Consider the following 55,851-nt stretch of genomic DNA (forward strand, 5'->3'; position numbering starts at 1 on the left):
CTGGGCCACCCTCGGCGTCACGTCGACGTTGACCGTCGCCAGCGCCCACGTGCCGTCGTCCTGGACGGCCATGTCGGACAGAGTCTCGAGGATTTGCACGCAGGCGTCGCTGCGCGGCGACCACAGCAGCACCACGACCGGGACCTCGTCGGACCGGACGATAACTTGTTCTTCGAAATTGGCCTCGGTGACCTCCGTGCCACCCGGCGTGGGAGGCGCCGCCGGGCCGCCCGGGCCGGCGGCAGAAGCGTTCTGCTGGGCTCGCTGCTTGAGGCCGGACAGGTCGACCGCACCGGCAAGTGCGGGCCCGATCGAGGGTCGCGGACGCGTCACGCCGTCAAGTTTGTCATGCGCTCCGGACACCCAGCCACCCGGTCGCGGCGCCGCACTAGCGGCCCTGATCGGCCATTATGACCAAGGTCACAAACTTTCGCCCCCAGCTAACTCCAGCAACGCCGGCGGGGGGCTAACCCGCCCGCAGGATCAGCGCGTCCCCCTGGCCGCCGGCCCCGCAGAGGGCCGCGACGCCGTAGCCGGAACCGCGCCGCGCCAATTCCAGGGCCACGTGCAAAGTGATCCTGGCGCCCGACATGCCGATCGGGTGACCGACCGCGATCGCGCCGCCGTTGACGTTGACGATCTCGGGATCGACACCCAGTTCGCGGGTCGAGGCCAGGGCCACCGCGGCAAACGCCTCGTTGATCTCCACGACGTCTAGTTGGTCGACGGCGATGCCCTCGCGGCCGAGCGCTTTCTTGATCGCGTTGGCCGGCTGGGACTGCAGCGTCGAATCCGGTCCGGCCACCACCCCGTGCGCGCCGATCTCCGCCAGCCAGGAAAGCCCGAGTTCCTGCGCTTTCGCCTTGTTCATCACCACGACCGCGGCCGCGCCGTCGGAAATCTGCGACGCCGAGCCGGCCGTGATGGTGCCGTCGCGGCGAAACGCCGGCTTGAGGCCGGCCAGGGACTCCGCGGTGGTGTTGGCGCGGATCCCCTCGTCCTCGCTGAACTGCAACGGATCACCCTTGCGCTGCGGGATATTGACCGGCACCACCTCGTCGGCAAAGACACCGTCCTTCCACGCCGCGGCCGCCTTCTGGTGGGACCGTGCAGCAAATTCGTCCTGCTCGGCCCGGGTGAACTTGTCGACGTCGTTGCGCTGCTCGGTGAGCGCGCCCATCGGCTGGTCGGTGAACACGTCGTGCAGGCCGTCGTAAGCCATGTGGTCCAGCACCGTGACGTCGCCGTACTTGTAGCCCGCCCGGCTGTCCATCAGCAGGTGGGGCGCCTTCGTCATCGACTCCTGGCCGCCGGCCACCACCACGTCGAACTCCCCGGCGCGAATGAGCTGGTCAGCCAGCGCGATGGAGTCGATGCCGGACAGGCACATCTTGTTGATGGTCAGCGAGGGAACGTCCCAGCCGATGCCCGCCGCGACCGCCGCCTGACGCGCCGGCATCTGACCGGCCCCGGCCGTCAGCACCTGGCCCATGATCACGTACTCGACCGCCGAGGCCGGGAGCTTCGCCTTCTCCAGCGCCCCGGCGATCGCGATCGCGCCCAGGTCGCTCGCCGAAAAATCCTTCAGCGAGCCCATCAGCTTCCCGATGGGCGTCCGCGCCCCAGCAACTATTACCGACGTCGTCATGAGTACCTCCTAAGCGTGCCCGGACGGCCGATTCGGCATCCTGGAGAAGCGCAATCTTTGCCGTCAGGTTACCGTTACGTGATGACGACCGATCAAGTTGACGCCCGTCACCTCCTGGCCACCTCCTTGGTGACCGGCCTGGATCACGTCGGCATCGCGGTCGCCGACCTGGACGCCGCAATCACCTGGTACCACGACCACCTCGGCATGATCCTGGTGCACGAGGAAGTCAACGACGACCAGGGCATTCGCGAGGCGATGCTGGCCGTCCCCGGGACCACCGCCCAGCTCCAGCTGATGGCCCCGCTCGACGACTCGTCGACGATCGCGAAGTTCATGGAGAAGCGCGGACCGGGCATCCAACAGATGGCCGTTCGGGTCAGCGATCTCGACACCATCTGCGAGCAGCTGCGTGAGCAGGGCGTGCGACTCGTCTACGAGGCGCCCCGCCGCGGCACAGCAAACTCGCGGATCAACTTCATCCATCCCAAGGACGCCGGCGGGGTCCTGATCGAGTTGGTCGAGCCGGCCTCTTAAGCGCGGCAGTCAAGACCACTTTCGGGTGGGCCCGCGAGTTGCGCGGTTGGCCCAGCACGGCGTGTGCCAATGCCGCCGGTCATCGGCGCCCTGCGGACCTTCGGTGGGCCACACCACCAGATGTGCCGTGCCGGAAGCGATTTCGTGATCACAACCGGGGCAGCGATAGGTCTTGACCGCCCGGGCCGCGGCGACGGGGCGCACTTCGTATTCGTAGCCGTCGGGCCCCGTCTCCACCCGGTGCGGAACCGGCGGGAGCGACACCGGGCGCTGCCGGCGGGGCGGTGGGCGGCGCCGAGGCATGTCCGACAGTCTAGTTGGGTACGTCAGAACAGCCGGTACTCGTCGCTGTCCATGCCGCGCATCTTGTCGTAATCGAGCGTGACGCAACGGATCCCGCGGTCGACGGCCAGCGTGCGCGCCTGCGGTTTGATCTGCTGAGCGGCGAAGATTCCCTTGACCGGCGCCAATACGCTGTCGCGGTTGAGCAACTCGAGGTAGCGGGTGAGCTGCTCCACGCCGTCGATCTCGCCGCGGCGCTTGATTTCCACCGCGACGGAACCCCCGCGCTCGTCGCGACAGAGCAGATCCACGGGACCGATCGCCGTCATGTACTCGCGGCGCACCAACGTGTATCCCTCGCCCAGCAACTGGACGTGCTCGGCGAGCAACGCCTGCAGGTGCGCCTCGACGCCGTCCTTCACCAAGCCGGGGTCGACGCCCAGATCGTGGCTGGAGTCGTGCTCGATCTCCTCGACGGTGATGCGCAGCTGCTCGCCCGCCTTGTTCTCCACCACCCACAGCGGCACGTCCCCACCGAGTTCTTCGGTCAACCAGCATGGCGGGCTCATCCAGTTCAACGGCTTGTAGGCGCGGTCGTCGGCGTGCACGCTGACCGACCCGTCGGCCTTGAACAGCAGCAGCCGACGCGCCGACGGGAGATGTGCGGTGAGCCGGCCGACGTAGTCGACGGTGCATTGGGCGATGACGAGGCGCACCCGACTCACCTTAGAGCGAGCCGCACAAATTAGGCTTGCGCCACGATGTTGGCCGAAAAGAGCGTGGCACAACGTATCGGCCGGGTGCTCGAGCGGGTTACCCGGCAGAGCGGGCGCCTGCCCGAAACGCCCGCGTACGGGTCGTTGCTCCTCGGGCGGGTGTCGGAAAGCCAGCGGCGTCGCCGCATCCGCATCCAGGTCATCATGACCGTGCTGGTCCTCGGGGCGAACCTGATCGGTATCGCCGCGGTGTTGCTGATCGTGGCGGTGGCGGTTCCCGAACCGAGCGTGTTCGAGGACGCACCGGCGTGGCTCACGTTCGGGGTCGTGCCGGCCTACATCGCGCTGGCCTTGGCGGTGGGCACCTATTGGATCACGCGGCGGACCGTCCTCGCGTTGCGCTGGGCGATCGACGAGCGCGCCCCGACCAGCGACGACGAGCGCAACACCTTTCTGGCCCCGTGGCGCATCGCCGCGTTCGACCTCATCCTCTGGGGCATCGGGACGGTCGTGCTGACCACCCTGTACGGCCTCATCAACACGTTGTTCATCCCGCGGTTCTCCGTCGCGGTCGGTTTCGGTGGGGTCCTGGTGGCCACGGGCAGCTATCTGCTGGCCGAGTTCGCGCTGCGACCGGTGGCCGCCCAGGCGCTCGAGGCGGGGCCTCCGCCGCGGCGGTTGTCGTCGGGCATCATGGGCCGGACCATGGTGGTCTGGTTCCTGGGTTCGGGCGTGCCAGTCATCGGCATCGGTCTGCTGGCCATGTTCGAGATCTTGCTGCGGAATCTGACCCAAACCCAGTTCGCCGTCGGCGTGCTCATCCTGTGCGTCGCCACGCTGATCTTCGGTTGCGCCTTGATGTGGATCCTGGCCTGGCTGACCGCGACACCGGTGCGGGTGGTGCGCGCGGCGCTGCGCCGCGTCGAGCAGGGCAACCTGCGCGGCGACCTGGTGGTGTTCGACGGCACCGAGCTCGGCGAGCTGCAGCGGGGTTTCAACGCGATGGTCGACGGTCTGCGCGAGCGTGAGCGCGTGCGCGACCTTTTCGGCCGGCACGTCGGCCGGGAGGTCGCGCTGGCCGCCGAACGCGAGCGACCGAAACTGGGCGGCGAAGAACGCCATGTCGCGGTCGTCTTCATCGATATCGTCGGCTCCACGCAATTGGTGACCACTCAACCGCCGACCCAGGTCGTCGAAGTGCTCAACCGGTTTTTCGCGATCGTCGTCGAGGAAGTGGACCGCCATCGCGGCCTGGTCAACAAGTTCGAGGGCGACGCCTCGTTGGCCATCTTCGGGGCCCCGAACCACCTGGACTCGCCCGAAAACGAGGCGCTGGCCGCGGCGCGCCGCATTGCCGAACGGCTCGCCGGCGAGATGTGTGAGCTCGACGCCGGCATCGGCGTGGCGGCCGGCCAGGTCGTCGCCGGCAACGTGGGCGCCAAGGAACGGTTCGAATACACCGTCATCGGCGAGCCGGTCAACGAGGCGGCGCGGCTGTGCGAACTGGCCAAGTCGCGCCCGGGCAAATTGCTTGCGACCGCAGGGGCGCTCGAGGGCGCCAGCGAAGAAGAGTGTGCCCGTTGGTCTTTGGGCGACACCGTGACCCTTCGCGGGCACGAGCGCCCCACCCGGCTGGCCTGCCCGGTCGAGGCCGCCCGCTCCGATCGCTAATCCGCGCTGACAACGCCCGTGGTCAACGCCGATGAGCGTGGTCGATAGAAATCCCTTATCGGACAATAGAAGACGTGCCTTGACGGCAAGGTAGCACCCCACAAATAGTGGCGGCGGGACGGAGCTCCGCCCGCGGGAGAAGGGTGCATCGTGACAAGCGTTGGCTTGCTGGACCGTTCGAGAATCGTTGCCCGACCCGGATGGAGCCGCTGGCTGGTTCCGCCGGCCGCGCTATCCATCCACCTCGCCATCGGATCGGTCTACGCCTGGAGCGTCTTCAAGATCCCGCTGGAGAAGTCGCTGCACGTCTCCGGAACCGCGAGCGCGATGCCGTTCACCATCGCCATTGTGGCGCTGGGCCTTTCGGCCGCGGCGTTCGGCACGCGCGTCGACCACTACGGGCCGCGCTGGGCCATGGTCGTCGCCACCGTGTGCTTCTGCAGCGGGCTGCTCATCGCGGGTTTCGGAGTTTCCGTCCGCCAGTACTGGCTCGTTGTGGTGGGCTACGGGGTCGTCGGAGGGGTCGGCCTCGGTATCGGCTACATCTCGCCGGTATCCACGTTGATCAAGTGGTTCCCCGATCGCCCGGGAATGGCGACCGGCCTGGCGATCATGGGCTTCGGCGGCGGAGCACTGATCGCGTCGCCGTGGACCAACAGCCTGCTCGACGCGTTCGGCCGCACCAGCACCGCCGGCGTCGCGCGGACCTTCCTGGTGACGGGCGCCAGCTACGCCGTGTTCATGTCGATGGGGTGCCTGCTCATCCGGGTGCCGGCGCCGGGCTGGGCGCCGGCGGGCTGGATACCCAAGCCGCACAAGGCGGTTGCGCTGGTCAATACGGCCGGGGTCTCGGCGGCCAACGCGATCAAGACGCCCCAGTTCTGGCTCCTGTGGGTGGTGCTCTGCTTCAACGTGACCGCCGGCATCGGCATCCTGGAGAAGGCCGCACCGATCTACCAGGACTTCTTCCCGCGGGCGCCGCGCGCGGCCGTGCTGGCTTCGGCGGCCGCCGGGTTCGTCGCCCTGCTGTCGCTGGCCAACATGCTCGGCCGGATCGGCTGGTCCTCGCTGTCGGATGCGCTGGGCCGCAAGAACATCTATCGGCTCTACCTCGGCGGCGGCGCACTCCTCTATTTCACGCTGGTACTGACGACGAACACCAACAAGGTCGCTTTCCTGCTGTGCACCGTGCTGATCCTGTCGTTCTACGGCGCAGGCTTCTCGACGGTTCCGGCGTATCTGCGGGATCTGTTCGGCACCTACGAAGTCGGCGCCATCCACGGCAGGCTGCTGACGGCCTGGTCCGTCGCGGGTGTGCTGGGGCCGCTCATCGTCAACGCCATTGCCGACTCCCAGAAGACGGCCGGCAAGCACGGCCCCGACCTTTACCTCGTGTCGTTCGAGGCGATGATTGCGCTGCTGGCCGTCGGCCTGATCTGCAACGAGCTGATCAGGCCCGTGGCCGCCAGATTCCATGAGCCCGACGGCGCCGCGGTGGCGCCCGAGGCGATTCCTGACCGGCAACCGGAGAGGCAACCGTGACGAACCCGACGACGGCGGTCCGCCCCGCCCCCATCGCGCTGACCTGGCTGTGGGTGGCCCTGCCCTTCGCTTACGGCGTCTGGCAACTCTTTTCGAAGATCACCCAGTTGTTCGGCGCCTGAGGGATCGGGGACCCTTCCCGCACCAACAGCGCCACCAGTAATGACGCGGCCAGCAGCAACGCGCCCACGAACCACGCCGTCGCCGGCCAGCCGCCGGCCGCGTAAACGATGCCGCCGAACACGCCGGCCACCGAACCGCCCAGGTAGTAGCTGAATAGGTACAGCGCGGACGCCTCGGCGCGATCCCGGTGCGCCGCGGCGCCCACCCAGCCGCTGGCCACCGTGTGCGCGGCGAAGAAACCGCCGGTGAACAACGCGACGCCGAGAACGATCGCGACCAGCGCGTGCGGGATGGTCAACAGCAATCCGGCCACCGTGATCGGCAAGGCACCCCCGAGCACGAGCGCGCGTCCCCTGCGGTCCGCCAGCCGGCCCGCCCCAATGGATGTCCAGGTGCCCACCAGATACAGGACGAACAACAGCCCGACGACCGAGGAGGCCAGCCCGAATGGCTGGGCGGTCAGCCGGTACCCCAGGTAGTTGTATACGGTGACGAATCCGCCCATCAGCGCGAAGCCCAGCGCAAAGAGCTTCAGCAGCACGGGGTTTCGCAGGTGAGCCGCCAGGTTGCACGCCGTGGCCCGCGCGCCCGCCGCCCTCGGGGTGAAAAACTGCGACCGGGGCACCACGACGGCGAAGACGACCGTGCCGGCCAGCGTGGCCAACGAACACACCAGCAGCGCCACCCGCCAAGTGCTGACGTCGACGACCAGGGCCGGGACGATCCGGCCGGCCAGCCCACCCACCGTGGTCCCGGCGATGTACCGTCCCATCGCCGACCCGAGCGACGACGCGTGGACTTCCTCGGCGAGAAATGCCATCGCGACGGCGGGGATCCCGGCGAGCGCGACGCCTTGCAGCGCCCGTCCGGCGAGCAGGACGCCGAGCGACGGGCTGAAGGGCAACAACAAACCGATGACGGTCGAGGCCACCCCGGATGTCAGCATCACCGGCACGCGCCCATAGCGCTCGGAAAGCACGCTCGCGGGAACGACGGACAGCGCGAGCATGCCCGTCGTCAGCGAGACCGCGAGCGCCGCGGTGGCCGGGGTGATCCGGTAGTACGCCGACAGCGCGGGCAGCAGCGCCTGCGTGCAGTACATCGCGGCGAAGCTGGCCAGGCCGGCGCCGTACAGCGCCGCGGTCACGCGCCGATACCCGCGGCTTCCGGCTTGGTGAGCGATAGGCATGGCGATAATGCTCGGCCCTGGGGCATAGGAAAGGAAATGAATTAATTGCTGGATTATGATGCAAAAGCCGAATAAGCGGAGGTGACAGGCGTGCCCGAGGGCGACTACGAGTGGTTCGTCACACTCGCCGAACTGCAAAACGTCACGGCCGCGGCCGGACAGTTGCACATCGCGCAGCCGACGCTCACCCGGATGCTGGCGCGCCTGGAACGGCAACTGGGGGTCGCGCTGTTCGATCGCCGCGGCAAACGACTCGCGCTGAACACCTACGGCCGCATCTTCTACGAGCACGCGCGCCGGGCCCAGTCCGAGCTCGATTCGGCGCGGCGGGCGATCGACGACCTGGCCGACCCGGCCGTCGGCGAGATCCGTCTCGGCTTTCTCGGTTCGTTCGGGCCATCGGTGGTGCCGCGCTTGATTGCCGGGTTCAGGCAAACGTCACCGCGAGTGACGTTCACGCTGGACGAGGGTGCCGCCGAAGCGATCGGCGATCTTGTGCAGTCCGGGGCGATCGACCTCGGCGTGGTTTCGCCACGACCGCGGGTGCCAAACCTGGCCTGGCGCAGCCTGTTCCGTCAGCGGCTTGGCGTCGCGTTCCCGTGCGACCACGCGCTGACGGGCGCCGCGGCGGTGTCCATGACGGATCTGGCCGGCGAGCCGTTTGTGGCTATGCGGCCCGGCTTCGGCATGCGGCGGCTGCTCGACGAGCTGTGCGCCGCCGCGCAATTTCAGCCGCGGATCGTCCTCGAGTCGGCGACCCTCACGTCGACCGCCGGCCTGGTGGCTGCCGGACTGGGGATCAGCCTGATGCCGATCGACGGCAGCGAGCAGGCACCCGGGGTCAGCGTGCTGCCACTGGCCGACGCGGACGCCTACCGCGACGTCGGGGTGATCTGGAATTCCGCGCGGCCATTGTCGCGCCCGGCCCGCGACTTCATCGCGTCCACGGCGGCCCTGCACCATCGGGGGCCGTAGCCCAGCGACACATCGATGTCGCTTTTCCGCCAGTTTTGTCGGCGGGCGGGTGTAACTGTGGAACCGTGCATGACGATTTCGAACGGTGTTACCGCGCGGTCCAGTCCAAGGACGCCCGGTTCGACGGCTGGTTCGTCACCGCCGTGCTGACGACACGGATCTATTGCCGGCCCAGCTGCCCGGTTCGGCCGCCGTTCGCGCGCAACGTCCGGTTCTATCCGACTGCGGCGGCCGCCCAGCGGGCGGGGTTCCGGGCGTGCAAGCGGTGCCGTCCCGACGCGTCCCCGGGATCCCCCGAATGGAACGTGCGCGGCGACGTAGTCGCGCGGGCGATGCGGCTCATCGCCGACGGCACGGTGGACCGGCAGGGCGTCGGCGGCCTCGCGGCCCATCTCGGCTACACCACCCGGCAGTTGGAGCGGCTCCTGCAAGCCGAGGTGGGCGCCGGCCCGCTGGCGCTGGCCCGGGCGCAGCGCGCCCAGACCGCGCGGCTGCTCATCGAGACCACCGAGCTGCCGTTCGGCGACGTCGCGTTCGCCGCCGGATTCTCCAGCATCCGCCAGTTCAACGACACCGTGCGCTCGGTGTTCGAGACCACGCCGTCGGCGCTACGCCGGCGGCCGGCCGTGCACATCGGCACCGAAACGAATCCCGCTGGCGCGCTGTGCCTTCGGCTGCCCGTGCGCACACCGTTCGCGTACGAGGGTGTTTTCGGCCACCTCGCCGCCGGCGTCGTGCCCGGCTGCGAGGAGGTGCGCGGCGGGGCCTACCGGCGCAGCCTGCGGCTTCCGCATGGCAGCGCGGTCGTGACGCTGGCACCGGCCGTCGACCACGTCCGCTGCCGGCTCGCGCTCGACGACTTCCGCGACCTCACCACCGCGATCGCCCGATGCCGGCGGCTGCTGGACCTCGACGCCGACCCCGAAGCCGTGGTCGACGCGTTGGCCGGTGACCCCGAGCTGGCCGCAGTGGTGGAAAAGGCGCCGGGGCAACGCATTCCGCGCACGGTCGACGAGGCCGAGCTGGCCGTGCGCGCGGTGCTGGGCCAGCAGGTCTCGACCAAGGCCGCCAGGACCCACGCGGGCCGGCTGGTCGTGGCCTACGGCGCCCCGGTGCGCGACCCCGAGGGTGCGTTGACGCGTGCCTTCCCGTCGGTCGACGAGCTCGCCGACATCGACCCCGTCCACCTCGCGGTTCCCGAGGCCCGACGGCGGACGCTCACCGCGCTGATCGCCGGCCTCGCCGACGGCAGCGTCGTCCTGGACGGCGGCAGCGATTGGGAGGCCGCGCGCGCACAATTGCTGGCCCTGCCCGGTGTCGGCCCCTGGACCGCGGAGGTGATCGCGATGCGCGCCCTGGGCGACCCGGATGCCTTTCCCGCGAGCGACCTCGGGCTCCGGCTGGCCGCAAGGCAACTCGGGCTGCCCGCGGATCAGCGAAAGCTCGTCGAACGCAGCGCCCGCTGGCGGCCGTGGCGCTCGTACGCCACCCAGCATCTGTGGACCACCCTCGAGCATCCGGTAAACCATTGGCCACCACAGGAGGTCGCATGATCAGCTATCGCACCATCGAGAGCCCGATCGGGCTGCTGACCCTGGCCGGCCACGGCCGGGTCCTGACGAACCTGCGGATGGTCGACCAGACCTACGAGCCGAACCGCGCCGACTGGTCGCCCGACCCGCGGGCGTTCGAGGCGGTCGTCGAACAACTCGGCGCCTATTTCGCCGGCGAGCTCACCGACTTCGACCTCGAGCTCGAGCTGCGCGGCACGGCATTTCAGCGGCGCGTGTGGCAGGCGCTGCTGACGATTCCCTACGGGCAGACGCGGTCGTACGGGGAGATCGCCGAACAGATCGGCGCCCCGGGATCCGCCCGCGCCGTGGGCTGGGCCAACGGCCACAATCCCATCGCGATCGTCGTTCCCTGCCACCGGGTGATCGGCGCCAGCGGAAGCCTCACCGGCTACGGCGGCGGGCTGGATCGAAAGCGCACGCTCCTCCAATTGGAGAAAAAGCGCGCGCCGGCGGATCTGACATTGTTCGACTGAGGCGGTCCAACGTCGAGTTGATGTGATGATTCCCCGGTATCGCGGGCAAGAACTCGACGTTCGGCGACACGGTAAGTGCAAAAACACCCCCGTTGCCGGGGGTGTTTTTGTATATGTTCGGCGGTGTCCTACTTTTCCACCCGAATAGGGCAGTATCATCGGCGCTGACAGGCTTAGCTTCCGGGTTCGGGATGGGACCGGGCGTTTCCCTGTCGCTGTGGCCGCCGTAACTCTATTTATTTTTCATTCAAGTGTTCTGGTGGGGGGTGTGGTGCGCCACGACATTACTGTCAGGCGCTGGATTGTGGTTGCGATTTGTGTTGGTAAGTTTTCGGCCGGTTAGTGCCAGTTCCCTACACCCATTACTGAGCTTCTAGGTCTGGCCTATCGAACCCATGTTCTGTGGGGGGCCTTATCCCTCTAAAAGGGTGAGAAACCTGATCTTGGAGAAGGTTTCCCGCTTAGATGCTTTCAGCGGTTATCCTGTCCGAACGTGGCTATCCAGCGGTGCCCCTGGTGGGACAACTGGTGGACCAGAGGTTCGTCCGTCCCGGTCCTCTCGTACTAGGGACAGGTTTCCTCAAGTTTCTGACGCGCGCGGCGGATAGAGACCGAACTGTCTCACGACGTTCTAAACCCAGCTCGCGTGCCGCTTTAATGGGCGAACAGCCCAACCCTTGGGACCTGCTCCAGCCCCAGGATGCGACGAGCCGACATCGAGGTGCCAAACCATCCCGTCGATATGGACTCTTGGGGAAGATCAGCCTGTTATCCCCGGGGTACCTTTTATCCGTTGAGCGACACCCCTTCCACTCGGGGGTGCCGGATCACTAATCCCGACTTTCGTCCCTGCTTGACGTGTAGGTCTCGCAGTCAAGCTCCCTTGTGCATTTACACTCAACACCTGATTGCCGTCCAGGTTGAGGGAACCTTTGGGCGCCTCCGTTACATTTTAGGAGGCAACCGCCCCAGTTAAACTACCCGCCAGGCACTGTCCGTGAACCGGATATACGGTTCGACGTTAGGTGTCCAATACGATCAGAGTGGTATTTCAACAACGACTCCGCCCCAACTGGCGTTGGGGTTTCACAGTCTCCCACCTATCCTACACAAACCGTACCGAACACCAATACCAAGTTGTAGTGAAGGTCCCGGGGTCTTTTCGTCCTGCCGCGCGTAACGAGCATCTTTACTCGTAGTGCAATTTCGCCGAGTCTATGGTTGAGACAGTCGAGAAGTCGTTACGCCATTCGTGCAGGTCGGAACTTACCCGACAAGGAATTTCGCTACCTTAGGATGGTTATAGTTACCACCGCCGTTTACTGGGGCTTAAATTCTCCGCTTCACCTTGCGGTTAACGGGTCCTCTTAACCTTCCAGCACCGGGCAGGCGTCAGTCCGTATACATCGTCTTGCGACTTCGCACGGACCTGTGTTTTTAGTAAACAGTCGCTTCTCGCTGGTTTCTGCGACCGGATCCCGCTCCCAGCGCAAGGCTGTTCACGGTATTCCGGCCCCCCTTCTCCCGAAGTTACGGGGGTATTTTGCCGAGTTCCTTAACCATAGTTATCTCGTACGCCTCGGTATGCTCTACCTGACCACCTGTGTTGGTTTGGGGTACGGGCCGTGTGTGTGCTCGCTAGAGGCTTTTCTTGGCAGCAGAGGATCACCGAATTCACCTCAACCGGCTATGCATCACCTCTCAGGAATATGAGCGACGGATTTGCCTATCGCTCTCCCTACAGGTTTGCCCCAGTATTACCACTGACTGGTACGGCTACCTTCCTGCGTCACCCCATCGCTTGACTACTACCAACGAAGGTCCCACGCAGCCCCGAAACTCCATGCCCCCGAAGGGGAATGGTCGATCCGGTTTTGGGTGGTTAGTACCGTTGATTCGTCAGGGACGCGCACACACGGGTACGGGAATATCAACCCGTTGTCCATCGACTACGCCTGTCGGCCTCGCCTTAGGTCCCGACTCACCCTGGGCGGACTGGCCTGGCCCAGGAACCCTTGGTCTTACGGCGGGCAAGGTTCTCACTTGCCTTATCGCTACTCATGCCTGCATTCTCACTCCCCCACCCTCCACCACCGGTCACCCGGCGGCTTCGCTGAATGGGGGACGCTCCCCTACCCAACCTTGCGGTTGTCGCGGCTTCGGCGGTGTGCTTGAGCCCCGCTACATTATCGGCGCACAATCACTTGACCAGTGAGCTATTACGCACTCTTTCAAGGGTGGCTGCTTCTAAGCCAACCTCCTGGTTGTCTCTGCGACTGCACATCCTTTTCCACTTAGCACACGCTTTGGGGCCTTAGCCGGCGATCTGGGCTGTTTCCCTTTCGACGTACGGAGCTTATCCCCCGCCGTCTCACTGCCACGCTATACACCACGGCATTCGGAGTTTGGCTGACGTCAGTAACCTAGTAGGGCCCATCGGCCATCCAGTAGCTCTACCTCCGTGGTGAAACACGCAACGCTGCACCTAAATGCATTTCGGGGAGAACCAGCTATCACGGAGTTTGATTGGCCTTTCACCCCTACCCACAACTCATCCCCTCAGTCTTCAACCTAAGTGGGTTCGGGCCTCCACGCGGTCTTACCCGCGCTTCACCCTGGCCATGGGTAGATCACTCCGCTTCGGGTCCAGAACATGCCACTACACCCCAAAGGGGATGCGCCCTATTCAGACTCGCTTTCGCTGCGGCTACCCCACACGGGTTAACCTCGCGACATGTCCCTGACTCGCAGGCTCATTCTTCAAAAGGCACGCCATCACCCCACAAGGAGGCTCTGACGGATTGTAGGCACACGGTTTCAGGTACTCTTTCACTCCCCTCCCGGGGTACTTTTCACCATTCCCTCACGGTACTAATCCGCTATCGGTCATCGAGAAGTATTTAGGCTTACCGGGTGGTCCCGGCAGATTCACAGCAGATTCCACGAGCCCGCTGCTACTCGGGAGTTGATACAAGGCAGGTGCCGGGTTTTCGCGTACCGGGCTCTCACCGTCTATGGCAGACCATCCCAGGCCATTTCCGCTAACCACGACACTTTTTGACTACCCCTCAGCCAGGTAGAGCTGAGACATATCAATCCCACAACCCCGCACACACAACCCCTACCCGGTTACACATGCGTGCGGTTTAGCCATGTTCCGCGTTCGCTCGCCACTACTGACGGAATCACAATTGTTTTCTCTTCCTACGGGTACTGAGATGTTTCACTTCCCCGCGTTCCCTCCCGCACCCTATATATTCAGGTGCGGGTAACACGACATCACTCGTGCTGGGTTTCCCCATTCGGAAATCCTCGGATCAACGCTCGGTTGACAGCTCCCCGAGGCATATCGCAGCCTCCCACGTCCTTCATCGGCTCTCGATGCCAAGGCATCCACCATGCGCCCTTAAGCACTTACAAACACAAAAACCAAAGAATAATTACACATTTAATGGACACACCACCACGGAGGCGGCGCATCCATTTAGATGCTCGCAACCACTATCCAGTTCTCAAACACCACACCCCACCACCAAGATGGGGGGACACCACTCGAAACAACCCGAGTGCTGCCTCAGGACCCAATAGTGTGTCTGGCTTTCGCCTTGTTGTTGCGCACCCGGCCCCGCCCACTACAGGCGGGAACCCCTCACGGCTTGCACCCCACCAATTGGGGTGCTTTTCGTGGTGCTCCTTAGAAAGGAGGTGATCCAGCCGCACCTTCCGGTACGGCTACCTTGTTACGACTTCGTCCCAATCGCCGATCCCACCTTCGACAGCTCCCTCCCAAAGGGTTAGGCCACTGGCTTCGGGTGTTACCGACTTTCATGACGTGACGGGCGGTGTGTACAAGGCCCGGGAACGTATTCACCGCAGCGTTGCTGATCTGCGATTACTAGCGACTCCGACTTCACGGGGTCGAGTTGCAGACCCCGATCCGAACTGAGACCGGCTTTAAAAGGATTCGCTTAACCTTGCGGCATCGCAGCCCTTTGTACCGGCCATTGTAGCATGTGTGAAGCCCTGGACATAAGGGGCATGATGACTTGACGTCATCCCCACCTTCCTCCGAGTTGACCCCGGCAGTCTCTCACGAGTCCCCGCCATTACGCGCTGGCAACATGAAATAAGGGTTGCGCTCGTTGCGGGACTTAACCCAACATCTCACGACACGAGCTGACGACAGCCATGCACCACCTGCACACAGGCCACAAGGGAACCGACATCTCTGCCGGCGTCCTGTGCATGTCAAACCCAGGTAAGGTTCTTCGCGTTGCATCGAATTAATCCACATGCTCCGCCGCTTGTGCGGGCCCCCGTCAATTCCTTTGAGTTTTAGCCTTGCGGCCGTACTCCCCAGGCGGGGTACTTAATGCGTTAGCTACGGCACGGATCCCAAGGAAGGAAACCCACACCTAGTACCCACCGTTTACGGCGTGGACTACCAGGGTATCTAATCCTGTTCGCTCCCCACGCTTTCGCTCCTCAGCGTCAGTTACTGCCCAGAGACCCGCCTTCGCCACCGGTGTTCCTCCTGATATCTGCGCATTCCACCGCTACACCAGGAATTCCAGTCTCCCCTGCAGTACTCCAGTCTGCCCGTATCGCCCGCACGCTCACAGTTAAGCCGTGAGATTTCACGAACAACGCGACAAACCACCTACGAGCTCTTTACGCCCAGTAATTCCGGACAACGCTCGCACCCTACGTATTACCGCGGCTGCTGGCACGTAGTTGGCCGGTGCTTCTTCTGCAGGTACCGTCACTTGCGCTTCGTCCCTGCTGAAAGAGGTTTACAACCCGAAGGCCGTCATCCCCCACGCGGCGTCGCTGCATCAGGCTTGCGCCCATTGTGCAATATTCCCCACTGCTGCCTCCCGTAGGAGTCTGGGCCGTATCTCAGTCCCAGTGTGGCCGGACACCCTCTCAGGCCGGCTACCCGTCGTCGCCTTGGTAGGCCGTCACCCCACCAACAAGCTGATAGGCCGCGGGCCCATCCCACACCGCAAAAGCTTTCCACCACAAGGCATGCGCCTCGAGGTCCTATCCGGTATTAGACCCAGTTTCCCAGGCTTATCCCGAAGTGCAGGGCAGATTACCCACGTGTTACTCACCCGTTCGCCACTCGAGTACCCCCGAAGGGGCCTTTCCGTTCGACTTGCATGTGTTAAGCACGCCGCCAGCGTTCGTCCTGAGCCAGGATCAAACTCTCCAAACAAAATCTCCTCGATAAACGAGGTGAATTTACAATCAGAGAAAATCTGACCTAACAAAAAGACGCCAAACATCTGGCATCAAAAAAACAGCCATACCCACACACGGGGAGTGCAGAGTATGGCCAAAAAACAACAACAATTAAAAAGACCAAACACACTATTGAGTTCTCAAACAACACTCATGCTTGTTTTCGCCCGCTTCCGGGCAACCCTGCCAGCTTAATACCAGTCTGGCGGAGGCGTCAAGTCCCAGTTTTGGTCATCTTGCGTGGTGACCGCTGCGGGACAGCCGTGCCAGGCTAGTACCGATCCGGCGAGGGAGTCAAGGCCCCGGTTTCGGCCCCCCTCGAAGGGTGACCGCCCTTGTGGGGCACTGACTTTGACTACTCTACCCGCTCGATCTCCGCTCCCAAAATCGCCAGGTTTTCCACGAACAACGGGTAGCCGCGGTCGATGTGGAAGACGTCGTGGACCTCGGTGTCGCCGTCGGCGACGAGCCCGGCCAGCACCAGGCCGGCACCGGCCCGGATGTCCGAACACCAGACCGGGGCGCTCGACAGCTGCGGCAGACCCCGCACGACGGCGTGGTGCCCGTCGGTGCGGGCGTCGGCGCCCAGCCGGATCATCTCCTCGACGAACCGGAAGCGGGCCTCGAACACGTTCTCCGTGATCATCGACGTGCCGTCGGCGATCGAGGCCAGCGCGATCGCCATCGGCTGCAGGTCGGTCGGAAACCCGGGAAAAGGCAAGGTCGCGACGTTGACCGCCTTGGGGCGCTCGTATTGGGCCACCCGAAAGCTGTCGTCGGTCTGGGTGACCGTGGCACCCGCGTCGTGCAACTTGTGCAGGACCACCTGCAGGTGGGACGGGTCGACACCGGTCACCTCGATGTCGCCGCGGGTCATCGCGGCGGCAATCCCCCAGGTGGCGGCCACGATGCGGTCGCCGATCACGCGGTGTTCCGTCGGATGCAGCCGCGGGACGCCGGTGATCGTCATGGTCGGCGACCCCGCGCCTTCGATCTGCGCGCCCATCTGGTTCAGCATCGTGCAGAGATCGACCACGTCCGGTTCGCGCGCCGCGTTATGAATAGTGGTGACGCCCTCGGCCACGACGGCGGCCATCAGGATGTTCTCGGTGGCGCCGACGGACGGGAACTCCAGCTGGATCTCCGCGCCGCGCAGGGTGTCCGCCTGTGCGACCACGCAGCCGTGCTCGATGTTGCAGTGCGCACCCAGCTGGCGCAGGCCCGCCTGATGCATGTCCAGCGGGCGCGATCCGATCGCGTCCCCACCCGGGAGCGCGACCCTGGCGCGCTTGCAGCGGCCGACCAGTGGGCCCAGCACGCAGACGGAGGCGCGGAACTGCCGCACCGCGGCGAAGTCGGCGTCGTACTTGGGCTCGTCGGGCGAGGTGATGCGGGCGACGTCGCCGTCGAGCTCGACGGTGGCGCCCAGGCCGCGCAGCACCTCGGCCATCAGCGGCACGTCGAGGATGTCCGGGCAGTTGGTGATGGTGCTGGTGCCCTCGGCCAGCAGGGTCGCGGCCATCAGCTTGAGCACGCTGTTCTTGGCGCCCCCGACAGCGACTTCGCCGGACAACCGGTTGCCGCCGGTCACCACGAATCGCTCGGTCACCCGGGTCAGTTTAGTGAAGCGGTTTGGGCTTGTCAGTCAGCCTGGGCGGCCAGCCGAGTACCGTTTTCTCATGGCGATCCACCTGACCCGCATCTATACGCGGACCGGCGACGACGGAACGACCGGATTGAGCGATTTCTCACGGGTCTCCAAGAACGACCCCCGCCTGGTCGCGTACGCGGATTGCGACGAGGCCAATTCCGCGATCGGCGTCGCGATCGCCCTCGGTGGGCCCGACGAGGAAACCGCGGGCGTGCTGCGGCAGATCCAGAACGACCTGTTCGACGCCGGCGCGGACCTGTCCACCCCGGTGGTGGAAGACCCCAAATATCCGCCGCTGCGCGTCCCCCAGGCCTACATCGATCGGCTCGAAGCGTGGTGCGACAAATACAACGAACCCCTGCCGGCGCTGAATTCTTTTGTGCTGCCGGGCGGTTCGCCACTGTCCGCGCTGTTGCACGTCGCCCGCACCGTGGCGCGGCGGGCGGAGCGCTCGGCGTGGGCCGCGATCGATGCGCAGCCCGACGACGTCAGCGTGCTGCCGGCAAAGTACCTGAACCGGCTGTCGGACCTGCTGTTCATCCTGGCCCGCGCGGCCAACCCCGACGGCGACGTGCTCTGGCAACCGGGCGGCGGGCCGGCCAAAAGCTGAAGTGTGGCAATGAAAAACAACCGATCGATCCCGCCATTTGCGGTGATCCCCGTGCTGGTCTACCCCGACGTGCGCGCGGCCGTGGACTGGTTGGCCGCGGCCTTCGGCTTCGTCGAACGAACGCGGATCGGCGAAAGTCACCGGGCGCAGCTCGGCATCGGCGCGAGCGGCGCCGTGATCGTGGCGGACGTGGCCGGCGAGCGGCATCCACCGACGGCCGGCGTCGTCACGCACGAGATCAAGGTGCGCGTCGACGACGTGGACGGCCGGTTCGAACGTGCGCGGGCGGCGGGGGCGAGGGTGATCGAGTCGCCCGTCGACCGCGAGTACGGCGAACGGGAGTGCACCGTCGAGGATCTCGCGGGGCATCGCTGGCAGTTCAGCGAAACGGTGCGCGACGTCGCGCCCGAAGAACATGGGTGCCAGACCGTCAACCCGTGGTAGTCACACGCTGCGACGGCGTGCGCGCGGGGAGGGCCGGGATTCCAGCCAGGACAGGAATGCGGTCAGGGCGCCCTTGTCGAGTGCGAGCTCGTAACCGGACCTGTCCTGCGTCGTGTCGCGCAGCTCCAGGACCACGATCTCGTCGGTCATGATGTCGAACTCGTCGCCGCGCGGCGCGCGCCGGGACACGATCTCCACCCCCCGCCTGCTGAGCCGGCGGTCCGGCCACAAGCGCAGGCTGGACAACCGGTAGAAGGCGGCCTCGCCGCCGCGGTAGCGGATCACGCCGTGCCGCCAGCCGTGCCCGCCGACGGCGGGGATGTCCCGCATGATCCCGGCCGTTCCGCCCTGGCGCAGCTTCCACAGCCGATAGCTCAGCGCGAGGACGGCGGCCCCCAGCATGACGACGAGCACGACCATGCCGACCATGGGCGCGCTCATCGGGGCGTTAGTCGATCGCGCCGACGGCGCGCAGTCTGGCGCGCCCCCTCGCGGCGATGCGGGGATCGTCGGACTCGGCGGCCTCCCTGGCGGCGCTCTCGTCGATATCCGACTCGAACTCGGCCGACTCGGCGAGGATGCTGACCTGTTCCTCGGTCACCGACAGGAACCCGCCGTCCACCGCGATCCGCAGGTCGTCCTCGCCTTCGCGCTCGACCCGCACCATGGCGTCGTCCACCAGCTGCGCCACCAGCGGGATGTGGCGGGGCAGGATGCCGATCTCGCCGACGGTGGTGCGGGTGAACAGGAACGTTGCCTCACCCGACCAGATCTTCCGGTCGACTGCGACGATCTCAACGTTCAATTCGGCCATGCCAGAGCGCCTTTCAGGAATCGAGCTTGGCGCCGAAGCCTTCGGCTTTCTTGGCCAGGTCGTCGAGGCCGCCGATCAGGAAGAAGGCCTGCTCGGGAATGTGGTCGAAGTCGCCCTTCGTCAGCTTGTCGAACGCCTCGATGGTCTCCTTCACCGGCACCGTCGAACCCGGCTGACCGGTGAACTGTTCGGCCGCCATCATGTTCTGCGACAGGAACCGCTCGATGCGCCGGGCGCGTTGCACCAGCTGCTTGTCCTCCTCGGACAGCTCGTCGATGCCGAGGATGGCGATGATGTCCTGAAGGTCCTTGTACCGCTGCAGGATTCGGATGACCTCCTGCGCCACGCGGTAGTGCTCGTCACCGACGACACCGGGGTCCAGGATCGTCGAGCTCGACGCCAGCGGGTCCACCGCGGGGAAGATGCCCTTGGAGAACACCGAACGCGACAGCTCGGTGGTGGCGTCCAGGTGCGCGAACGTGGTCGCGGGCGCCGGGTCGGTGTAGTCGTCGGCCGGCACGTAAACCGCCTGCATCGACGTGATCGAGCGGCCCCGGGTCGAGGTGATGCGCTCCTGCAGCTCGCCCATCTCGTCGGCCAGAGTGGGCTGGTAACCCACCGCCGACGGCATGCGGCCGAGCAGGGTCGACACCTCGGATCCGGCCTGGGTGAACCGGAAGATGTTGTCGATGAACAACAGCACGTCCTGGCCGGCCTCGTCGCGGAACCACTCGGCCATCGTCAGCGCCGACAACGCCACCCGCATACGGGTGCCGGGCGGCTCGTCCATCTGACCGAACACCAGCGCGGTGTCCTTGAGCACGTCGGCTTCCTTGAGCTCCACCCACAAATCGTTGCCCTCGCGGGTGCGCTCCCCCACGCCGGCGAAAACCGAAGTCCCACCGAAGTTTCGGGCGATACGGTTGATCATCTCCTGGATGAGCACCGTCTTGCCCACACCCGCACCGCCGAACAGCGCGATCTTGCCGCCACGTACGTACGGGGTCAGGAGGTCGACGACCTTCAGGCCAGTCTCGAGCATCTCGGTCCGCGGCTCGAGCTCCTCGAAGGCCGGCGGCTTGCGGTGAATCGACCAGTGGTCGAAGTCCTCGCCGTATCCCGGCTCGTCCAGGCAGTCGCCGAGGGCGTTGAAGACGTGACCCTTGACGTCCTCGCCGACCGGCACCGAGATCGAGTTGCCGGTGTCGGTGACCTCGACCCCGCGCACCAGGCCGTCGGTGGGCTGCAGCGAGATGGTGCGAACCAGGTTGTCGCCCAGGTGCTGCGCGACCTCGAGCGTCAGCTTCTTGGCCATCGCCTCGTAGGTGATGTCGGCGTGCAACGCATTGAACAGCTCGGGGACCGAGCCGCGCGGGAACTCGACGTCGACGACGGGCCCGGTGACCCGCACCACGCGTCCGCTGGTGTCGGTGTCCTTCGAGTTTTTGGTCTTCTCGTCAGTAGCAGTCATGTTTCTTCTTCCTCGTGCGCTACTTGGCGTCGGCGAGCGCGTTTGCGCCGCCGACGATCTCGCTGATCTCCTGGGTGATCTGGGCCTGCCGCTCGCGGTTCGCCATCAGCGTCAGCTCCTTGATGAGGTCGTCCGCGTTGTCGGTGGCCGACTTCATCGCACGCTGGCGCGACGCCAGCTCCGATGCCGCCGATTCAAGCAACGCCGCGTATACGCGGGTCGTCACGTACCGAGGCAGCAACGACTCGAAAAGTGTTGTCGCGTCGGGCTCGAACGAATAGAGGGTATGCAGCTCGGGCTCTTCCTCGACGTACTCCACCACCAGCGGGGCGATGCGGTGGGCCATCGCCGCCTGCGACATCATCGACTTGAACTCCGAGTAAACGATGTGCAATTCGTCGACGCCCTGGACGTCCTCGGACTGCTGACCGTCCTCGTCGCCGACACCTTTCATGAAGGTATCGACCAAGGTTTCCGCGATCTCCGCGGCATTCTCGTACGAGGGCTGCTCGGAGAAGCCCGTCCACGACTCGGTGATGTCCCAGTTGCGGAATTTGAAGTAGTTCAACGCCTTCCGACCCACCGTGTACAGAACCGGCGTCTTTCCTTCCTCCCGCAGCAGGGAGAACAGCTCCTCGGAGCGCCGGAAGATGCTGGAGTTGTAGGCCCCGCACAAACCGCGGTCGGAGGACACCACCAACACGCCGGCCCGCTTCGGGTCTTCCCGCTCGACCAGCAGGGGGTGGTCCAGAGCGGCCTCGGCCGACAGGGTCGTCAGCATCGCGGTGATCTGGAACGCGTAGGGCCGCGCGGATTCCAGCCGGGCCTGCGCCTTACCGATGCGCGAGGTCGCGATCATCTCCTGGGCCTTGGTGATCTTTTTGATCGACCCTGCCGAACGAATCCGGCCGCGCAGTTCGCGAAGTGTTGCCGCCATTGTTAGCTACTTCTTGTCCTTCTTGGCGTCCGTCTTCGGCTTCTCTTTCTTGACCTGCACCGACTCCTTCGCCAGGTCTTCCTCGTCCAGCGCCTCGACGTGCTCGTCGGGCACCACCGATCCGCCGTCGGAAGCCGCGAAGCCCTTCTTGAACTTCTTGATGATCTCGGTGAGCTGGTTCTCGCCCTCTTCGGACAGCTTCTGGGTGTCGCGGATGCCGGCCAGGAACTTCTCCTCGGAGGCGCGCATGTGGTCCAGCAGTTCGGTTTCGAAACGCCGGACGTCCTCGACGGGCACGGAGTCCAGGTGACCGCCGGTGCCCAAGAAGATCGAGACCACCTGCTCCTCGACCGGCATCGGCTGGTACTGCCGTTGCTTGAGCAGTTCGACCAGCCGCTCGCCGCGTTCCAGCTGGGCCTTGGAGGTGGCGTCCAGATCGGAGGCGAAGGCCGCGAACGATTCCAGCTCGCGGTACTGCGACAGGTCCAGCCGCAGCGAGCCCGCCACTTCCTTCATGGCCTTGATCTGCGCGGCACCGCCGACGCGGGACACCGAGACACCCACGTTGATCGCCGGACGGACGCCCTGGTTGAACAGGTCGGACTCCAGGAAGCACTGCCCGTCGGTGATCGAGATGACGTTGGTCGGGATGTAGGCCGAGATGTCGTTGGCCTTGGTCTCGATGATCGGCAGGCCCGTCAGCGAGCCACCACCGAGCTCGTCGGAAAGCTTTGCGCAGCGCTCCAACAACCGCGAGTGCAGGTAGAACACGTCGCCCGGGTAGGCCTCGCGGCCCGGCGGGCGGCGCAGGAGCAGCGAGATCGCGCGGTAGGCCTCGGCCTGCTTGCTCAGGTCGTCGAACACGATCAGCACGTGCTTGCCGTCGTACATCCAGTGCTGCGCGATCGCCGAACCGGTGTACGGCGCAAGCCATTTGAAGCCGGCAGCGTCGGACGCCGGCGCCGCGACGATGGTCGTGTAGTCCATCGCGCCGCCCTCTTCCAGCGCGCGACGGACGGCCGCGATGGTCGTCCCCTTCTGGCCGATGGCCACGTACACGCAGCGCACCTGCTTGCGCTCGTCGCCCGACTCCCAGTTCTGCCTCTGGTTGAGGATGGTGTCGATGCACACCGCGGTCTTTCCGGTCTTGCGGTCGCCGATGATCAGCTGCCGCTGACCGCGGCCGATCGGGGTCATGGCGTCGATGGCCTTGATCCCGGTCTGCAAGGGTTCCTTCACGCCCTGGCGCTCGACCACCGACGGCGCCTGCAGCTCCAGCGCGCGCCGCACGTCGGTCTCGATGTCCCCGCGCCCGTCGATCGGATGGCCCAGCGGGTCGACGACCCGGCCCAAGAACGCGTCGCCGACGGGGACCGACAAGACCTCGCCGGTGCGCTTGACCTGTTGGCCTTCTTCGATTTTCTCGAAGTCACCCAGGATGACCGCGCCGACGCTGTGCTCGTCCAGGTTCAGGGCGACGCCGAGGACGCCGCCCGGGAACTCGAGCAGCTCCTGGGTCATGACGGACGGCAGGCCCTCGACGTGGGCGATGCCGTCCCCGGCGTCGACAACGGTGCCGACTTCCTCGCGCGAGGTGTCGGCGGTGAAGGAGCCTACGTACTCCTCGATGGCGCCCTGGATGTCGTCAGCCGAGATTGTCAACTCTGCCATGGCTTTTCGTCTTCCTACTTGATTTTCGTTCGCGTGTGCTTTGTCGATGTTGTGTTCAGTCGGGCAACTGGGCCTGGGCCGCGGCCAGGCGAGCGGAGAGCGTCCCGTCGATCACCTCGTCGGCCACGGCGATTAACAGCCCGCCCAGCAGGTCGGGTTCGATCTGCAGCTGCACCGTCACCGGGTGGGCGTAGATGCGGCTGAGGACTTCGGTGAGACGGGTGCGCTGGGTATCGCTGAGCTCCGCCGCCGCGCTGACCTGTGCGACGATTTCGCCGCGGCGCGCCACCGCGACTTCCGCCAGGAACTTCACGGCCACCTCGGCCGGCTCGCCCCTGAGCAGCTCGACCGTCTGGGTCAGCAGGGCCAAAGCGACGGGGTTCACCCGTGCGCTTGCACTCTCAAGCACCTTGCGTAGCAGCCCGATCCGGCCTTCGGCGGGGGAACCGTAGTCGCCCAACAGGATGGCAAGTCGCGGCTGCGCGTCGAGAACGCGCGAGAACCGGAATAATTGGTCTTCGACCTCGTCGACCTTGTCCTCGCGCTCCGCGACCTCCAGCAGCGCCTGCCGCGAGATGTGCTCGATGGCGTCGATCAAATCCGTGTTGGCCGACCAGCGTTCGGAGACCGCCGCCCGCAACACGTCGAGCGTGCCATCGCCGACCTTGCCGGACACCAGCCGCTCGATCAGCCGGACCCGCGGTGCCGCGTCCTCGGCGGGCACGGTGAGGTAACGGGTGACCACGATTTCGCGGTCCAGCATTTTCGCCACCGCCACCAGCTCGCTGGAGAGGGTGGAAAGCGCTTTGTTGTCGAGGTTCTTGGCGATGGTGCCGAACCGCTCCGAGAGGCTGCCCAGCGCCTGACGGCTGGCCGAGCGCATCTTCGTCAGCAACGGGTAGGCGACCTCGGCGGGCGCCGGCGCCATGGCTTCCAGATCGTCCAGGAACCGATCGACGGTGGCCGACTGCTGTTCGGGGTTCGCGACGTAGTTACGCACCAATTCCCCTGCCTGGCGCACGGATTCGTGCCCAAGCTCGAGGCGGAGTTGCCGGGTCAGCTGCGCGCGGAGGAGCTCGGCCTGGCGGGTGCCCTGCGCCTTGATGCGGTCGGCCTCCACACCGGCCTGAGCCTGCAACTGCTCGGTGATGCGTTCCGAGTCCGACTTAGCCTCTTCGACGACTCTTTCCGCCTCTTCCTTGGCGGCCTCGACGGCTTTGCTGTGGGCCGTCGTCGACTCGGTGAGCCGGTCGGCGGCAGCGGCCGAATCGGCCAACTGCTGGCGCACCAGGTCCTGCCGGGCGGTCATCATCTTGCGCACCGGCGGCACGACATACCGCACCACCAGCGCCACGATGACCGCGAATCCGAACAACTGTCCGACAAAAGTCCACATGTGCTGATTACCGCCCGGACGACTCGGTGGCGGCCGTGGCCGCGGCGGCGGGTGCGACGTCGACGCCGAGGATCCGGCTGGCCAGGGTCGCCGACATGGCCCCCACGTTGGCGCGCAGATCCAGTTCCACGGCGTCCCTTTCGCGTTTCAATTGCTCGGCGGCCAGCTGCACCCTCGCCATCACGTCTTGCTCGGCACTGGCGCGCGCGTCCTCAATAACCTTGCGGCCTTCGGCGCGGGCGTTGTCGCGGAACGATGACGCCTGAACGCGCGCTTCCTTCATGGCCTCTTCGTAATCGGCCTGGGCGGCTTCGAACTGCTCGGCCGACTTCTTGTTGTCGGCGGCGGTCTTGGCGACCATGGCGTCGCGTTCGCGCAGCACCTTCAGGATCGGCGGCACCACGAAGGTGCCGATGATGGCGAGCACGATGAGGAATATGGCCAGCACGAAGAAGAATGTGCCGTTGGGGACGAGAAAGTTGCTGCCCCCCTTGCCTCCCTCTGCTACCGCCTGGCCGGCGGCGAGCACCATGGGGTTCGGGTCACCCATCACAGCGAACTACGTGACGGGGGTGGCGAAGACGAACAACGCCATGAACGCCAGGTTGATGAAGTAGGCCGCCTCGACCAGACCGACGGTGATGAAGAACGGCGTGAACAACCGGCCCTGCGCCTCGGGTTGCCGGGCGATACCCGAAACCAGCGCATTACCGGCAATACCGTCACCGATGCCGGCTCCGATTGCGCCGCCGCCCATGATGATCCCACCGCCGATGAGTGCACCGGCAGCGATAGTGGGGTCCATTCTTTCCTCCTTTATCCAGCTCTATCTTGTTGGCTTATCTGGTGTTCCGTGGGCTAGTCATGGTGGTCCTCCAGCTCCATGGCCTGGCTGAAGTACAAGATGGTCAGGATCGCGAAGATGAACGCCTGGATCGCCCCGACGAACAGGTCGAACGATTTCCACACCGCGTTGGGTAACCACATGATGTACGGCGGGAACATCGCGATCAGCGCCACCAGGATGCCGCCGGCGAAGATATTGCCAAAGAGTCGGAGCGACAACGAGATCGGCTTCGCCAATTCTTCGACCAAGTTGATCGGCGCCAGGAACGCCACGTGCCCCTTGAGGACCTTGATCGGGTGCCCGATGATGCCGCGGCGCCAGATCCCGGCCACGTGGTAGCAGACGAATACGAAAAGGGCCAGCGCCAGAACGTAATTGATGTCCGCCGCCGCCGACTTGAGCAACTCGGTGGTGTGACCGGACTTGTCGGTGTACTGCAGCGGCAGCACCGACAACCAGTTGGAGATCAGGATGAACACGAAGATCGTGACCGCCAGCGGCAACACGAACGGCGCGATTCGCATCCCGATGGCGCTTTCGATCTGGTTGCGCATCTGTATGGTCAGCGCCTCCCAGAACAGTTGCACTCCGCTGGGAACACCGCTCGAGGTGATCTTGGCGCGCAGGAAGAAGGCGAGGGCGAGCACGATCACCGCGGCGAGCGCGGTCGACAGCACCGTGTCGGTGTTGACGGTCAGGCCGAGCCACTTCGCGGTGGTGTGCTCGCCGACCTCGATCTGGGAACCGGCCAGGATCGTCTCAATCATCGCCGGCGCTCCTTCCGTCAGTGTCTTCCGGGGCCTCGACGGCCGATGCCGGCACCGGCTCGCCCGTGCGCAGCTTCTTCCACACCGGCACCGCGGTCGCCACGACCAGTAGCACCTGGAAGAGCGCCAGACCGAACATCGCGCCCAAGCCATTCGGCCGGAAAACGTAGGCAACGATCAGCGCGACAACGGTAATGATCGCCAACCTCGTCGCCGAATTGACTGCCATCGAGCTTTTCAGGGGGTGCTCTTTCGCGGTGATCGACGCGACCGAACGCCGCACGAGCAGCGCGTTGAGCAAACCCAGGAGCAACCCGACACCGAAGAACACGCCGAGCATGAGGCGGCCGGACAATCCGGCGCCGAGAATCGCCAGCGCGGTGATGCCCGCGCTGATCACAAACAGCCGAACCGGACGGAAAGCAACAGAGGGGAACACCAACGGCGCGTCCTGCGCTGGTGTCGTCACTGCAGCACCTCAATCCCAGGTAGTGAAGCGGGAGACCCCCGACCGACCGATCGGTGGCCCGCCGAGCGTATCGCACGTCACAGGGGAATCACCCAAGGGGTAGCTCCCTACGTCGGTCGTGAATCGGCGCGCTCGGACAGGCGTCCGACGGGCCGGCTGGCCGGCAACCCTCAAGGTCTCTTTTAGGGGTTCTACCTGCACCGTACCATACGATCGGCACAGCTACTACCGGGTGTCGTAGGCGCTTCGTCAGTCCACGTCCACGTCTTCGTAGTCGTCGCGCCGGCGCATCAGCGGGATCGCCGTGGCCACTCCGGCGACCACTATTGCGCCCAGCATGACCGCACCGGTGTCGCGCGGGTTGAAAAAGATGGTGCTCGCCGCGCCGAACGCGACAATGCCCACCCAGAGATAGATGAGCAGGACCACCCGGCGATGCGAATGCCCGATTTGCAGCAACCGGTGATGCAGGTGCATTTTGTCGGGGCTGAATGCGCTGCGGCCGGCGCGGGTACGGCGCACGATCGCCAGTAAAAGGTCGAGCATCGGCACGAACATGACGGCCACCACCAGCAGGAACGGCGCCAGCAGAGCAAACACGTCGCGGGCGCCGTAGGCGTTCTGCGAGACCGGTCCGGCGGCGGTCGTGGCGGCCGCGGCGACCATCAGGCCGATCAGCATCGAGCCGGAATCGCCCATGAAGATCCGGGCCCGATGGAAGTTGTGCGGCAGAAACCCCAGACACGCCCCCGCGAGCACGACCGAGATGACGGCGGGCGGATAGAACAGCACGTCCCCGCCGTGGTCGCGCAGCAGGCCGACCGAGAACATGCAGATCGCCATCGCCATGATGAGTCCCAGCCCGGCGGCCAGGCCGTCGAGCCCGTCGACGAAGTTCATCGCGTTGACCATCGACACCGTCAGCGCCAGGGTGAGCAGGATCGAGGAGGCCTGGTCCAGCACGATGGTGCCGACGCCGCCGATCGGGATGTACAGGACGCTCCAGGCCACGCCCATGGTGACCAGCACGCTGGCCGCGGTGATCTGGCCGGCGAACTTGGTCAGGGCGTCGAGGCCCCAGCGGTCGTCGATCAGGCCGATGCCCACGATCACCGCGGCCGCCACCAGGACGGCGGGCATGCCTGTGGAGTAGACGAATCCGCGGGTGAGCGCCGGCAGTTGCCAGGCCAGGAAGACGGCCGAGACGACGCCGACGAACATCGCCAGACCTCCCATGCGGGGGGTGGGCGTCACGTGCACGTCGCGTTCCCGCGGGTAGGCGACGGCTCCCAGCCGGGTGGCCAGCACCCGCACCGGACCGGTCGTGAAGTAGGTGATGATGGCCGCGGTCAGGCCGACCAGTGCGAGCTCGCGCAGCGGGACGCCGGTGCCGCGATCGGACAGGGCGAGCAGACCACCGGCAAGGCTGGACACCAACGAGACCGTACTGCACCAACCTGAGACCGGATTGGCGGCGTGCGCTAGGCGAGCAGGCTTCCCGCGTCCATGCCAAGCACTTCCGCGATCAGCTCGGCGCTCACCGGACCGGCGCGCAGGATGCGCGGGGCGTCGTCGGTCAGGTCGACGATCGTGGAGGCGGCCTGCTGCTGCGCCGGGCCCGCGTCGAGATAGACGTCGACCAGGTCGCCGAGTTGGCCGCGCGCCTCGGCGGCGTCGACCGCGGGTGGGCGGCCGGAGACGTTCGCGCTGGACACCGCCATGGGCCCGACCTCGCGCAGCAGCTCGACGGCGACCGGGTGCAACGGCATCCGCAGCATCACGGTGCCCCGGGCGTCACCCAGATCCCACTGCAGCGACGGCGCCTGCCGCACCACCAGGCTCAGCGCGCCCGGCCAGAAGGCCCGGATCAGATCCCGCGCCCCGTCGGGCATCGTGTAGACGAGCCCCTCGATGGTGTGCCAGGAGCCGACCAGCACGCCGACCGGCATGTCGCGGCCCCGCCCCTTCGCCGCGAGCAGCGCCGCCACCGCGGTGCTGTCGAACGCGTCGGCGCCGATGCCGTACACGGTGTCGGTGGGCAGCACGACGAGCCGGCCGCTTTTCGCCGCCCCGACGGCCGAGGTGATGCCGAGCGCGCGCTGGTCGGGGTCCGCGCAGTCGAAGACGGCGGTCAAGGCCGCTCCCCCCGTCGGGCCGTCACGAACCTCGGCCGTCCGACCAGGTCGCGGCGCGCCGCGATGTCCTCGAAAAGCCCTGTGCCTTCGATCAATTCGACGGTCCGCGCGGCCGTGGTGTCGTCGTGCTCGACGGCGAAGAGGCCGCCCGGGCTCAGCCACCGTCCGGCGTGGCGGACGACCGCGGCGATCACCGCCATCCCGTCTGCCCCGCCGAACACCGCGTGCGGCGGATCGTGTTGGGCCACTTCGGCTTCCACGGCGCTGTCGTTGGGTACGTAGGGCGGGTTGGCCACCACCAGGTCGACCAGCCCGTCGAGCTCGGTGAGCGGTTCGGTGGCGGTGACGTCGGCGCGCAGCAGCTCGACGGCGGTGCCCTCGGTGTTGTGCCGCGCGTAGGCCAGGGCCGCGTCGGAGTCGTCGATGCCGATGACCCGGGCGGCGGGCCGGTGGCGGGCCAGCGCCACGGCCAACGCGCCCGAGCCGGTGCACACGTCGACGATGACGGGCCGGGCGCCCAGCGGCTGCGCGATGGCCCATTCCAGCATGGCCTCGGTCTCCGGGCGCGGGATGAACACGCCGGGCCCCACCCGCAGCATCACCGGACCGAACGCCGCGGTCCCGGTGAGGTGCTGCAACGGGACCCGCTGCGAGCGCGCGGCGACGACGTCACGGTAACGCCCGAAGAATTCGTCGTCGGGCGCCTCGAGCAGGGTCAGCCGGCCGCGTTCGGCGCCGACCAGGTGGGCCGCCAACTCCTCGGCGTCGTAACGGGCGGAATCGATCCCGGCCTCGGCGAGTTGCGCCGCAGCCGAGTCGATCGCGCGCCGCAGGCCGGTCATGCCTGCTGCAGCCGCGATTGCTTGTCGGCGGCGGCGAGCGCGTCGAATAGCGCGTCGAGGTCGCCGTCGAGCACCTGATCCAGGTTGTGCGCCTTGAAACCGATTCGGTGGTCGGTGATCCGGTTCTCCGGGAAGTTGTAGGTGCGGATCCGTTCGCTGCGGTCCACGGTGCGGACCTGGCTGGCCCGATCGGCGGACGCGTCGGCCAGCGCCTTCTCCTCGGCCAGGGCCTGCAGCCGCGCGGCCAGCACCTGCAGGGCGCGGGCCTTGTTCTGCAGCTGGGACCGTTCGTTCTGGCAGGTGACGACGATGCCGGTCGGCAGGTGCGTGATCCGCACCGCGGAGTCGGTGGTGTTGACGCCCTGGCCGCCCTTGCCCGACGAGCGGTAGACGTCGATGCGCAGATCGGACTCGTCGATTTGCACCTCGCCGACTTCCTCGGGCTCCGGATAGACCAGCACGCCCGCCGCCGACGTATGAACGCGCCCTTGGGATTCCGTCACCGGAACCCGTTGCACCCGGTGCACGCCGCCCTCGAACTTCATCCGCGACCACACGCCGTCGGCGCTGTCGCCCTTGCTGGCGATGGCCAGCGTCGCGTCCTTGTAACCGCCGAGATCCGAGGTAGTCTCGTCCAGCACGGTGACCGTCCAGCCGTGGCGCTCGGCGTATCGGATGTACATCCGGGCCAGATCGGCGGCGAACAACGCCGATTCCTCGCCGCCCTCACCGGATTTGACCTCGAGGACGATGTCGTCGGCGTCGTGGGGATCGCGCGGCGCCAGCATGTCGGTGAGTTGGGTGTCCAGCTCGGCCACCCGCGATTCGAGTTCGGTCACCTCGTCGGCGAAGGACTCGTCGTCGACGGCGAGTTCGCGGGCGGCCTCGAGGTCGCCGCGCGCCGCCGACAGCTTGCGGTAGGTGCCGACGATCGGGGCCAGCCGGGCGAACCGGCGGCCGGCCTTGCGCGCCTCGTCGGGATTGCTGTGCAGTTCGGGGTCGGCCAGCCGCTGCTCGAGTTCGGCGTGTTCGGCCAGCAGCACGTCGATCGTCTGCACCGGCTGCGTCATGTCACTCTTTCCCTATACGCGAACCGACGCCCGGCCTGTGCAGCTGTGAGCACAGTTCGGGCGTCGGTAAGCCAGCTATTTGTCGGTCGACTCGCCGTTGTCGGCCGCGGCCTTGCGCTTGCCGTAGCGCTTCTCGAAGCGGGCCACGCGGCCGCCGCTGTCGAGGATCTTCTGCTTGCCGGTGTAGAAGGGGTGGCACTGCGAGCAGACCTCGACGTGGATCTGACCGCCCGGCTTGGTGCTGCGGGTGGTGAAGGTGTTGCCGCACCCGCAGTGCACGGTGGTCTCCCCGTAGGCGGGGTGAATATCAGCTTTCATGATGTCCTTTTCGATCGTGTGCGCCCCGGCGCGAACTCCTGGGACCTGAACTGGTCCTCGGGGGTAGTCGACCGTCGATTATGCCAGGTCAACCAACATCAGCCCAAACGCGGAGGCGCCCCCGCGCATTCCCGGGACCGCGCGCGGTTTATGTGTCGCGGTAGACGCGGCTTTTTGCGCCGCGGGTCCAGACCACGCCGCCGCCGGGGGTGGCGCCCCGCGCGGCCAGCTCGCGCTTGAGGATTTTGTTGGTCGCCGTGGTCGGCAGCCGGTCGGTGAGCCAGACGTAGCGGGGCCACGCCTTGGGCGACAGGTCGGGCTGGGCGGCGAGGAACTCGCCGAACTCCTCGGGCGTCAGCCGCGCGTCGTCGGCCAGCACGATCGCCGCCATCACCTGGTCGCCGACGTGTTCGTCGGGCACCGCGTACACCGCGACGTGGCTGACCGGGGCCAACCGCTGCAGGATCCGCTCGATGGGCGCCGTGGTCATGTTCTCGCCGTCGACGCGCAGCCAGTCGCCGCTGCGCCCGGCGAAGTAGATCCACCCGTCGGCGTCGCGATAGGCCAGGTCGCCGGACCAGAACATGCCGTGACGAAGGCGCTCGTCGGTGGCCTCGGGGTCGTTATAGTAGCCGGCGAACAGGCCCGCGCCGGTGGTGTTGACCAGCTCCCCGATCGCCTCGTCGGCGTTGGTCAGGGCCCCGTCCCCGTCGAAGGCGGCGGGCGGGCACTCGGCCAGCGTGTCCGGGTCGTAGATGGCCACCCCGGGGAAGCCGCGGCCCAGCGACCCGGGCGGGCAGCCGTCCTCGCGGGTGATGACGATCGCGGCCTCGGTGGACCCGAAGCCGTCCCAGACGAGGCAGCCGAAACGCCGGCCGAACTCGGCGATGTCGCGGTCGCTCGCCTCGTTGCCGACGGCGACGCGCAGCGGATTGTCGTGGTCATCGGGCCGTTCCGGCGTGGCCAGCACGAAGGCCAGCGGTTTGCCGACGTAGTTCATGAAGGTCGCCCCGTAATGGCGCAGGTCGGCGAGCAGGCCGGACGCCGAGAACGTCGCGGGGACCATCGCCGCGCCGGCGCCCACCGCCACGCTCCAACCGGCGAAGAGGGCGTTGGCGTGGAACAGCGGCATGGACAGGTAGCAGACGTCGGAGGCGTCGAGACCGAACCGCGCGATCAGCGTGGCGCCGGCGAACAGCACGGTCAGGTGGGTGACCTGCACCGCCTTCGGCTCGCCGCTGGTTCCCGACGTGAACATCATCATGAAGGTGTCGGTGGGGGCCACCTCGCGATGGGGGATCAGCGGCCCGGCGCCCTCCAGCAACGCCGCCCAGGATTCGCCGGACACGTCGAACACCTGCACACCGGGCAGGTCCTGGCCGTCCAGCAGCGCTTTGTGCGCCGGGTCGGTCAGCAGGATCTGGCAATGGGCGTGCAGGATGTCCCTGGCCAGCGCGGCGCCGCGGCGGGTGTCGTTGACGCCGCACAGCACGTAGCCGCCGAGCGCGGCCGACGCCATGGCGGTCAGCATCTCGGGGGTGTTGCCCAGCAGCGCGCCGACGTGCAGCGGACGGGCGGGGTCGGCGGCCCGGATGACGGCGGCCGCGGTGGCGGCGGCGTCGGCCAGGTGCTCACGCCAGGTCCAGACCCGGTCGCCGTACTTCAGCGCCGGGGTGTCCTGGTCTACGCGCTCACGAAGCAGTTGCTGCAGCGTGTCCGCCACAGCTTGCGACGCTAGTCGTTGTCCATCGACCCCGGGGTCGTCTTGGAGACCTGCACCAGGAACTCGTAGTTGGTCTTCGTCTTGCGCAGCTGCGACATCAGCAGGTCGATGGCCTGGTGCGGGTCCAGGCCCGACAGCACGCGACGCAGCTTGTGCACGATGCCGAACTCGTCGGGCGACAGCAGCAGCTCGTCCTTGCGGGTGCCGGAGGGGTTCACGTCGACCGCGGGGAAGACCCGGCGTTCGGAGATCTTGCGGTCCAGCTTGAGCTCGGCGTTACCGGTGCCCTTGAACTCCTCGAAGATGACCGTGTCACCGGTGGACCCGGTCTCGACCATCGCGGTGGCGATGATGGTCAGCGACCCGCCTTCCTCGATGTTGCGGGCGGCGCCCAGGAAGCGCTTGGGCGGATACAGCGCGGTGGAGTCGACACCACCGGACAGGATGCGGCCCGACGCGGGCGACGCGTTGTTGTACGCGCGGCCCAGGCGGGTGATCGAGTCCAGCAGGACGACGACGTCCTTGCCCTGCTCGACGAGCCGCTTGGCCCGTTCGATCGCCAACTCGGCGACGGAGGTGTGGTCCGACGGCGGCCGGTCGAAGGTCGAGGCGATGACCTCGCCCTTCACCGACCGCGTCATGTCGGTGACCTCCTCGGGCCGCTCGTCGACGAGCACGACCATGAGGTGGCATTCGGGGTTGTTCTTGGTGATCGCGTTGGCGATGTCCTGCAGGATCGTCGTCTTACCCGCCTTGGGTGGCGAGACGATCAGCGCGCGCTGGCCCTTGCCGATCGGCATGATCAGGTCGATGACCCGGGTGGTCAGCCGGTCGGGCGTGGTTTCCAGGCGCAGCCGCTGGTTGGGGTACAGCGGCGTCAGCTTGGAGAAATCGGGCCGCTTCTTGGCGTCTTCGACGGAGCCGCCGTTGACGCTGTCCAGGCGCACCAGCGGGTTGAACTTCTGCCGTTGGTTGGGCTGCTCGCCGTCCCGGGGCACCCGAACCGCGCCGGTCACCGCGTCGCCGCGGCGCAGGCCGTTCTTGCGCACCATGTTCATCGAGACGTAGACGTCGTGCGGGCCGGCCAGGTAGCCGGAGGTGCGCACGAACGCGTAATTGTCGAGAACGTCAAGGATTCCGGCGACCGGCTGGACGACGTCGTCCTCGCGGAGTTCGGTGTCCCCGCCCTCCCCCGACCTTTCGCCGCGGCGCCTGCGGTCGCGGTCGCGGAACCGGCGTCCACGCCGGCCCTGACGGCCCTCGCCGTCGTCGTCCTGCTGGTTCTGCTGGTTGGAGCCGCCGCGCGACTGCTGCCCACCCGAACCCTGGTCGCCGCCGGAGTCTTGACCCCGCTCGTCGCCCTTGGTGTCCTGTTGGCCCCCTTGGCGCTTGTCCGCGTCGGGATTGCCGCCGCCCTTGCGGTTGCCGGAGTCCTCGCGACCCTGCTCGCCGGGCGAGCCCGCGTCGCGGTTGGCGGTGCGCCGTTCCCGGCGCGGCGCCTCGGTGGAGCCGTTCTGTTCGGCTTGCGCCGCGGGCGCGTCGGCCGGCGCTTCGGCGGCGGTGGTGTCGGTCTTGTTGGATTTGCCGCCGTCCTCCGAGGCGGCCGGGGCCGAAGTCCCGTTGGCCTGCCCCCTGATTTCCTTTATCGCGGCGATGAGTTCGTTCTTGCGCATCCCCGACGTGCCCTTGACGCCGACCTGGTTAGCCAGCGCACGCAGCTCGGGCAGCACCATGGTGGACAGGGAGCCGGTCGAGGCGTTGGTTTTGACATCGGGAGTGTCTGTGGTCACGGCGTCGGGCACCGGATTGCTGTCGGTGCTCTCGCCAGCCGTGAAGAGGTCCGTATCAGTCACGGATTTCCTTTCTTCCCCCGCTGATCAGGTCATACGGGGGGTCGTTGCATTCAGCCAAATTGGCGAGTGCGCCCAATCATCGACTCTGCTTACGGTGATCGCCCGGGATCATCGGAGAAGACGGCGAACCTCGTTTACGAGAAGAATTGGTGTTGTCCTAGCGGCAAGGCAGTATGTGTGCAGATGCAGATGCTGCGATTGCTGGACGGCTCCGAGGATAGCCTGCATCCCTGACGGAAGCAAGCAAACCCTCCGGCCACGCTGTGGATTAACCGGCGACGGTGACGCCCGGGCTCCAACGAACTGCTTCGCCGGCGGTCATCTTCGTGAGGGTGAATCCGTGTGCGGCCCCGTACTCCAACGCTTCCGTGGGTAGCTCCGGTTCCGTGCTCAATGCGATGAGGGAGGGACCGGCCCCAGAAAGCGTCGCCGCGACGTTATGACGCCGCAGCACCCGCAAATATTCCGCCGATCCGCGCATCGCGGGGGCGCGTTGCGGTTGGTGCAGCACATCCTCGGTGGCCGGCATCAGCAGATCCGGCCGCTCGGTGAGCGCGACGACCAGCAATGCGGCGCGGCTGACGTTGAAGCTCGCGTCTTCGTGGCTGACCCGGCTGGGCAGCAGCACCCGGGTCTCCGCCGTCAGCGACCGTTCCTCGGGAATCGCGCAGAACAGCTTGATGTCCGGGTGCAGCCGCAGCGGCACCGCCGAATACCGGGGCTCGGCGCCGGTGCGGTCCGTCCACGAAACCACCGCGCCGCCCAGCACCGCGGCGGCGGCGTTGTCGGGGTGCCCCTCGAAGTCCGAGCACAGCTGGATCAGCCGATCAACGCTCAGGGTTGCCGAATCCGTTTGCGCGACAAGTCCGTTCACCGCCGCCAAGCCGCCGACGACGGCCGCCGCCGACGAACCGAGACCGCGGGAATGCGGGATGGCGTTGCGGCAGCGCACCACCAGGCCCGGGGCGCCGACCCCGACGGCGCGCAGCCCGTGGTGGATGGCGCGCACCACCAGGTGCTCGGCGTCCAGCGGTACCTGCCCGGCGCCCTCCCCCTCGACCTCCACGACCAAGCCGGAATCCGTTGTCTCCACGACGACTTCGTCGCAGAGGCTCAAGGCGAGACCGATGCTGTCAAATCCCGGACCGAGGTTGGCGCTGGACGCCGACACCACGGCGCTCGCCACCAGCCCGGCGGGCAGCATCTGGGCATTCATTGCTTACGCGAGACCCAGTTGTTCGACGACGAGCACCGGGTCCACCGGCAGCGGGGACACCGTCGGCATGTCCTTCAGCGCGGTGTCGGGATCCTTGAGGCCGTTGCCGGTCACCGTGCACACCACCGTCGACCCGCGCGCCACCCAGCCGTCGTCGACGGCCTTGAGCAGCCCCGCGATGCTGGCCGCCGACGCGGGTTCGACGAAGACGCCCTCGGAGGCCGCCACCAGGTGGTACGCCGCCAGGATCTCCTCGTCGGTGACGGCCAGGAAGCGCCCGTCGGATTGCTGCTGGGCCGCGACGGCGGCCGTCCAGGACGCCGGGGCGCCGATGCGGATCGCCGTCGCGATGGTCTCCGGGTGGCTGACCGGTTTGCCGAGCACCAGCGGGGCCGCGCCGGCGGCCTGCGCCCCGAGCATCCGGGGCAGCTTGTCGATGATCGCTTCCTGGTGGTACTCGGTGTAGCCCTTCCAGTACGCGGTGATGTTGCCGGCGTTGCCGACCGGAAGGGCGTGCACGTCCGGCGCGGCACCCAGCGCGTCGACGATCTCGAACGCGGCCGTCTTCTGCCCCTCGATGCGCACCGGGTTGACCGAGTTCACCAGCGAGATCGTCGGGAAGTCGGCGGCCATCTTGCGGGCCAATTCCAGGCAGTCGTCGAAGTTGCCGTCGATCTGGATGATCTTGGCGCCGTGCATCACCGCCTGCGCCAGCTTGCCCATCGCGATCTTGCCCTGCGGGATCAGCACCGCGCAGGTGATCCCGGCGCGCGCGGCGTAGGCGGCGGCGGAGGCCGAGGTGTTGCCGGTGGAGGCGCACAGCACCGCCTGCTGGCCGCGGGCCAGGGCGTCGGTGACGGCCATCGTCATGCCCCGGTCCTTGAAGGAGCCGGTGGGGTTGAGGCCCTCGACCTTGAGATGGACGGTGCAGCCGGTCCGTTCTGAGAGCCGGGCCGCGGCGATCAGCGGGGTACCGCCCTCGAGCAGGGTGACCGGGGTCCAGTCGTCGCCGACCGGCAACCGGTCGCGGTACGCCGCGATCACTCCCGGCCAGGGTTGGTGGGTGGCCGTCCGGGCAGCGCTCACAGGCCGTTTCCTTCCAATCGCAGCACGCTCGTCACGCTCTGCACGACATCCAAATCCGCGAGCGCACGGACGGTTTCGGAGAGCGCGGCGTCGGTGGCGGTGTGCGTGACCACCACGACGCGGGCTCCCACCCGCCGGCCGTCGTCGTCCACCATGCCTTCCTGGCGAACCTCGGCGATGCTCACCTCGCGCTTGGCGAATTCCGCCGCCACCGAGGACAACACGCCCGGCTCGTCGGCGACGTTCATGCTGACGTAGTAGCGGGTGGAGATGAGACCCATTGGGGCGATGGGGAGTTGGGCGTACCGCGACTCCTTGGGGCCGCGGCTGCCGAGCACGCGGTTGCGCGCGGCCATCACCAGGTCACCGGTGACCGCCGAGGCGGTGGGCGCGCCGCCGGCCCCCTGCCCATAGAACATCAGCCGCCCCGAGGCCGCGGCCTCGACCACCACCGCGTTGAACGCGCCGTTGACTGTGGCCAGCGGATGCGACAGCGGCACCAGCGCGGGATAGACGCGGGCCGAAACCCGTTGCTGCCCATCGTCACCGGTGATCCGCTCGCAAATGGACAGCAGCTTGATGGTGCAGCCCAGCGCCCGCGCCGACGCGAAGTCGGTCGGGGTGATTTTGGTGATACCCTCGCGATACACGTCGTCGGCGTGCACCCGCGTGTGAAAGGCGATGGACGCCAAAATCGCCGCCTTGGCGGCGGCGTCGTAGCCTTCGACGTCGGCGGTGGGATCGGCCTCGGCGTAGCCCAGCGCGCCGGCGTCGGCCAGGGCGCTCTCGTAGTCGGCGCCGGTGCTGTCCATCGCGGACAAGATGTAGTTGGTGGTGCCGTTGACGATGCCGGCCACCCGCAGCACCGTGTCGCCGGCCAGCGATTGGGTGAGCGGGCGGATGACCGGGATCGCGCCCGCGACCGCCGCCTCGAAATACAGGTCGACGTGAGCGTTTTCGGCCGCCTGCGCCAGCTCCCCCGTGGAGACGGACAACAGCGCCTTATTGGCCGTGACGACGGACTTGCCATGCTCCAGCGCGGACAGGATCGCCTTGCGCGCCGGCTCCACCGGTCCCATCAGCTCGACGACGATGTCGACGTCCTCGCGGCAGACCAGCTCCTCGATGTTGTCGGTCAGCAGGCCGATCGGAACGCCGCGGTCGGCGGCGACCCGGCGCACCCCGATCCCGCGCAGCGCCAGCGGCGCCCCGATGCGGGCGGCCAGGTCCTCGGCGCTGTCCTCGATGATGCGGACGACCTCGCTGCCGACATTGCCCAACCCGAGTACCGCTACGCCGACGGCCTTTTCGTCACCGGGCACGGGTCACCTCACTTCCAGACTCAGCAGATCGTCGACCGTCTCCCGGCGCAGGATCAGCCGTGCGCGCGCCCCGCGCACGGCCACCACGGCGGGGCGGCCGATCATGTTGTAACGACTCGACAGCGAATAGCAGTAGGCTCCGGTGGCGGCGACGCCGAGCAGGTCGCCCGGCTGCAAATCGCCGGGTACCCAGGTGTCGCGAACGACGATATCCCCTGTCTCGCAGTGCTTTCCGACGATACGGGCCAGCTCCGCCGGCGCGTCGCTGATCCGCGAGACCAACCGGGCGTCGTACTGCGCGTCATAGAGCGCCGTGCGGATGTTGTCGCTCATGCCGCCGTCGACGCTCACGTAACGCCGGTGTGCCGTCGTGCTCACGTCGACGTCCTTGACGGTGCCGACCTCGTAGAGCGTGATGGTGCCCGGCCCGGCGATGGCGCGCCCCGGCTCCACCACCAACCTGGGGGTGGGCAGCCCCACGGCCGCCGACTCGTTGCCCACGATGGCGCTCAGTTTGCTCGCCAGCTCGGCCATCGGCGGCGGGTCGTCGGGCGCCAGGTACGAAATGCCGAAGCCGCCACCGAGATCGATCGTCGACAGCTGGGCCGTCTTGTCGACGCCGAATTCGGCGACGATGTCGTGCAGCAGGCCGATGACGCGGCGCGCGGCCAGTTCGAAGCCGTCGACGTCGAAGATCTGTGAGCCGATGTGGCTGTGCAACCCGACCAGCCGCAGGTTATCGGTGTCGAACACCCGGCGCACCGCGGCCATCGCCGCGCCGCTGGCCACCGACAGCCCGAACTTCTGGTCCTCGTGTGCGGTGGAGATGAACTCGTGGGTGTGCGCCTCGACCCCGACGGTGAGGCGCACGAGCACATCCTGGACGATGCCCGCCTCGCCCGCGATGGCGTCGAGGCGCTCGATCTCGGTCATCGAGTCCAGGACGATGTGCGCCACCCCGGCCTTGACGGCGGCGGTCAGTTCCGCGACGGATTTGTTGTTGCCGTGGAAGATGATCCGCTCCGGCGGGAAGTCGGCGTGCAGTGCGACGGCCAGTTCCCCGCCGGTGGACACGTCGAGGGACAGGCCCTCCTCGTCGATCCAGCGGGCGATCTCGGTGCACAGGAACGCCTTGGCGGCGTAGTGCACGTTGTGTCCGCCGCCGAAGGCCGCCGCCAGGTCCTGGCAGCGGGAGCGAAAGTCGTCCTCGTCGACGACGAACAGCGGGGTCCCGTACTCCTGGGCGAGGTGCGTCACCGGTAGGCCGCCGATGACCGCGGCCCCATCGTCGTCGCGAGTTGTGCTGCGCGGCCACACGTTCGGCGCCAGCCGCAGCAGCTCCTCCGGGGATTGCGGGCGCGGCGGACTCTCGGCGTGACGCGCTTCGTCGGCGTGCCGGGGACCGGCGGGATGGACGTTCACATTCGCTCCGGGGCGGTGACGCCGAGGATGGTCAGGCCGTTGGCGATGACCTGGCGGGCGGCCTGGCACAGCGCCAGGCGCGCGGTGTGCAGGTCGGTGGGCTGCTCGTCGCCCTGCGGCAACACCCGGCAGGAGTCGTAGAACCGGTGGTAGTCGCCGGCGAGGTCTTCCAGGTAGCGGCACACCCGATGCGGTTCCCGCAGTGCGGCAGCGGTTTTCAGCACGCGCGGGAAATCGCCGATCGAGCGCAGCAGCGCGCCCTCCTTGTCGTGGCTGAGCAGCTCGAGGTGCGCCGTGTCGGGGATCAGGCCGAGCTCGGCGGCGTTGCGGGCCAGCGCCGACAGCCGGGCGTGCGCGTATTGCACGTAATAGACCGGGTTTTCGTTGGACGCCGAGGACCACAGCGCCAGGTCGATGTCGATGGCGGTGTCCACCGACGAGCGGATCAGGCTGTAGCGCGCCGCGTCGACGCCGATCGCCTCGACCAGGTCGTCGAGGGTCAGCACCGTGCCGGCCCGCTTGCTCATCCGGACCGGCTGGCCGTCGCGCACGAGGTTGACCAGCTGCCCGATCAGGACCTCGACAGTGGCCGGGTCCTCACCGAACGCGGCGGCCACCGCCTTGAGCCGGGCGATGTAGCCGTGGTGGTCGGCGCCGAGCATGTAGATGCACAGGTCGAAGCCGCGCTGCCGCTTGTCCAGGTAGTAGGCGATGTCGGCGGCGATGTAGGCCGGCTTGCCGTCGCTCTTGATCACGACACGGTCCTTGTCGTCACCAAAAGCGCTGGTGCGCAACCAGGTTGCGCCGTCCTTCTCGTAGACGTTGCCGGTCTCGCGCAGCCTGGCGATGGCCTGATCGACACGCCCGCTGGTGTGCATCGAGTCTTCGTGGGTGTAGACGTCGAAGTCGGTCCCGAGCTCGTGCAGCGACTCCTTGATGTGGGTGAACATCAAGTCGACGCCGATTTCCCGGAACGTCTCATGCAGGTCGGCGTCGGGCAGGCTCAGCGCGTCGGGCGCCTTCTGCAGGATCTGCGCCGCGATGTCGTTGATGTAGGCGCCGGCGTAGCCGTCTTCCGGGGTCGGTTCGCCCTTGGCCGCGGCGATCAATGAGTTGGCGAACCGGTCGATCTGGGCGCCGTGGTCGTTGAAGTAGTATTCGCGCACCACGTCGGCGCCCTGGGTGGTCAGCAGCCGGCCCAGCGCGTCGCCGACGGCGGCCCAGCGGGTGCCGCCGATGTGGATCGGCCCCGTCGGGTTGGCCGAGACGAATTCCAGGTTGATCTTCTGCTCGGCCAGCTCGTCCGAGAAGCCGAACTCGTCGCCGGCGTCGAGGACGTCGTTGACGATCTTGGCCTGCGCCGACGCCTCGAGGCGCAGGTTGATGAAGCCGGGCCCGGCCACCTCCGCGGAGGCGATGCCGTCGGCTTCGGCGAGCCTTTCGGCGAGCCAGCCGGCCAGTTCGCGCGGGTTGGCGCCCACCTTCTTGCCCAGCTGCAGCGCCAGGTTGCTGGCGTAGTCGCCGTGATCGGGATTACGCGGCCGCTCCACCGTGACCGTCGCCGGCAACGCGGCAGCGTCCAGCCCGCGCTCGGCAAGCACCGCGGCAGCGGTGGCTTTGAGCAGCTCAGCCAGGTCAGCGGGGGTCACGAGCGTCCATCCTATTGGCTTCGGTCCCCCGGGCCCGAATCTATTGCAGGCGGCAGCTCCGCACCCACGCAGGCCCTCGTCGCTATCGGCTGGCGCGAGCAGCCTCGATGGGCACGATGCCCACCAGCCGGTCGCCCCGGGCAACGTGGTAGGCGTCATACCGATCAACGGTGGGGTCGCAATGCGGGGTGACGAACTCCACGCGTTCCCCGAGGCTGACGGGTGCGCCGGCGGGCCGGGTCAATGCGCCGTGCTCGTCGCCGAAAAACATGTACGTCGAGCCGCCGAAACGCGCGCCGGCCGGCCGCGGCATCGGGCCGTCCGTCGCGAAAGCCTTGAGACCGGCGTCGACGGTGACGACCCCGTCCGCGTTGGCGCTCACCACCTGGCTGGCAACCCACAGGCTGGTGTCGAAGGCTCCGTCGTCGTCGCCGCCCAAGGCGTCGGAATACTCGGCGTCCATGAACACATACGAGCCCGGCTGCAATTCGTTGAGGATACCCAAGTCCAGATCCGCCGCGACGGTACCGGTGCCGCCGCCGGTGATGATGCCGACGTGGTAGCCGGCCGTTCGTAGCGCGTCGACCGTGCGGGACAGCCGCTCCATGCCGACACGGACTGCGTCACAACGCTTTTGGAGCCCGGCGATGTGCTGCCAATGACCCCCGTAGCCTTGCACGCCGGCCAGCGTGAGCCCCTCGCAGCGGTGGACGTGCTCCGCCAACGCGACCGCCTGCTCCAGGCCGGAAACGCCGGTGCGGCCGAGCCCCACGTCGACGTCGATGAGGACGCTGACTCGAATCCCGCGGCGACACGCTTCTTCGCTCAGCGCGGTCACCGGGTCGGGATGATCCACCACACAGGCAAATTCCGGGTCGAGCGCCGCCAGGTCGCACAGCCGCTTCGGAATCGCCGGGTCGGCGACCGGCGAGGTCAGGAGAATGCCGCGCACGCCGGCCGCCGAAAGCGCCTCGGCTTCAGCGGTTTTGGCGCAGCAGATCCCGACGGCGCCGGCTGCGATCTGCTTTCGGGCGATCCAGGCGCATTTGTGCGTCTTGGCGTGCGGGCGCAGCGCGACCTTGTCGCCCGTCCGCTCGACCATGCGGCGGATGTTGGCGTCCAGCGCCGCGTCGTCCAGGATCAGCGCCGGCGTCGGCAGGCGGAAGCGCGAGTTCGGTTCGCCAATCATGGCTTGCGCCAACTGGTCTGCCGGACGAATCGTCATCCGGACGCCACGGAGGTCAGGTGCTCGAACCCCGCGAGCGGGACGATGTCCGGCAGCCGGCGAATCGCTCCGTTCTGCGCCCACTGGCCTTCGGGCACTTCGTGGATGACACACGACGTGACGACCAACTTGTCGCCATTGCCGCCGGCCGCCGCTGCGGCGACCTCCTGGAGCTCGCCGGCGAATCGCGCCTTGCGGGCACCGTCGAGCACCCCCGCGCTGACCTGCCAATCGATGAATACGCCGGCGACCGCGGCGTCCGCCGAGGCGCCGGCGGAGTAAAAGCCCCCGGGTGGGAGCTCGTGCAGCAGGACCAGGGCCCGCATCCGGTGCTGAGGCTGGTCGGGCACCGATTCGGCACGGCACGCCGCGTCGGTGAGGCCGGTGACCAGGCGCTGCTTGCCCGCGTCGTCGAAGGCGCCGGGTGTCAGGGTTACGTGCATCAGCGGCATGACATCTACCTTTCCGGGGTTCCTGCCCTCGTAATCTCCCCCACCGGCGCCGCACAAAGCCAGTGGCGAGGTAGACAGCTTTCTTGCATAATTCGCCACATGATCGGTTTCGATGTCCTCGTGCTCGACGGCGCCAGCGCGAGCGCGGTGGGCGTGACGATCGACGTGATTTCGGCGGCGAACCGGATCCTCGGCAAGCCCGCGTTCGACCTTCGGTTCGTGTCGCCGGCGAGCCAGGTCGCCTTGCGCGGTGGCCTGACCGCCGCCGCGGAACCCCTCACCCACAGCACGGCGCGAGAAGTCGTCGTCGTGCCCGGCTTGGGCGCCGCGCAGCCCGAGGAGATCGCCGAGCGGCTCGGTGGCGCCGACGTCGCCGTCGCGGCCGACTGGTTGGCCGGTGCTGATGGCTGTGGCGCGGAAATCGCGGCCTCGTGCACGGCCGTCTTCGTGCTTGCCGCCGCCGGGCTGCTCGATCAGCGACGCTGCGTCACGACGTGGTGGCTCGGGACCGACCTCGCCCGGGTCGCGCCGGCGGCCAACGTCGTCATCGATGACATGGTCGTTCGCGACGGGTCGGTCTGGACGGCCGGGAGCGCGTTCGCGCACATCGACCTAATGCTCGCGCTCATGCGCGAGCTCGGCGGCGCGGCGCTCGCCGACGAACTCGCGAACCGGCTCGTCGCCGATCAGCGCACGTCGCAGGCGAGCTTTCTCATCCCCTCGCACCTGGCGGCGCGCGACGAAACGGTCGCGGGCCTGGAGCGTTTCGTCCGATCGCGGTTGGGCGAAACGCACACGCTCGACTCGCTGGCCCGCTTCTGCGGCCTCAGCACCCGAACGCTGGCGCGCCGGACCCGAAATGCCGTGGGCCTCAGCCCGCTTCAGCTGGTGCAGCGAGTTCGCCTCGAGCGCTCGGTGCACCTGCTGCGCACCACCCGCATGCCGCTCGAAGAGATCGCTGCGGCAGTGGGATTGGCGGATCCGGCGACGCTGCACCGACTGGTGAAGAAACACACCGGGCAGTCGCCCGGCGCGCTGCGCCCGAGCGCTCAGGCGAGGGCCTCGTGATCGGCGCTTGAGCTGTGGCGGGGTCACGATCGTCACGTCGATGCGTTACTCTGGCTGGGCCCAATGGCGCTGCATCGACATCGAAGCGCCCCCGTAGCTCAGGGGATAGAGCGTCTGCCTCCGGAGCAGAAGGCCGCAGGTTCGAATCCTGCCGGGGGCACCAGCTATTTGCCGAGGTGAATGCGGTTTTCAACATCCAGTGAACGCCATCGTGTGATTTTCGCCGTCTCCTGGCAGAATCCGCGCGGCGCGGAAGGTGCATTTGAGCACTGCCCTTTTCACAACGCGCGTTTGGATAAAGGGCAACACTTGGCCGCGTGGAACACGTACTCGCCGCCCTCGCGCTCACCGTCGCACTGCTCGCCCCCGCCCCTGCGCCGCCGCTCGCGCCGCCAAGCTGCCAGCCCGTGAGCAAGGCCGGCAACTGCTACAGGCCCGGCCAATACTGCCGCAACAGCGACCACGGCGTGACCGGCGTGGGCGAGGGTGGTCAAGAGATCGTCTGCACCGACAACGATGGCTGGCGCTGGGAACGGGCCTCCTAAGCGCACTTTTACCTCATGTCGACTCGCCGCCTTGGCAAATTCGAATCACCGGGGGCACCAGCTCCGCCCCCGCTCAGGGCGGCACGAGCACCCGGGCGAACGAGTTACCCCTTAAGGCGCATATTCGGGGCAGTATGACGTGGCCGAAGTTCGCACCAGAAACCTTATGTCGTCGTCCGTCATGCCGTTCCGCTCGTGCGACTGGACCATGCCCACGATCGAATCCATGCTGCGGCCCTGCGCCAACAGGGCGCAGATCTTATGACCCATATTGATCAGGCCCTGATCGCCCTTAGCGCTTGAAATCCCCTGATTGTGAAGCGCATTTACGAACGAGGTGTCGTTGTCGTCCGCGTGAGCGGTCGGAATAACCGTGAGGGCAAGGGCCGCTGCCAGCAGCGCGGCAATCCGCGTCATGACCCTGCATGGTAGCCGGGCTCACTCGCGCGTTGGGCTGAGCCGGGCGGGCCGGTACCTGAAAACCGGGGTTTAGAAATCGCATAAGTGGGCACACCGCGGCATGATCGCGCGTCAGATCCCTCGTTTTCTCGCTCCTGCGGTAGTCGCGGCCTCCAGCGTCAGCGCTGCTGTCCTCGCGTCTGCGACCCCGTTCGCCTCCGCCGAGCCGTGCCCGGACGTCCAGGTGGTCTTCGCCCGCGGCACCGACGACCCTCCCGGGCTCGGCCCCACCGGACAGGCATTTGTCGACTCGCTGCGCCCCCGCGTCGGCGCAAAATCGTTCGACGAATATGCGGTGAACTACCCCGCGACCCATGACTGGACGAACGCGGGCGAGGCCGGCATCAGGGACGCGGGCGCGCATGTCGTGTCGATGGCGCACGACTGCCCCAACACCAAGATGGTGCTCGGCGGGTACTCGCAGGGTGCGGCCGTGATGGGCTTCGTCACCTCGGCGGCCGTACCGGCGGGGATCGATCCCGCCACCGTCCCGAAGCCGATGGACCCCGAAGTGGCCAACCACGTGTCCTCAGTCGTGCTCTTCTCGGTGCCAAACGAGCGGGCGATGAACTTCTTCGGCGAGCCGCCCGTCGTCATCGGCCCGCTTTATCAGTCCAAGACCATCCAGGTGTGCGCTCCGGGTGACCCGATCTGCGCCGACGGGATGAATTTCGCGGCACACGACACGTATGCAACCAACGTGGCGGTGATCGACCAAGGCGCGACCTTCGCGGCGGATCGTCTCGGCGGAGTTTCCGGCGGTCCGACGGGTGCGGGTCCGGCCGCACCGACCACCGTCGTCGGCTCCCCGTCGCCGCGCGGAGGCTTCGACAGCTAAAAGCCGATCCAAGTGTTCCGTTTGCCTCAACGGATGAACACCCCGCGGCTACGCTGTGCCTGACAGCCGGGCGGCTCGAGGAGGCGAAATTGGCAGGACGCGAAGCTCAGGCACCGACCTGATGTTGTCGCTGTTCATCGCTGTCATCGGGCTTGTCTTCCTGGCCTTAGCGCCCACCCGCTACACCGGCATGATCTTCGTGCTCACCCTGCTCGCCACCTTCGGGATCACCGCGTTCGACATGAGCACCCACCAACCCACCAGCACCGACATCACGGGCTTCGCGCTGGCACTCATGCTGGGCGGACCCGCCCTGCTGATCAGAAGCGAGCGGGGAATGAAGGGCTGACTCGGGCCTATCCGGTCAGGAAGACGAGCCGGAACTTCCCGATCTGCACTTCGTCGTTGTTGGCCAGCACCGCCGAGTCGACGGGCTGCCGGTTGACGTAGGTGCCGTTGAGGCTGCCGACGTCGGCGACGGCCCAGTTGCCGTCCTCGTCGAGCCGAAACTCCGCGTGACGGCGGCTCACGGTGACGTCGTCGAGAAGAATGTCGCTGTCGGGATGGCGCCCCGCCGAGGTGACGGCTCGATCGAGCAAGAAACGGGAACCGGCATTCGGGCCGCGCTTGACGATCAGCAGCGCGGCTCCGCTCGGCAGTCCTTCGGTGGTTTCCGCCTCGATGGCGGTCGAACCGTCCTCCGGCTCATCGAGAAACTGGGTGCCGTAATCGGCGGTCGTCTCCCCCACCGCTTGGGTGAGGTCTTGCTCGTCGTCGCCGCGGTTCATCTGTCGCTCCCACCGCCCCGGGCACGCTCAGATGCCCGCCAGGCCAAGAGAAATACCCACCTTCCGGCGGTCTTACGCCCGCCTCAGTTGCGGCTGAGGATGAACGCCTCGATGTGACGGTCGCCGGCGCGCACCTCGTACTTGCTCCAGCCGGGGTACATCGTGAGGCCCTTGGACCAGATCTCGTCGCGTTCCTCGGGACTGGCGAGACGGGCGGTCGCGCGCCAGCTGTCGCGGCCGATCGACACCGTGGCATCCGGATGGGCCTTGAGGTTGTGGTACCAGGCCGGGTGCTTCGCACCGCCGAAGTTGGACGCGATGAGGGCCACCCCGTCGGGGTGCGGGATGCCGTACAGCGCGACGGTGCGCGGCTCGCCCGATTTGGCGCCGGTGGTGGTGAGGATGACCGCGGGCACGCCGGTCGCGAGTCCGGCGAAGCTGCTCCTGCCCCCGGTGACCTTCGTGATCAGTCGGTCGAGGTGGTGGGCGGTCGGGCGCAGGAACGCCGCACCCAGCGTCGTGGACCCGAAGCTGCGCATGAACCGATGGAACGCGTTGGCGTGGTCGAAGGACAGGTCCGACATGGCGTCACGCCGGCTTGGTGCTGTCGACCTGATCGGAGTCGTATCCGATGACGGGCGCCGAGTCGCCATAGACGTCCAGGGTATGGATGAAGCGGTGCAACCCCATCACCCCGGCGCAGGTAAACCCCAACTCGATGATCTGCGCGGCGGTGAAGTGCTCCCCCAGCCGCTTGTAAAACGCGTCGTCCATGGCGTGGTGATCCGAGGAGAGCAGGTCGAGGAACTCGACGGCCAGCTGCTCCTGCGGGGTCAGCGCGCCGTGTCCCGGCGCCAGCAGGCAGGCGACGTCCTCGTCGGTGATCGAGTCGTGCTTGCGCGACTGGCTGCACGGTTCGCACTCGCCGAGCTGGGCGCTGCGGATGCGCAGCAACTCCAGGATCCGGCCGCCCAGCAGCGTGCCGGCCCCCAGCGTGGTCCTGGCCGCGTTGACCTGGTCGAGCTGCGCGCTGCGGTACGCGAAGATCTGCAGGGGCACCGGCGTCGCGTACAGGCCGGCGGCCACGCCGGCCTCCACGATTTCGCGGGAATGGGAACTGAGCTCTTCCATCGGGATTGGCGCAATACGCGGCATCGAATCAGGCTAACTTTTTTGTGCGTCGGCCAAAAGGAGAACTCGATGTCCAGACTTGCCGGAAAGGTCGCGATCGTCACCGGGGGCGCGGGCGGAATCGGCGCGGCGACCGCGCACGAGTTGGCCCGCGAGGGCGCCGCGGTCGCGGTCGTCGACATCGACGAGGCCAAGGCCGCCGGGGTGGCCGACGAGATCCGGCGAACCGGGGCGCGGGCACTCGCGCTCGGCGGCGACCTCGCCGAGGAGGACACGGCGCGCCACGTGGTGCGGGCCACCGTCGCGGAGTTCGGCCGGGTCGATGTGCTGCACAACAACGCCGCGCTGACCGCGAGCGACTTCTTGTCGCGCGACACCACGGTGGCCGCGATGCCGCTGGACGTGTGGCGCCGGTCCTTGGACGTCAACCTCGGCAGCCAGCTGCTGATGTGCAAGTACGCCGTTCCCGAAATGCACAGGGGCGGAGGTGGTTCCATCGTCAACATGTCCTCGGGGGCGGCGCTGTCCGGTGATCGGACCCGGCTGGCCTACGGCGTGTCGAAATCCGGGGTGCACGCGCTGACGATGTACGTCGCGACCAGCGAGGGAAAGCGCGGCGTGCGGGCGAACACGATCGTGCCGGGGCTGATCCTGACCGATGCGGTGCGCGCGCACCTGTCCGAGGCGGTCATCGACAACCTGGGCCGCGCGACGTTGACGCCGTACCTCGGCGAGCCGAAAGACGTTGCCGAGCTGGTCGTTTTCCTGGCCTCGGAGCAGTCGCGGTACATCACCGGGCAGATGATCGCGATCGATGGCGGGATGTCGGCGCACGTCGGCCTCGATACCGGCGACTAGCTGCTGGTCGGCCCCAGCGCGTACGCGCCGGTCTCCGGGTGGTGATACCAGCCGCTGGCGGCGTGGGTGCCGCCGTCGACGTGGATCGTCTGGCCGGTGATGTAGCTGGACATTCCGGAGGCGAGAAAGACTGCCGCGCCGGCCATTTCGTCGACGTGACCGGCGCGCCCCATCGGCACGGTGAGGCCGAACCGCTGCTCGGAGCCGGGCGGCGCGATCGCCCGGATGCCTTCGGTCAGGGTGATGTCGGGCGCCAGCGCGTTGACCCGTATGCCGTGCGGCGCGAGTTCCAGCGCCGCGGTCTTCGTGTAGTTGATGACGCCCGCCTTGGCGGCGGCGTAGGTCGCGTAACCGGGCGCCGCGCGCACGCCCTCGATGGAGGTGACGCTGATGATGCTGCCCGGCAGCTTCTGTTCGACGAGGATGCGCGCCACCCGCTGCGTGCACAGGTAAACGTGGCGCAGGTTGGCCTTGTACAGTGCGTCCCAACCGTTTTCGCTGGTGTCGAGGATCCCCGACCAGAACACCCCGCCGGCGTTGTTGACCAGGATGCTCACGGTGCCGAGCTCGGCGGCCGTCTGCGCCAGCGCGGCATCCACCGCGGCACTGTCGCGGACGTCGACGGTAAGGCCCAGCGCGCCGATCTCCTCGGCGGCCGAGGCGCACGAGTCGGGGTTGCGTTCCCAGATCGCGACCCGCGCGCCGAAGGCCTTCAGCCCCGCCGCGATGCCGCGGCCGATGCCCGCGCCCCCGCCGGTGACCACCGCGACACGGTCGGTGAGAAGAACGCTGGAGGGATCGAGTGTCATGCAGAAGAATATAGAACAATACGACGTCAAGGTTTACAGTCTTTACTAATTATGTTTGATATGTAATTGACGGAGGGCCGCCATGACCAGCACGATCTTCGTCACCGGCGCGACCGGGCAGACCGGCGGCAACGTGTGCCGGCAGTTGATCGAACGGGGCGACCGCGTGCGCGCGCTGGTGCGCAATCCCGACGACGCGACCGCGCTGAGCGGGATCGGTGTGGAACTGGTCAAGGGCGACATCACCGACGCCGACGACGTGCTGCGCGCGGCCAAGGGCGCCGAGGCGGCCATTCACTGCGCGGCGCTGCTCGGCGGCGCGAGCCAGGACCTGGCGGACTTCGAGGCCGTCAACATGGTCGGCACCGCGCACGTCCTGGACGCGGCCAAAGCCCACGGCATGCGTCGCGTCGTCGCCCTGAGCACCGCCACGTTCCTCGACCTGAGCACCGGCGTCGACTTCGAAGAGGCACCCGTGCTGCGCAACCCGCCGGGCGACCCCTACACCGTCACCAAATTCGCCGCCTTCCTCGACGCGCACCAGCGTGCCGCCGCGGGCGAGGACGTGCTGACCTGCCACCCCGGCGCGATCTTCGGGCCGGGCCTGGTCGTCGAACGCGCCTTGCACCGCACCAGCTTCAACCGCGTGCTGCTGGCCGGCATGCGCGGAAAGATCAAGCGTTACTTGGCTTTTCCGGTGACCTGGGTGGCTGGGGCCGACGTCGCGAAGGGCTCGATCGCGGCGCTGGACAAAGGGGTGGCAGGCGAGCGCTACCTGCTGGTCGGCCGGCCCGAGGACACGTTCAGCACCGCCGGGGGCATCAATCGCGCGTGTGAGATCGCCGGCATCGACCATCGCGTCGAGGATCTGGACTACCGCACGGATCCCGAGGCGCTGACCGCCGAATTCGGCCCCACCCTGATGGCGATCGCGGCGGCCGCGGCCAAGAGCGAGCGCCGGCCCAGGGCGACCGACAACCTGACCACCCGGCGCCTCGGCTATGCGCCCATGTCCTTCGATGACGGCCTGCGACTGCTGATCTCGTGGCTGCGCGAGCTCGGCAAGCTGTAGGGGTCGCCGTGGTGGATCTGGCCGATCGGATCCTCGACGCGGCCCAGCGGCTGGTGTTCCGGGCGGGGGCCCGCAAGTTGTCGCTGTCCGACGTGGCGGCCCGGGCCGGGGTGTCGCGGCCCACGCTCTATCGGTACTTCGCGTCCAAGGAGGAGCTCATCGACGCGCTCGGGAAACGCGAGCGCCGGCGCTTCAACGCCGCGATGGACCAGGCGATGTTTGGCGTCGTCGGGGTCGCCCGGCTGGAGGCCGCGGTGGACGTCGTCGCCACCTTCGTCGAGGCCCAACCGCCCGGCCGGCTGCTCGACCTGGAGCCGGCGTTCGCGCACGACCAGATGGCGCAGGCGTTGCCGATGCTCGCCGACGGGTTGACGACCGTCTTGCGGCGCTGCGCCCGCGAGGGCGCCTTCGCCACGGCGGTGGATCCCCGCGACCTCGCCGGCGCCGTCGCGCGAACCGCGCTGAGCCACTACATCTTTCCCGACGCCGACCGCGCCGCGGCGCGCCGCGAGATCCGGGCGGCGGCCGGTCTTACGCGTCGCTGGTAGCGCGAATCGCGGATTCGACTTCGTCGGCGGTGAGTTCCTTGGTGCAAAAAAACCAGTCCTCACAATGGGTCCTATCCGTGTGCCCGCGCATGCGCTCCTCGGCGGTGCCCGCGGAGCCGGGAGCAGACAGGATCACCGGGTCACCGGGGCGCCAATCGGCGGGCGTTGCGACGCCGAAGTGATCCGCCGTCTGCAGCGCCTTGACCACGCGCAGTAGTTCGTCGAAGTTACGGCCGAGACTGAGCGGGTAGTAGATGATCGCACGGATGGTGCCCTGGGGATCGATGACGAAAACCGCTCGCACCGCCTTGGTCGAGTCTTCGCCGGGCATGATCATCCCGTATCTCTTGGCCACTTCCATCGAGACGTCTTCGATGACCGGATAAGCGATTTCGATGTCTTTGAGTCCACGGAAGGCGATCTTGTCCTTGATCGTCCGTAGCCAGGCGATGTGGCTGTAGAGCCCGTCGACCGACAGCCCCACCAGCTCAGTGTTGTACGTCGCAAACTGGTGCTGCATCGACGCAAAGGTCATGAGCTCGGTGGTGCAGACGGGGGTGAAGTCAGCCGGGTGAGAGAACAGGATCACCCATTTGCCTTGGTAGTCAGCGGGAAAGTTGATCTCACCCTGGGTGGTCGGGGCGGTGAATGCGGGAGCGGGGTCACCGATGCGCGGCATCTGCGTGGTCGCGACGGCTCCGTCGGAATCGATGCTCATGGCATTCCGTCCTTCCTGATTCTCAACTCGCATCGTCGTTGCGTCTTGGTAAGCGTGCGCCTAATCCGCCCTCACCGAGTAGGGCCGATTGTCACGTTGACGGCAGGTGCATCGTTGGCCCGGGGGAACCGATTTCATGACGTGGTCCGCATGCGCGCCGCAGCCCGCCCACGTGATCTTGCCGCAATGCACGCAGCGCACCGGGTGGCACATGATGGGCGCGGCTATCCCGTTGCGGCCGCTTCGCGTTCGGCGATCGCGGCGCGCACCTGCTCCATGTCGAGATCCTTGATCTTGTCGATCAGCTCCTCGAGCGCCGCTTGCGGCAGCGCGCCGGGCTGGCTGTAGACGAGGATCCCGTCGCGGAACGCCATGAGGGTCGGAACCGATCGAATGCCCACCGCCGCGGCCCGTTCCCGCTCCGCGTCGCTGTCAACCTTGGCGAAGACGACGTCCGGGTGGCCCTGGGCGGACCGTTCGAAGACCGGTGCGAAAGCCCGGCAGGGCCCGCACCACGATGCCCAGAAGTCGATGAGCACGATCGGGTTTTCCTCAATCGTCGTCTCGAAATCGGCGGCGGTCAGCGCTTTTACGGACATAGCTCGCATCCTTTCGTACATGGTGCCCTGTGTAACACTAATACCCCCATGGGTATTTCTGTCAACAGCCTATGTGCCGCTCGGCCCACCCGCAAGGGGACCTTTGGCCCTTAATCTCGCCGGTGCACCGCCGCATAGTGGGGTCAGGCGGGCGGCTGGCGCCATATACCCCCATGGGTATATGCTGGTTTTAGCCCTGAGCCCGTCGGGCAGGTCTCACTGAGGAGCCGCAATGGCACGAGTCGTCATCCTTGGCGCTGGTATCGCCGGACATACCGCCGCGCTGCATCTGCGTCGGTGGCTACCCCGGACCCACGAGATCGTCGTGGTGTCGCCAAATCCGGACTGGAACTGGATTCCCTCCAACATCTGGGTCGGCGTCGGCCGGATGGAGGCGACCAAGGTCCTCATCCCCCTCCGGCCCATCTACCAACGGAAGGGCATCGTCTTCCACCAAGGCTTCGCCACCGCGATCCGTCCCGAGGGCACGGCGGAGCAGCCGGCGCCGTCGGTGGACTTCACCTATACCGACGAGGAGCGCCGCGGCCAGGCCGGCTCGCTGACCTACGACTACCTCGTCAACGCCACCGGCCCGCAGCTGAACTTCGGCGCCACTCCCGGCCTCGGACCCGACGGACACTCGCACTCCGTCTGCACCGCCGACCACGCCGTCGAAGCGGCCGAGGCGCTCGATCGGGTCATCGCCAGACTGAAGGCCGGCGAAAAGCAGCGCATTGTCATCGGGGTCGGGCACGGCACCTGCACCTGCGAGGGCGCGGCGTTCGAATACACCTTCAACGTCGAGCATGTCTTGCGCGCCGCCGGCGTGCGCGACCTCGCCGAAATCGTTTACCTCACCAACGAGTACGAGCTGGGCGACTTCGGCGTCAACGGCATGAGCTTCGTCGACAAGGGATTCGTCCAATCCAGCCGGCTGTGGACCGAGTCGCTGTTCCGCGAGCGCGGCGTCAAGGCCATCACCCAGGCCGCCGTGCACGAGGTGATGGAAGGCAAGCTGCGCTATGAGCAGCTCAACGGCAAGGAGTACGACCTGGACTTCGACTTCGCGATGCTGCTGCCCCCGTTCAAGGGCGCCACCCTGGCCGCCTACGACAAGGACGGCAAGGACATCACGTCCGTCCTGTTCGCGCCGTCGGGCTTTCTCAAAGTCGACGCCGACTACTCGGGCAAGCCGTACGACGAATGGTCCGCCGAGGACTGGCCGCACACCTATGAGTCTCCGGCGTACCCGAACATTTTCGCGCCCGGCATTGCGTTCGCGCCCCCGCACCCAATTTCCCGGCCGCGCAAGAGTCCGAACGGCACCGTCATCACCCCCAGCCCGCCGCGGACCGGCATGCCGTCCGGCATCATGGCCAAGACCGTCGCCGAGACGATCCGGGACCGCATCAACAACCCGTCGGCCCCGGCCCACCGCGCCTCGATGGCAACCATGGGGGCCGCGTGCGTCGCCTCGGCCGGGACCGGCTTGCGCAAGGGCTCGGCCGCGGCGATGACCATGTTCCCGGTGGTCCCCAACCCGGCGAAGTACCCGCAGACCGGCCGTGACGTCGCCGGCACCTCCGGCGAACTGGGCCTGGCCGGCCACTGGATCAAGCTGATGCTGCATTACCTGTTCATCTACAAGGCCAAGGCCAGGCCGTTCTGGTGGCTGATCCCGGAGTGAAAGGCGATCCCATGGGCGACGACAACATCTATTCCGAGGTGGACGCTCGTACGGCCGAACGCATCGCCGACGCTCCGCTGCCAACCCGTGCCACGCTGCGGATGCGGCAGAACCTGCTCGTCCAGTTCTGGCGGTTCGTTCGGATCAACCTCAAGATGATGCGGATCATCACCAGCGGACACGGCTGAGCGGCGCATGGTGAATTCCGCTCAGCCCAGCTGAAACTTCGTGGCGCCGAACGGCTCCGATGTGCCGAGGGCGAACACCGTCGTCGCCTCGACGCGATAGGCATGCCACGGCGCCGGGCCGGCGGACGGGGCGCTGAACTCCGCCGTCAGCGCGTCTCCCGCTACCTCGCAGGGCCACCCGCCGCGGGCGAAAGTGTCTGCCACGGAAGCCAATTCGCCCGAATCGGTCACCCGCTCGGCGGCGCCTTCGACGACGAGGTCGAACGGATCGGTGGCGACACTGAGCACGCACCGGGCGTCGCGGGCCAAGTTCCGGGACTTGCGGGTCGCGGGCCCGGACGTGAAATACCAGGCCCCACCCCACCGGACCACCCCGACCGGCATCACATGCGGGCTGCCGTCGGGATTGATCGTCGTCAGCCACACCGTGTGGCGGTGCGGACCGCCGGTTTCCGGCGCCTGCGTCAGCTCAGCGTCCAACACGGCGTTGACGCGACCCCACTCGATCGTCGGTGCCCCGTACCCGTCGAGATTGCGTTCTGTGATTCTCATGCCGGTACTGACCCCTGCCGGGTGGGGAATTCATCGCTCGCGCAGCAGGAACAGCCCATAAGCGGCGATCGACTGCGCGTCCGCGATCACCCCGGTGCGCATCATCTGCTCGACGTCGTCGCGCGAGAACCATTCGCTGCGCATGTCCTGTTCCTCGTGCTCGCGGTCCGATGCGCCCTCGGCGATCCCGGTGGCCAGGAATACCCAGCCGCGCTGACTGCTCATCCCGGCGGCGACGTCGAGCTGGCCGAGCGCCTCGAACGTCGTCGCGCGCAGGCCGGTCTCCTCGCGCAACTCGCGCTCGGCCAACCCGGACGGGTCGGCGTCGACCAGGTCCGGAGCGCTGCCCTGCGGGAACTCCCAGCGCCGCGCGCCAAGCGGATAGCGGAACTGCTCCACGAGCCGAAAGCGGCTGCCGTCGTACGGCATCACCAGCGCGTACGTCGGCTTGTCCACCACGGCGTAGATGCCCAGGCTCCCGTCGGGGCGGCGGATGTCGTCCTCCCGGATCACCAGCCAGCGGTTCCGATAGATCTCGCGGGACGCGACGCATTCGATGGAAGCCACCCCGCCAGTATCGCGGCGAGGAGTATGTTCCCAAGCCATGCCCTCCCAGGAAGCCATCGC

Annotated in this window: 56 protein-coding genes, 1 tRNA gene, 3 rRNA genes and 1 pseudogene (1 of these 61 only partly in view); 19 read left to right on the forward strand and 42 right to left on the reverse strand. The window is 67.1% G+C overall.

Annotated features, from left to right (window positions below; genetic code table 11):
• Together A5673_RS26290 and A5673_RS26295 are read right to left on the reverse strand one after the other, a co-directional pair.
• A pseudogene (locus tag A5673_RS26290) lies at positions 1-333 on the reverse strand (co-chaperone YbbN); the annotation flags it as partial.
• A gap of 133 nt (positions 334-466) precedes the next feature.
• Positions 467-1,648 (reverse strand): acetyl-CoA C-acetyltransferase, encoded by a 1,182-nt coding sequence (locus A5673_RS26295; protein WP_068239443.1) that lies wholly within the window; start codon positions 1,646-1,648, stop codon positions 467-469.
• A 78-nt stretch (positions 1,649-1,726) separates the two neighbouring features.
• Here A5673_RS26295 and mce point away from each other — a divergent pair, with 78 nt between their 5' ends.
• The gene (mce, locus tag A5673_RS26300) at positions 1,727-2,185 is read left to right on the forward strand and encodes a methylmalonyl-CoA epimerase (protein WP_156748654.1); all 459 of its coding nucleotides are present in this window, start codon (positions 1,727-1,729) and stop codon (positions 2,183-2,185) included.
• A gap of 9 nt (positions 2,186-2,194) precedes the next feature.
• Here the strand turns inward: mce and A5673_RS28785 are convergent, their stop codons facing one another.
• Entirely contained in the window at positions 2,195-2,488 is a 294-nt protein-coding gene (locus A5673_RS28785; RefSeq protein ID WP_082958973.1) for a hypothetical protein, read from the reverse strand.
• Between the two features lie 23 nt (positions 2,489-2,511).
• On the reverse strand, positions 2,512-3,183 hold the full coding sequence (gene nucS, locus A5673_RS26305; RefSeq protein ID WP_068239447.1) for an endonuclease NucS: 672 nt from the start codon (positions 3,181-3,183) through the stop codon (positions 2,512-2,514).
• A gap of 45 nt (positions 3,184-3,228) precedes the next feature.
• Between nucS and A5673_RS26310 the strand changes: the two genes are divergently transcribed.
• Complete coding sequence (locus tag A5673_RS26310; RefSeq protein ID WP_068239451.1) at positions 3,229-4,854, forward strand: adenylate/guanylate cyclase domain-containing protein; 1,626 nt, start codon at positions 3,229-3,231, stop codon at positions 4,852-4,854.
• A gap of 150 nt (positions 4,855-5,004) precedes the next feature.
• Positions 5,005-6,396: an OFA family MFS transporter gene (locus tag A5673_RS26315; RefSeq protein WP_068239454.1), complete on the forward strand. Its 1,392-nt coding sequence runs from the start codon at positions 5,005-5,007 to the stop codon at positions 6,394-6,396.
• A gap of 70 nt (positions 6,397-6,466) precedes the next feature.
• Here A5673_RS26315 and A5673_RS26320 read toward each other — a convergent pair whose 3' ends face one another.
• The gene (locus tag A5673_RS26320; RefSeq protein WP_156748656.1) at positions 6,467-7,708 is read right to left on the reverse strand and encodes an MFS transporter; all 1,242 of its coding nucleotides are present in this window, start codon (positions 7,706-7,708) and stop codon (positions 6,467-6,469) included.
• 90 nt (positions 7,709-7,798) lie between these two features.
• Here A5673_RS26320 and A5673_RS26325 point away from each other — a divergent pair, with 90 nt between their 5' ends.
• The 3 genes from A5673_RS26325 to A5673_RS26335 all read left to right on the forward strand — a co-directional run bounded on the left by A5673_RS26325 (position 7,799) and on the right by A5673_RS26335 (position 10,730).
• Positions 7,799-8,683 (forward strand): LysR family transcriptional regulator, encoded by an 885-nt coding sequence (locus A5673_RS26325; protein ID WP_068239458.1) that lies wholly within the window; start codon positions 7,799-7,801, stop codon positions 8,681-8,683.
• A 65-nt stretch (positions 8,684-8,748) separates the two neighbouring features.
• A complete protein-coding gene (locus tag A5673_RS26330) occupies positions 8,749-10,236 on the forward strand; it encodes a DNA-3-methyladenine glycosylase 2 family protein (protein ID WP_068239460.1) in 1,488 nt (495 codons plus the stop codon).
• Positions 10,233-10,730 (forward strand): methylated-DNA--[protein]-cysteine S-methyltransferase, encoded by a 498-nt coding sequence (locus A5673_RS26335; RefSeq protein WP_068239464.1) that lies wholly within the window; start codon positions 10,233-10,235, stop codon positions 10,728-10,730. The genes A5673_RS26330 and A5673_RS26335 overlap by 4 nt, the downstream gene beginning before the upstream one ends.
• Before the next feature lie 115 nt (positions 10,731-10,845).
• On the opposite strand, the gene rrf is transcribed toward A5673_RS26335, so the two are convergent.
• The 4 genes from rrf to murA all read right to left on the reverse strand — a co-directional run bounded on the left by rrf (position 10,846) and on the right by murA (position 17,583).
• Positions 10,846-10,959 (reverse strand): 5S ribosomal RNA (gene rrf / locus A5673_RS26340).
• A 90-nt stretch (positions 10,960-11,049) separates the two neighbouring features.
• Positions 11,050-14,150 (reverse strand): 23S ribosomal RNA (locus A5673_RS26345).
• 278 nt (positions 14,151-14,428) lie between these two features.
• Positions 14,429-15,948: ribosomal RNA gene (locus A5673_RS26350) — 16S ribosomal RNA — on the reverse strand.
• Together the 16S, 23S and 5S rRNA genes form the textbook arrangement of a ribosomal RNA operon.
• Positions 15,949-16,329: 381 nt before the next feature.
• Positions 16,330-17,583, reverse strand: coding sequence for a UDP-N-acetylglucosamine 1-carboxyvinyltransferase (murA, locus tag A5673_RS26355; protein WP_068239467.1), 1,254 nt, complete (start codon positions 17,581-17,583; stop codon positions 16,330-16,332).
• Positions 17,584-17,653: 70 nt separating this feature from the next.
• On the opposite strand from murA, the gene A5673_RS26360 reads away from it, so the two are divergent.
• Together A5673_RS26360 and A5673_RS26365 are read left to right on the forward strand one after the other, a co-directional pair.
• Complete coding sequence (locus A5673_RS26360; RefSeq protein ID WP_068239468.1) at positions 17,654-18,235, forward strand: cob(I)yrinic acid a,c-diamide adenosyltransferase; 582 nt, start codon at positions 17,654-17,656, stop codon at positions 18,233-18,235.
• Between the two features lie 9 nt (positions 18,236-18,244).
• Positions 18,245-18,679: a VOC family protein gene (locus tag A5673_RS26365; RefSeq protein ID WP_068239471.1), complete on the forward strand. Its 435-nt coding sequence runs from the start codon at positions 18,245-18,247 to the stop codon at positions 18,677-18,679.
• On the opposite strand, the gene A5673_RS26370 is transcribed toward A5673_RS26365, so the two are convergent.
• The 24 genes from A5673_RS26370 to A5673_RS26485 form a co-directional block, all read right to left on the reverse strand.
• Positions 18,680-19,120: a DUF2550 domain-containing protein gene (locus A5673_RS26370; protein ID WP_068239473.1), complete on the reverse strand. Its 441-nt coding sequence runs from the start codon at positions 19,118-19,120 to the stop codon at positions 18,680-18,682.
• A gap of 7 nt (positions 19,121-19,127) precedes the next feature.
• On the reverse strand, positions 19,128-19,493 hold the full coding sequence (locus tag A5673_RS26375; protein WP_068239476.1) for a F0F1 ATP synthase subunit epsilon: 366 nt from the start codon (positions 19,491-19,493) through the stop codon (positions 19,128-19,130).
• Between the two features lie 13 nt (positions 19,494-19,506).
• Positions 19,507-20,964, reverse strand: coding sequence for a F0F1 ATP synthase subunit beta (atpD, locus tag A5673_RS26380; RefSeq protein ID WP_068239480.1), 1,458 nt, complete (start codon positions 20,962-20,964; stop codon positions 19,507-19,509).
• Positions 20,965-20,983: 19 nt separating this feature from the next.
• On the reverse strand, positions 20,984-21,901 hold the full coding sequence (locus A5673_RS26385; RefSeq protein ID WP_068239483.1) for a F0F1 ATP synthase subunit gamma: 918 nt from the start codon (positions 21,899-21,901) through the stop codon (positions 20,984-20,986).
• Positions 21,902-21,907: 6 nt separating this feature from the next.
• A complete protein-coding gene (atpA, locus tag A5673_RS26390; protein WP_068239487.1) occupies positions 21,908-23,572 on the reverse strand; it encodes a F0F1 ATP synthase subunit alpha in 1,665 nt (554 codons plus the stop codon).
• Between the two features lie 55 nt (positions 23,573-23,627).
• Positions 23,628-24,968: a F0F1 ATP synthase subunit B/delta gene (locus A5673_RS26395; RefSeq protein ID WP_068239489.1), complete on the reverse strand. Its 1,341-nt coding sequence runs from the start codon at positions 24,966-24,968 to the stop codon at positions 23,628-23,630.
• A 7-nt stretch (positions 24,969-24,975) separates the two neighbouring features.
• Positions 24,976-25,518, reverse strand: a complete 543-nt coding sequence (locus A5673_RS26400) for a F0F1 ATP synthase subunit B (RefSeq protein ID WP_068239493.1) — start codon at positions 25,516-25,518, stop codon at positions 24,976-24,978.
• A 9-nt stretch (positions 25,519-25,527) separates the two neighbouring features.
• Positions 25,528-25,773, reverse strand: coding sequence for a F0F1 ATP synthase subunit C (locus A5673_RS26405; protein WP_066928722.1), 246 nt, complete (start codon positions 25,771-25,773; stop codon positions 25,528-25,530).
• Positions 25,774-25,826: 53 nt separating this feature from the next.
• Entirely contained in the window at positions 25,827-26,582 is a 756-nt protein-coding gene (gene atpB / locus A5673_RS26410; RefSeq protein ID WP_068239498.1) for a F0F1 ATP synthase subunit A, read from the reverse strand.
• On the reverse strand, positions 26,575-27,051 hold the full coding sequence (locus A5673_RS26415) for an ATP synthase subunit I (RefSeq protein WP_068239501.1): 477 nt from the start codon (positions 27,049-27,051) through the stop codon (positions 26,575-26,577). Before A5673_RS26415 ends, atpB begins: the two co-directional genes overlap by 8 nt.
• Positions 27,052-27,300: 249 nt before the next feature.
• Positions 27,301-28,488: a glycosyltransferase family 4 protein gene (locus A5673_RS26420; protein ID WP_197518479.1), complete on the reverse strand. Its 1,188-nt coding sequence runs from the start codon at positions 28,486-28,488 to the stop codon at positions 27,301-27,303.
• A 44-nt stretch (positions 28,489-28,532) separates the two neighbouring features.
• On the reverse strand, positions 28,533-29,186 hold the full coding sequence (locus A5673_RS26425; protein WP_068239507.1) for an L-threonylcarbamoyladenylate synthase: 654 nt from the start codon (positions 29,184-29,186) through the stop codon (positions 28,533-28,535).
• The gene (prmC, locus tag A5673_RS26430) at positions 29,183-30,028 is read right to left on the reverse strand and encodes a peptide chain release factor N(5)-glutamine methyltransferase (protein WP_068239510.1); all 846 of its coding nucleotides are present in this window, start codon (positions 30,026-30,028) and stop codon (positions 29,183-29,185) included. Before prmC ends, A5673_RS26425 begins: the two co-directional genes overlap by 4 nt.
• Complete coding sequence (gene prfA / locus A5673_RS26435; protein ID WP_068239513.1) at positions 30,025-31,098, reverse strand: peptide chain release factor 1; 1,074 nt, start codon at positions 31,096-31,098, stop codon at positions 30,025-30,027. The genes prmC and prfA overlap by 4 nt, the downstream gene beginning before the upstream one ends.
• A 75-nt stretch (positions 31,099-31,173) precedes the next feature.
• Positions 31,174-31,416 carry a 50S ribosomal protein L31 gene (gene rpmE / locus A5673_RS26440; protein WP_068239516.1) on the reverse strand — a complete coding sequence of 81 codons (243 nt, stop codon included), beginning with the start codon at positions 31,414-31,416 and terminating at the stop codon, positions 31,174-31,176.
• A gap of 148 nt (positions 31,417-31,564) precedes the next feature.
• Positions 31,565-33,139, reverse strand: coding sequence for a fatty-acid--CoA ligase FadD1 (gene fadD1 / locus A5673_RS26445; RefSeq protein WP_068239519.1), 1,575 nt, complete (start codon positions 33,137-33,139; stop codon positions 31,565-31,567).
• Positions 33,140-33,150: 11 nt separating this feature from the next.
• Positions 33,151-34,992 carry a transcription termination factor Rho gene (rho, locus tag A5673_RS26450; protein WP_068239522.1) on the reverse strand — a complete coding sequence of 614 codons (1,842 nt, stop codon included), beginning with the start codon at positions 34,990-34,992 and terminating at the stop codon, positions 33,151-33,153.
• Positions 34,993-35,260: 268 nt separating this feature from the next.
• Positions 35,261-36,208 carry a homoserine kinase gene (thrB, locus tag A5673_RS26455; RefSeq protein WP_156748657.1) on the reverse strand — a complete coding sequence of 316 codons (948 nt, stop codon included), beginning with the start codon at positions 36,206-36,208 and terminating at the stop codon, positions 35,261-35,263.
• 3 nt (positions 36,209-36,211) lie between these two features.
• Positions 36,212-37,294 carry a threonine synthase gene (thrC, locus tag A5673_RS26460; protein ID WP_068239525.1) on the reverse strand — a complete coding sequence of 361 codons (1,083 nt, stop codon included), beginning with the start codon at positions 37,292-37,294 and terminating at the stop codon, positions 36,212-36,214.
• On the reverse strand, positions 37,291-38,616 hold the full coding sequence (locus tag A5673_RS26465; RefSeq protein ID WP_068239530.1) for a homoserine dehydrogenase: 1,326 nt from the start codon (positions 38,614-38,616) through the stop codon (positions 37,291-37,293). The genes thrC and A5673_RS26465 overlap by 4 nt, the downstream gene beginning before the upstream one ends.
• A gap of 3 nt (positions 38,617-38,619) precedes the next feature.
• Positions 38,620-40,038 carry a diaminopimelate decarboxylase gene (lysA, locus tag A5673_RS26470; RefSeq protein ID WP_068239534.1) on the reverse strand — a complete coding sequence of 473 codons (1,419 nt, stop codon included), beginning with the start codon at positions 40,036-40,038 and terminating at the stop codon, positions 38,620-38,622.
• The gene (gene argS, locus A5673_RS26475; protein ID WP_068239537.1) at positions 40,035-41,687 is read right to left on the reverse strand and encodes an arginine--tRNA ligase; all 1,653 of its coding nucleotides are present in this window, start codon (positions 41,685-41,687) and stop codon (positions 40,035-40,037) included. Before argS ends, lysA begins: the two co-directional genes overlap by 4 nt.
• 82 nt (positions 41,688-41,769) lie before the next feature.
• Positions 41,770-42,876, reverse strand: a complete 1,107-nt coding sequence (locus A5673_RS26480; RefSeq protein WP_197518480.1) for a DSD1 family PLP-dependent enzyme — start codon at positions 42,874-42,876, stop codon at positions 41,770-41,772.
• Positions 42,877-42,908: 32 nt separating this feature from the next.
• Complete coding sequence (locus A5673_RS26485) at positions 42,909-43,364, reverse strand: tautomerase family protein (RefSeq protein WP_068239545.1); 456 nt, start codon at positions 43,362-43,364, stop codon at positions 42,909-42,911.
• Positions 43,365-43,463: 99 nt separating this feature from the next.
• Between A5673_RS26485 and A5673_RS26490 the strand changes: the two genes are divergently transcribed.
• The 3 genes from A5673_RS26490 to A5673_RS26500 all read left to right on the forward strand — a co-directional run bounded on the left by A5673_RS26490 (position 43,464) and on the right by A5673_RS26500 (position 44,977).
• A complete protein-coding gene (locus A5673_RS26490; RefSeq protein WP_068239548.1) occupies positions 43,464-44,432 on the forward strand; it encodes a GlxA family transcriptional regulator in 969 nt (322 codons plus the stop codon).
• An 87-nt stretch (positions 44,433-44,519) separates the two neighbouring features.
• Positions 44,520-44,595: transfer RNA gene (locus A5673_RS26495), tRNA-Arg, on the forward strand.
• A 154-nt stretch (positions 44,596-44,749) separates the two neighbouring features.
• Positions 44,750-44,977 (forward strand): hypothetical protein, encoded by a 228-nt coding sequence (locus tag A5673_RS26500; RefSeq protein WP_068239551.1) that lies wholly within the window; start codon positions 44,750-44,752, stop codon positions 44,975-44,977.
• A 111-nt stretch (positions 44,978-45,088) separates the two neighbouring features.
• Here A5673_RS26500 and A5673_RS26505 read toward each other — a convergent pair whose 3' ends face one another.
• Positions 45,089-45,394, reverse strand: coding sequence for a DUF732 domain-containing protein (locus A5673_RS26505; RefSeq protein WP_068239554.1), 306 nt, complete (start codon positions 45,392-45,394; stop codon positions 45,089-45,091).
• Positions 45,395-45,497: 103 nt separating this feature from the next.
• Here A5673_RS26505 and A5673_RS26510 point away from each other — a divergent pair, with 103 nt between their 5' ends.
• Positions 45,498-46,274 carry a cutinase family protein gene (locus A5673_RS26510; RefSeq protein WP_068239557.1) on the forward strand — a complete coding sequence of 259 codons (777 nt, stop codon included), beginning with the start codon at positions 45,498-45,500 and terminating at the stop codon, positions 46,272-46,274.
• 121 nt (positions 46,275-46,395) lie between these two features.
• Complete coding sequence (locus tag A5673_RS26515; protein WP_068239560.1) at positions 46,396-46,623, forward strand: hypothetical protein; 228 nt, start codon at positions 46,396-46,398, stop codon at positions 46,621-46,623.
• Between the two features lie 7 nt (positions 46,624-46,630).
• Here the strand turns inward: A5673_RS26515 and A5673_RS26520 are convergent, their stop codons facing one another.
• The 3 genes from A5673_RS26520 to A5673_RS26530 form a co-directional block, all read right to left on the reverse strand.
• Positions 46,631-47,062, reverse strand: coding sequence for an FHA domain-containing protein (locus A5673_RS26520; protein ID WP_068239563.1), 432 nt, complete (start codon positions 47,060-47,062; stop codon positions 46,631-46,633).
• 83 nt (positions 47,063-47,145) lie between these two features.
• Positions 47,146-47,646 carry a nitroreductase family deazaflavin-dependent oxidoreductase gene (locus A5673_RS26525; protein ID WP_068239566.1) on the reverse strand — a complete coding sequence of 167 codons (501 nt, stop codon included), beginning with the start codon at positions 47,644-47,646 and terminating at the stop codon, positions 47,146-47,148.
• A 4-nt stretch (positions 47,647-47,650) separates the two neighbouring features.
• Positions 47,651-48,217 (reverse strand): carboxymuconolactone decarboxylase family protein, encoded by a 567-nt coding sequence (locus tag A5673_RS26530; RefSeq protein ID WP_068239569.1) that lies wholly within the window; start codon positions 48,215-48,217, stop codon positions 47,651-47,653.
• A 45-nt stretch (positions 48,218-48,262) separates the two neighbouring features.
• On the opposite strand from A5673_RS26530, the gene A5673_RS26535 reads away from it, so the two are divergent.
• Complete coding sequence (locus A5673_RS26535) at positions 48,263-49,051, forward strand: SDR family NAD(P)-dependent oxidoreductase (protein ID WP_068239672.1); 789 nt, start codon at positions 48,263-48,265, stop codon at positions 49,049-49,051.
• On the opposite strand, the gene A5673_RS26540 is transcribed toward A5673_RS26535, so the two are convergent.
• Positions 49,048-49,860, reverse strand: coding sequence for an SDR family NAD(P)-dependent oxidoreductase (locus A5673_RS26540; RefSeq protein ID WP_068239572.1), 813 nt, complete (start codon positions 49,858-49,860; stop codon positions 49,048-49,050). The two genes, A5673_RS26535 and A5673_RS26540, sit on opposite strands and share 4 nt — an antisense overlap.
• Positions 49,861-49,942: 82 nt before the next feature.
• Between A5673_RS26540 and A5673_RS26545 the strand changes: the two genes are divergently transcribed.
• Positions 49,943-50,932, forward strand: coding sequence for an NAD-dependent epimerase/dehydratase family protein (locus tag A5673_RS26545; protein ID WP_068239575.1), 990 nt, complete (start codon positions 49,943-49,945; stop codon positions 50,930-50,932).
• 8 nt (positions 50,933-50,940) lie between these two features.
• The gene (locus A5673_RS26550; RefSeq protein ID WP_231971462.1) at positions 50,941-51,480 is read left to right on the forward strand and encodes a TetR/AcrR family transcriptional regulator; all 540 of its coding nucleotides are present in this window, start codon (positions 50,941-50,943) and stop codon (positions 51,478-51,480) included.
• On the opposite strand, the gene A5673_RS26555 is transcribed toward A5673_RS26550, so the two are convergent.
• Together A5673_RS26555 and trxA are read right to left on the reverse strand one after the other, a co-directional pair.
• Positions 51,464-52,159: a peroxiredoxin gene (locus A5673_RS26555; protein WP_068239674.1), complete on the reverse strand. Its 696-nt coding sequence runs from the start codon at positions 52,157-52,159 to the stop codon at positions 51,464-51,466. The genes A5673_RS26550 and A5673_RS26555 overlap by 17 nt on opposite strands.
• Before the next feature lie 263 nt (positions 52,160-52,422).
• Complete coding sequence (trxA, locus tag A5673_RS26560) at positions 52,423-52,797, reverse strand: thioredoxin (RefSeq protein WP_068239581.1); 375 nt, start codon at positions 52,795-52,797, stop codon at positions 52,423-52,425.
• A gap of 232 nt (positions 52,798-53,029) precedes the next feature.
• Between trxA and A5673_RS26565 the strand changes: the two genes are divergently transcribed.
• Both A5673_RS26565 and A5673_RS29365 read left to right on the forward strand, forming a co-directional pair.
• Positions 53,030-54,484, forward strand: coding sequence for an NAD(P)/FAD-dependent oxidoreductase (locus A5673_RS26565; RefSeq protein ID WP_068239583.1), 1,455 nt, complete (start codon positions 53,030-53,032; stop codon positions 54,482-54,484).
• 11 nt (positions 54,485-54,495) lie between these two features.
• A complete protein-coding gene (locus A5673_RS29365; RefSeq protein ID WP_156748658.1) occupies positions 54,496-54,672 on the forward strand; it encodes a hypothetical protein in 177 nt (58 codons plus the stop codon).
• 21 nt (positions 54,673-54,693) lie between these two features.
• Here the strand turns inward: A5673_RS29365 and A5673_RS26570 are convergent, their stop codons facing one another.
• Positions 54,694-55,224 (reverse strand): pyridoxamine 5'-phosphate oxidase family protein, encoded by a 531-nt coding sequence (locus A5673_RS26570; protein ID WP_068239586.1) that lies wholly within the window; start codon positions 55,222-55,224, stop codon positions 54,694-54,696.
• A 30-nt stretch (positions 55,225-55,254) separates the two neighbouring features.
• A complete protein-coding gene (locus A5673_RS26575) occupies positions 55,255-55,830 on the reverse strand; it encodes an NUDIX hydrolase (RefSeq protein ID WP_068239589.1) in 576 nt (191 codons plus the stop codon).
• Between A5673_RS26575 and A5673_RS26580 the strand changes: the two genes are divergently transcribed.
• On the forward strand, positions 55,829-55,851 hold the 5' portion of the coding sequence (locus tag A5673_RS26580) for a nuclear transport factor 2 family protein (RefSeq protein ID WP_068239591.1). The gene runs 349 nt beyond the window's last position; the window shows 23 of its 372 coding nt (coding positions 1-23); it begins with the start codon at positions 55,829-55,831; the stop codon falls past the right edge of the window. The two genes, A5673_RS26575 and A5673_RS26580, sit on opposite strands and share 2 nt — an antisense overlap.

Origin of the sequence: Mycobacterium sp. E3198 (genome assembly GCF_001667015.1) — a bacterium.
Lineage (GTDB): Bacteria > Actinomycetota > Actinomycetes > Mycobacteriales > Mycobacteriaceae > Mycobacterium.

What these genes read in the sequence shown, in the direction of transcription:
- A5673_RS26295 (WP_068239443.1), bottom strand. Translation starts at nt 1,648, where the DNA reads ATGACGACGTCGGTAATAGTTGCTGGGGCGCGGACGCCCATCGGGAAG.
- A5673_RS28785 (WP_082958973.1), bottom strand. Translation starts at nt 2,488, where the DNA reads ATGCCTCGGCGCCGCCCACCGCCCCGCCGGCAGCGCCCGGTGTCGCTC.
- A5673_RS26310 (WP_068239451.1), top strand. Translation starts at nt 3,229, where the DNA reads ATGTTGGCCGAAAAGAGCGTGGCACAACGTATCGGCCGGGTGCTCGAG.
- A5673_RS26320 (WP_156748656.1), bottom strand. Translation starts at nt 7,708, where the DNA reads ATGCCTATCGCTCACCAAGCCGGAAGCCGCGGGTATCGGCGCGTGACC.
- A5673_RS26335 (WP_068239464.1), top strand. Translation starts at nt 10,233, where the DNA reads ATGATCAGCTATCGCACCATCGAGAGCCCGATCGGGCTGCTGACCCTG.
- A5673_RS26360 (WP_068239468.1), top strand. Translation starts at nt 17,654, where the DNA reads ATGGCGATCCACCTGACCCGCATCTATACGCGGACCGGCGACGACGGA.
- A5673_RS26365 (WP_068239471.1), top strand. Translation starts at nt 18,245, where the DNA reads ATGAAAAACAACCGATCGATCCCGCCATTTGCGGTGATCCCCGTGCTG.
- A5673_RS26370 (WP_068239473.1), bottom strand. Translation starts at nt 19,120, where the DNA reads ATGAGCGCGCCCATGGTCGGCATGGTCGTGCTCGTCGTCATGCTGGGG.
- A5673_RS26375 (WP_068239476.1), bottom strand. Translation starts at nt 19,493, where the DNA reads ATGGCCGAATTGAACGTTGAGATCGTCGCAGTCGACCGGAAGATCTGG.
- atpD (WP_068239480.1), bottom strand. Translation starts at nt 20,964, where the DNA reads ATGACTGCTACTGACGAGAAGACCAAAAACTCGAAGGACACCGACACC.
- A5673_RS26385 (WP_068239483.1), bottom strand. Translation starts at nt 21,901, where the DNA reads ATGGCGGCAACACTTCGCGAACTGCGCGGCCGGATTCGTTCGGCAGGG.
- atpA (WP_068239487.1), bottom strand. Translation starts at nt 23,572, where the DNA reads ATGGCAGAGTTGACAATCTCGGCTGACGACATCCAGGGCGCCATCGAG.
- A5673_RS26395 (WP_068239489.1), bottom strand. Translation starts at nt 24,968, where the DNA reads ATGTGGACTTTTGTCGGACAGTTGTTCGGATTCGCGGTCATCGTGGCG.
- A5673_RS26400 (WP_068239493.1), bottom strand. Translation starts at nt 25,518, where the DNA reads ATGGGTGACCCGAACCCCATGGTGCTCGCCGCCGGCCAGGCGGTAGCA.
- A5673_RS26405 (WP_066928722.1), bottom strand. Translation starts at nt 25,773, where the DNA reads ATGGACCCCACTATCGCTGCCGGTGCACTCATCGGCGGTGGGATCATC.
- atpB (WP_068239498.1), bottom strand. Translation starts at nt 26,582, where the DNA reads ATGATTGAGACGATCCTGGCCGGTTCCCAGATCGAGGTCGGCGAGCAC.
- prmC (WP_068239510.1), bottom strand. Translation starts at nt 30,028, where the DNA reads ATGACCGGCCTGCGGCGCGCGATCGACTCGGCTGCGGCGCAACTCGCC.
- prfA (WP_068239513.1), bottom strand. Translation starts at nt 31,098, where the DNA reads ATGACGCAGCCGGTGCAGACGATCGACGTGCTGCTGGCCGAACACGCC.
- rpmE (WP_068239516.1), bottom strand. Translation starts at nt 31,416, where the DNA reads ATGAAAGCTGATATTCACCCCGCCTACGGGGAGACCACCGTGCACTGC.
- thrB (WP_156748657.1), bottom strand. Translation starts at nt 36,208, where the DNA reads ATGAATGCCCAGATGCTGCCCGCCGGGCTGGTGGCGAGCGCCGTGGTG.
- A5673_RS26480 (WP_197518480.1), bottom strand. Translation starts at nt 42,876, where the DNA reads ATGATTGGCGAACCGAACTCGCGCTTCCGCCTGCCGACGCCGGCGCTG.
- A5673_RS26485 (WP_068239545.1), bottom strand. Translation starts at nt 43,364, where the DNA reads ATGCCGCTGATGCACGTAACCCTGACACCCGGCGCCTTCGACGACGCG.
- A5673_RS26490 (WP_068239548.1), top strand. Translation starts at nt 43,464, where the DNA reads ATGATCGGTTTCGATGTCCTCGTGCTCGACGGCGCCAGCGCGAGCGCG.
- A5673_RS26505 (WP_068239554.1), bottom strand. Translation starts at nt 45,394, where the DNA reads ATGACGCGGATTGCCGCGCTGCTGGCAGCGGCCCTTGCCCTCACGGTT.
- A5673_RS26510 (WP_068239557.1), top strand. Translation starts at nt 45,498, where the DNA reads ATGATCGCGCGTCAGATCCCTCGTTTTCTCGCTCCTGCGGTAGTCGCG.
- A5673_RS26515 (WP_068239560.1), top strand. Translation starts at nt 46,396, where the DNA reads ATGTTGTCGCTGTTCATCGCTGTCATCGGGCTTGTCTTCCTGGCCTTA.
- A5673_RS26520 (WP_068239563.1), bottom strand. Translation starts at nt 47,062, where the DNA reads ATGAACCGCGGCGACGACGAGCAAGACCTCACCCAAGCGGTGGGGGAG.
- A5673_RS26525 (WP_068239566.1), bottom strand. Translation starts at nt 47,646, where the DNA reads ATGTCGGACCTGTCCTTCGACCACGCCAACGCGTTCCATCGGTTCATG.
- A5673_RS26530 (WP_068239569.1), bottom strand. Translation starts at nt 48,217, where the DNA reads ATGCCGCGTATTGCGCCAATCCCGATGGAAGAGCTCAGTTCCCATTCC.
- A5673_RS26535 (WP_068239672.1), top strand. Translation starts at nt 48,263, where the DNA reads ATGTCCAGACTTGCCGGAAAGGTCGCGATCGTCACCGGGGGCGCGGGC.
- A5673_RS26540 (WP_068239572.1), bottom strand. Translation starts at nt 49,860, where the DNA reads ATGACACTCGATCCCTCCAGCGTTCTTCTCACCGACCGTGTCGCGGTG.
- A5673_RS26545 (WP_068239575.1), top strand. Translation starts at nt 49,943, where the DNA reads ATGACCAGCACGATCTTCGTCACCGGCGCGACCGGGCAGACCGGCGGC.
- A5673_RS26555 (WP_068239674.1), bottom strand. Translation starts at nt 52,159, where the DNA reads ATGCCGCGCATCGGTGACCCCGCTCCCGCATTCACCGCCCCGACCACC.
- trxA (WP_068239581.1), bottom strand. Translation starts at nt 52,797, where the DNA reads ATGTCCGTAAAAGCGCTGACCGCCGCCGATTTCGAGACGACGATTGAG.
- A5673_RS26565 (WP_068239583.1), top strand. Translation starts at nt 53,030, where the DNA reads ATGGCACGAGTCGTCATCCTTGGCGCTGGTATCGCCGGACATACCGCC.
- A5673_RS29365 (WP_156748658.1), top strand. Translation starts at nt 54,496, where the DNA reads ATGGGCGACGACAACATCTATTCCGAGGTGGACGCTCGTACGGCCGAA.
- A5673_RS26570 (WP_068239586.1), bottom strand. Translation starts at nt 55,224, where the DNA reads ATGAGAATCACAGAACGCAATCTCGACGGGTACGGGGCACCGACGATC.
- A5673_RS26575 (WP_068239589.1), bottom strand. Translation starts at nt 55,830, where the DNA reads ATGGCTTGGGAACATACTCCTCGCCGCGATACTGGCGGGGTGGCTTCC.